55 protein-coding genes and 1 pseudogene (1 of these 56 running past the window's edge) are annotated in these 57,098 nt (G+C 70.3%); 31 read left to right on the top strand and 25 right to left on the bottom strand.

What is annotated here, in order from left to right:
* A protein-coding gene (locus tag ABD143_RS19430; protein ID WP_343980043.1) for a hypothetical protein crosses the window boundary here: on the bottom strand, nt 1–754 show its 5' portion. 59 nt of this gene lie to the left of the window's left edge; only the first 754 of its 813 coding nucleotides appear in the window; the start codon lies at nt 752–754; its stop codon lies beyond the left edge, outside the window.
* 210 nt (nt 755–964) lie between these two features.
* Between ABD143_RS19430 and ABD143_RS19425 the strand changes: the two genes are divergently transcribed.
* From ABD143_RS19425 to ABD143_RS19410, 4 genes are all read left to right on the top strand, one after another.
* Nucleotides 965–1,417, top strand: coding sequence for a DUF7144 family membrane protein (locus ABD143_RS19425; protein WP_343980039.1), 453 nt, complete (start codon nt 965–967; stop codon nt 1,415–1,417).
* Nucleotides 1,418–1,467: 50 nt separating this feature from the next.
* Nucleotides 1,468–1,776 carry a hypothetical protein gene (locus ABD143_RS19420; RefSeq protein ID WP_343980036.1) on the top strand — a complete coding sequence of 103 codons (309 nt, stop codon included), beginning with the start codon at nt 1,468–1,470 and terminating at the stop codon, nt 1,774–1,776.
* 41 nt (nt 1,777–1,817) lie between these two features.
* A complete protein-coding gene (locus tag ABD143_RS19415) occupies nt 1,818–2,750 on the top strand; it encodes an LLM class flavin-dependent oxidoreductase (RefSeq protein ID WP_343980034.1) in 933 nt (310 codons plus the stop codon).
* Between the two features lie 67 nt (nt 2,751–2,817).
* Nucleotides 2,818–3,606, top strand: a complete 789-nt coding sequence (locus tag ABD143_RS19410; protein WP_343980032.1) for an SDR family NAD(P)-dependent oxidoreductase — start codon at nt 2,818–2,820, stop codon at nt 3,604–3,606.
* Between the two features lie 222 nt (nt 3,607–3,828).
* On the opposite strand, the gene ABD143_RS19405 is transcribed toward ABD143_RS19410, so the two are convergent.
* From ABD143_RS19405 to ABD143_RS19395, 3 genes are all read right to left on the bottom strand, one after another.
* Nucleotides 3,829–4,791 carry an NAD-dependent epimerase/dehydratase family protein gene (locus ABD143_RS19405; RefSeq protein WP_343980029.1) on the bottom strand — a complete coding sequence of 321 codons (963 nt, stop codon included), beginning with the start codon at nt 4,789–4,791 and terminating at the stop codon, nt 3,829–3,831.
* Nucleotides 4,788–5,831, bottom strand: a complete 1,044-nt coding sequence (locus ABD143_RS19400; RefSeq protein ID WP_343980026.1) for an aldose epimerase family protein — start codon at nt 5,829–5,831, stop codon at nt 4,788–4,790. The genes ABD143_RS19405 and ABD143_RS19400 overlap by 4 nt, the downstream gene beginning before the upstream one ends.
* A gap of 225 nt (nt 5,832–6,056) precedes the next feature.
* Nucleotides 6,057–6,449, bottom strand: coding sequence for a PadR family transcriptional regulator (locus tag ABD143_RS19395; RefSeq protein ID WP_343980024.1), 393 nt, complete (start codon nt 6,447–6,449; stop codon nt 6,057–6,059).
* An 84-nt stretch (nt 6,450–6,533) separates the two neighbouring features.
* Between ABD143_RS19395 and ABD143_RS19390 the strand changes: the two genes are divergently transcribed.
* The 6 genes from ABD143_RS19390 (at nt 6,534) to ABD143_RS19365 (ending at nt 11,667) form a co-directional block, all read left to right on the top strand.
* On the top strand, nt 6,534–7,205 hold the full coding sequence (locus ABD143_RS19390; RefSeq protein WP_343980022.1) for a GntR family transcriptional regulator: 672 nt from the start codon (nt 6,534–6,536) through the stop codon (nt 7,203–7,205).
* A gap of 69 nt (nt 7,206–7,274) precedes the next feature.
* Complete coding sequence (locus tag ABD143_RS19385) at nt 7,275–8,108, top strand: ABC transporter ATP-binding protein (RefSeq protein ID WP_343980019.1); 834 nt, start codon at nt 7,275–7,277, stop codon at nt 8,106–8,108.
* Nucleotides 8,105–8,962, top strand: coding sequence for an ABC transporter permease (locus tag ABD143_RS19380; RefSeq protein ID WP_343980017.1), 858 nt, complete (start codon nt 8,105–8,107; stop codon nt 8,960–8,962). The genes ABD143_RS19385 and ABD143_RS19380 overlap by 4 nt, the downstream gene beginning before the upstream one ends.
* The gene (locus ABD143_RS19375) at nt 8,959–9,813 is read left to right on the top strand and encodes an ABC transporter permease (protein WP_343980014.1); all 855 of its coding nucleotides are present in this window, start codon (nt 8,959–8,961) and stop codon (nt 9,811–9,813) included. The genes ABD143_RS19380 and ABD143_RS19375 overlap by 4 nt, the downstream gene beginning before the upstream one ends.
* Before the next feature lie 31 nt (nt 9,814–9,844).
* Nucleotides 9,845–10,873 (top strand): ABC transporter substrate-binding protein, encoded by a 1,029-nt coding sequence (locus tag ABD143_RS19370; RefSeq protein ID WP_343980011.1) that lies wholly within the window; start codon nt 9,845–9,847, stop codon nt 10,871–10,873.
* Between the two features lie 20 nt (nt 10,874–10,893).
* Nucleotides 10,894–11,667, top strand: a complete 774-nt coding sequence (locus ABD143_RS19365; RefSeq protein WP_343980009.1) for a fumarylacetoacetate hydrolase family protein — start codon at nt 10,894–10,896, stop codon at nt 11,665–11,667.
* Between the two features lie 34 nt (nt 11,668–11,701).
* On the opposite strand, the gene ABD143_RS19360 is transcribed toward ABD143_RS19365, so the two are convergent.
* Complete coding sequence (locus tag ABD143_RS19360) at nt 11,702–12,067, bottom strand: DUF2784 domain-containing protein (protein ID WP_343980006.1); 366 nt, start codon at nt 12,065–12,067, stop codon at nt 11,702–11,704.
* Nucleotides 12,068–12,301: 234 nt separating this feature from the next.
* Here ABD143_RS19360 and ABD143_RS19355 point away from each other — a divergent pair, with 234 nt between their 5' ends.
* Both ABD143_RS19355 and ABD143_RS19350 read left to right on the top strand, forming a co-directional pair.
* Nucleotides 12,302–13,234 carry an NAD(P)/FAD-dependent oxidoreductase gene (locus ABD143_RS19355; RefSeq protein WP_343980003.1) on the top strand — a complete coding sequence of 311 codons (933 nt, stop codon included), beginning with the start codon at nt 12,302–12,304 and terminating at the stop codon, nt 13,232–13,234.
* Entirely contained in the window at nt 13,167–14,591 is a 1,425-nt protein-coding gene (locus tag ABD143_RS19350) for an ATP-binding protein (RefSeq protein ID WP_343980000.1), read from the top strand. The genes ABD143_RS19355 and ABD143_RS19350 overlap by 68 nt, the downstream gene beginning before the upstream one ends.
* 42 nt (nt 14,592–14,633) lie before the next feature.
* Here the strand turns inward: ABD143_RS19350 and ABD143_RS19345 are convergent, their stop codons facing one another.
* The gene (locus tag ABD143_RS19345) at nt 14,634–15,803 is read right to left on the bottom strand and encodes a lysylphosphatidylglycerol synthase transmembrane domain-containing protein (protein ID WP_343979997.1); all 1,170 of its coding nucleotides are present in this window, start codon (nt 15,801–15,803) and stop codon (nt 14,634–14,636) included.
* 84 nt (nt 15,804–15,887) lie between these two features.
* A complete protein-coding gene (locus ABD143_RS19340; protein ID WP_343979995.1) occupies nt 15,888–16,823 on the bottom strand; it encodes an MFS transporter in 936 nt (311 codons plus the stop codon).
* Between the two features lie 328 nt (nt 16,824–17,151).
* On the opposite strand from ABD143_RS19340, the gene ABD143_RS19335 reads away from it, so the two are divergent.
* Entirely contained in the window at nt 17,152–17,946 is a 795-nt protein-coding gene (locus tag ABD143_RS19335; protein ID WP_343979992.1) for an oxygenase MpaB family protein, read from the top strand.
* Between the two features lie 44 nt (nt 17,947–17,990).
* On the opposite strand, the gene ABD143_RS19330 is transcribed toward ABD143_RS19335, so the two are convergent.
* The 3 genes from ABD143_RS19330 to ABD143_RS19320 all read right to left on the bottom strand — a co-directional run bounded on the left by ABD143_RS19330 (nt 17,991) and on the right by ABD143_RS19320 (nt 21,940).
* Complete coding sequence (locus ABD143_RS19330; protein ID WP_343979989.1) at nt 17,991–19,784, bottom strand: potassium channel family protein; 1,794 nt, start codon at nt 19,782–19,784, stop codon at nt 17,991–17,993.
* Nucleotides 19,785–19,793: 9 nt separating this feature from the next.
* Nucleotides 19,794–20,180 carry a DUF6394 family protein gene (locus ABD143_RS19325; RefSeq protein WP_343979986.1) on the bottom strand — a complete coding sequence of 129 codons (387 nt, stop codon included), beginning with the start codon at nt 20,178–20,180 and terminating at the stop codon, nt 19,794–19,796.
* A gap of 449 nt (nt 20,181–20,629) precedes the next feature.
* On the bottom strand, nt 20,630–21,940 hold the full coding sequence (locus ABD143_RS19320; RefSeq protein ID WP_343979983.1) for an acyl-CoA dehydrogenase family protein: 1,311 nt from the start codon (nt 21,938–21,940) through the stop codon (nt 20,630–20,632).
* Between the two features lie 317 nt (nt 21,941–22,257).
* Between ABD143_RS19320 and ABD143_RS19315 the strand changes: the two genes are divergently transcribed.
* The 6 genes from ABD143_RS19315 (at nt 22,258) to ABD143_RS19290 (ending at nt 26,961) form a co-directional block, all read left to right on the top strand.
* Nucleotides 22,258–22,884 carry a hypothetical protein gene (locus tag ABD143_RS19315; protein WP_343979980.1) on the top strand — a complete coding sequence of 209 codons (627 nt, stop codon included), beginning with the start codon at nt 22,258–22,260 and terminating at the stop codon, nt 22,882–22,884.
* Nucleotides 22,885–23,003: 119 nt separating this feature from the next.
* The gene (locus ABD143_RS19310) at nt 23,004–23,600 is read left to right on the top strand and encodes a hypothetical protein (RefSeq protein ID WP_343979977.1); all 597 of its coding nucleotides are present in this window, start codon (nt 23,004–23,006) and stop codon (nt 23,598–23,600) included.
* Nucleotides 23,601–23,974: 374 nt separating this feature from the next.
* Nucleotides 23,975–24,988: a cytochrome P450 gene (locus tag ABD143_RS19305; protein WP_343979974.1), complete on the top strand. Its 1,014-nt coding sequence runs from the start codon at nt 23,975–23,977 to the stop codon at nt 24,986–24,988.
* Nucleotide 24,989: 1 nt separating this feature from the next.
* Entirely contained in the window at nt 24,990–25,670 is a 681-nt protein-coding gene (locus ABD143_RS19300; protein WP_343979971.1) for a DedA family protein, read from the top strand.
* Nucleotides 25,667–26,065, top strand: a complete 399-nt coding sequence (locus ABD143_RS19295) for a BlaI/MecI/CopY family transcriptional regulator (protein WP_343979968.1) — start codon at nt 25,667–25,669, stop codon at nt 26,063–26,065. The genes ABD143_RS19300 and ABD143_RS19295 overlap by 4 nt, the downstream gene beginning before the upstream one ends.
* Nucleotides 26,062–26,961, top strand: coding sequence for a M56 family metallopeptidase (locus ABD143_RS19290; protein ID WP_343979965.1), 900 nt, complete (start codon nt 26,062–26,064; stop codon nt 26,959–26,961). The genes ABD143_RS19295 and ABD143_RS19290 overlap by 4 nt, the downstream gene beginning before the upstream one ends.
* A gap of 37 nt (nt 26,962–26,998) precedes the next feature.
* On the opposite strand, the gene ABD143_RS19285 is transcribed toward ABD143_RS19290, so the two are convergent.
* On the bottom strand, nt 26,999–28,720 hold the full coding sequence (locus ABD143_RS19285; protein ID WP_343979962.1) for a sensor histidine kinase: 1,722 nt from the start codon (nt 28,718–28,720) through the stop codon (nt 26,999–27,001).
* A 163-nt stretch (nt 28,721–28,883) separates the two neighbouring features.
* Complete coding sequence (locus tag ABD143_RS19280) at nt 28,884–29,780, bottom strand: universal stress protein (protein ID WP_343979958.1); 897 nt, start codon at nt 29,778–29,780, stop codon at nt 28,884–28,886.
* Nucleotides 29,781–30,057: 277 nt separating this feature from the next.
* Here ABD143_RS19280 and ABD143_RS19275 point away from each other — a divergent pair, with 277 nt between their 5' ends.
* The 5 genes from ABD143_RS19275 to ABD143_RS19255 all read left to right on the top strand — a co-directional run bounded on the left by ABD143_RS19275 (nt 30,058) and on the right by ABD143_RS19255 (nt 34,267).
* Nucleotides 30,058–31,059, top strand: a complete 1,002-nt coding sequence (locus ABD143_RS19275) for an Acg family FMN-binding oxidoreductase (protein ID WP_343979955.1) — start codon at nt 30,058–30,060, stop codon at nt 31,057–31,059.
* Nucleotides 31,060–31,219: 160 nt separating this feature from the next.
* Nucleotides 31,220–31,705: a CBS domain-containing protein gene (locus ABD143_RS19270; RefSeq protein WP_343979953.1), complete on the top strand. Its 486-nt coding sequence runs from the start codon at nt 31,220–31,222 to the stop codon at nt 31,703–31,705.
* Entirely contained in the window at nt 31,702–32,190 is a 489-nt protein-coding gene (locus ABD143_RS19265) for an NUDIX hydrolase (protein ID WP_343979950.1), read from the top strand. The genes ABD143_RS19270 and ABD143_RS19265 overlap by 4 nt, the downstream gene beginning before the upstream one ends.
* 244 nt (nt 32,191–32,434) lie before the next feature.
* On the top strand, nt 32,435–33,088 hold the full coding sequence (locus ABD143_RS19260) for a response regulator (RefSeq protein WP_343979948.1): 654 nt from the start codon (nt 32,435–32,437) through the stop codon (nt 33,086–33,088).
* 174 nt (nt 33,089–33,262) lie between these two features.
* A complete protein-coding gene (locus tag ABD143_RS19255) occupies nt 33,263–34,267 on the top strand; it encodes an Acg family FMN-binding oxidoreductase (RefSeq protein ID WP_343979945.1) in 1,005 nt (334 codons plus the stop codon).
* 106 nt (nt 34,268–34,373) lie between these two features.
* Here ABD143_RS19255 and ABD143_RS19250 read toward each other — a convergent pair whose 3' ends face one another.
* Both ABD143_RS19250 and ABD143_RS19245 read right to left on the bottom strand, forming a co-directional pair.
* Nucleotides 34,374–35,051: a M23 family metallopeptidase gene (locus ABD143_RS19250; RefSeq protein WP_343979942.1), complete on the bottom strand. Its 678-nt coding sequence runs from the start codon at nt 35,049–35,051 to the stop codon at nt 34,374–34,376.
* Between the two features lie 265 nt (nt 35,052–35,316).
* Entirely contained in the window at nt 35,317–36,081 is a 765-nt protein-coding gene (locus ABD143_RS19245) for an SDR family NAD(P)-dependent oxidoreductase (RefSeq protein WP_343979939.1), read from the bottom strand.
* Between the two features lie 89 nt (nt 36,082–36,170).
* On the opposite strand from ABD143_RS19245, the gene ABD143_RS19240 reads away from it, so the two are divergent.
* Nucleotides 36,171–36,770: a TetR/AcrR family transcriptional regulator gene (locus ABD143_RS19240; protein ID WP_343979936.1), complete on the top strand. Its 600-nt coding sequence runs from the start codon at nt 36,171–36,173 to the stop codon at nt 36,768–36,770.
* 13 nt (nt 36,771–36,783) lie between these two features.
* Here ABD143_RS19240 and ABD143_RS19235 read toward each other — a convergent pair whose 3' ends face one another.
* A complete protein-coding gene (locus ABD143_RS19235; protein WP_343979933.1) occupies nt 36,784–37,422 on the bottom strand; it encodes a helix-turn-helix transcriptional regulator in 639 nt (212 codons plus the stop codon).
* Nucleotides 37,423–37,434: 12 nt separating this feature from the next.
* Nucleotides 37,435–39,102: a winged helix-turn-helix domain-containing protein gene (locus tag ABD143_RS19230; protein WP_465269697.1), complete on the bottom strand. Its 1,668-nt coding sequence runs from the start codon at nt 39,100–39,102 to the stop codon at nt 37,435–37,437.
* Between the two features lie 730 nt (nt 39,103–39,832).
* On the opposite strand from ABD143_RS19230, the gene ABD143_RS19225 reads away from it, so the two are divergent.
* A complete protein-coding gene (locus ABD143_RS19225; protein ID WP_343979926.1) occupies nt 39,833–40,681 on the top strand; it encodes an MBL fold metallo-hydrolase in 849 nt (282 codons plus the stop codon).
* A gap of 271 nt (nt 40,682–40,952) precedes the next feature.
* Entirely contained in the window at nt 40,953–42,110 is a 1,158-nt protein-coding gene (locus tag ABD143_RS19220) for a Cmx/CmrA family chloramphenicol efflux MFS transporter (RefSeq protein ID WP_343979924.1), read from the top strand.
* Between the two features lie 325 nt (nt 42,111–42,435).
* On the opposite strand, the gene ABD143_RS19215 is transcribed toward ABD143_RS19220, so the two are convergent.
* Complete coding sequence (locus ABD143_RS19215; protein ID WP_343979920.1) at nt 42,436–42,570, bottom strand: hypothetical protein; 135 nt, start codon at nt 42,568–42,570, stop codon at nt 42,436–42,438.
* A 262-nt stretch (nt 42,571–42,832) separates the two neighbouring features.
* Between ABD143_RS19215 and ABD143_RS19210 the strand changes: the two genes are divergently transcribed.
* Nucleotides 42,833–44,119: a CoA transferase gene (locus ABD143_RS19210; RefSeq protein ID WP_343979917.1), complete on the top strand. Its 1,287-nt coding sequence runs from the start codon at nt 42,833–42,835 to the stop codon at nt 44,117–44,119.
* A gap of 29 nt (nt 44,120–44,148) precedes the next feature.
* Nucleotides 44,149–44,337, top strand: a pseudogene (locus ABD143_RS19205) (CocE/NonD family hydrolase); the annotation flags it as partial.
* Here ABD143_RS19205 and ABD143_RS19200 read toward each other — a convergent pair.
* Nucleotides 44,310–44,711: a winged helix-turn-helix transcriptional regulator gene (locus tag ABD143_RS19200; protein WP_343979914.1), complete on the bottom strand. Its 402-nt coding sequence runs from the start codon at nt 44,709–44,711 to the stop codon at nt 44,310–44,312. The pseudogene ABD143_RS19205 and the gene ABD143_RS19200 sit on opposite strands and share 28 nt — an antisense overlap.
* Before the next feature lie 106 nt (nt 44,712–44,817).
* On the opposite strand from ABD143_RS19200, the gene ABD143_RS19195 reads away from it, so the two are divergent.
* Entirely contained in the window at nt 44,818–45,186 is a 369-nt protein-coding gene (locus ABD143_RS19195; protein WP_343979911.1) for a DoxX family protein, read from the top strand.
* A 351-nt stretch (nt 45,187–45,537) separates the two neighbouring features.
* On the opposite strand, the gene ABD143_RS19190 is transcribed toward ABD143_RS19195, so the two are convergent.
* The 7 genes from ABD143_RS19190 to ABD143_RS19160 form a co-directional block, all read right to left on the bottom strand.
* Complete coding sequence (locus ABD143_RS19190) at nt 45,538–46,605, bottom strand: TerC family protein (RefSeq protein WP_343979908.1); 1,068 nt, start codon at nt 46,603–46,605, stop codon at nt 45,538–45,540.
* A gap of 161 nt (nt 46,606–46,766) precedes the next feature.
* Entirely contained in the window at nt 46,767–48,539 is a 1,773-nt protein-coding gene (gcl, locus tag ABD143_RS19185) for a glyoxylate carboligase (protein WP_343979905.1), read from the bottom strand.
* A gap of 48 nt (nt 48,540–48,587) precedes the next feature.
* Nucleotides 48,588–49,478 (bottom strand): 2-hydroxy-3-oxopropionate reductase, encoded by an 891-nt coding sequence (locus ABD143_RS19180; RefSeq protein ID WP_343979901.1) that lies wholly within the window; start codon nt 49,476–49,478, stop codon nt 48,588–48,590.
* Between the two features lie 30 nt (nt 49,479–49,508).
* The gene (locus ABD143_RS19175; RefSeq protein WP_343979898.1) at nt 49,509–50,327 is read right to left on the bottom strand and encodes a hydroxypyruvate isomerase family protein; all 819 of its coding nucleotides are present in this window, start codon (nt 50,325–50,327) and stop codon (nt 49,509–49,511) included.
* 79 nt (nt 50,328–50,406) lie between these two features.
* Nucleotides 50,407–51,180 (bottom strand): fumarylacetoacetate hydrolase family protein, encoded by a 774-nt coding sequence (locus ABD143_RS19170; protein ID WP_343979895.1) that lies wholly within the window; start codon nt 51,178–51,180, stop codon nt 50,407–50,409.
* Between the two features lie 8 nt (nt 51,181–51,188).
* Nucleotides 51,189–54,152 (bottom strand): FAD-binding and (Fe-S)-binding domain-containing protein, encoded by a 2,964-nt coding sequence (locus ABD143_RS19165; protein ID WP_343979892.1) that lies wholly within the window; start codon nt 54,150–54,152, stop codon nt 51,189–51,191.
* A 66-nt stretch (nt 54,153–54,218) separates the two neighbouring features.
* A complete protein-coding gene (locus ABD143_RS19160; protein ID WP_343979890.1) occupies nt 54,219–55,385 on the bottom strand; it encodes a pyridoxal-phosphate-dependent aminotransferase family protein in 1,167 nt (388 codons plus the stop codon).
* Between the two features lie 290 nt (nt 55,386–55,675).
* Here ABD143_RS19160 and ABD143_RS19155 point away from each other — a divergent pair, with 290 nt between their 5' ends.
* Nucleotides 55,676–57,070 (top strand): SLC13 family permease, encoded by a 1,395-nt coding sequence (locus ABD143_RS19155; protein WP_343979887.1) that lies wholly within the window; start codon nt 55,676–55,678, stop codon nt 57,068–57,070.
* Nucleotides 57,071–57,098 lie beyond the last annotated feature (28 nt).

Raw genomic sequence — 57,098 nt, 5'->3', positions numbered from 1 at the left:
CAACGGCGTCGTCGGCGTGCATGCCCTCCGCCCTGAGGCCCCGCACGGTCTCCAACGACAACGTCCTGGTGGACTCGCGGACGATCTCGGGCAGGTCGATCTCGTCGATGACCTCGCGGGCGATCCCCGCCAGGTCGAGACGCGCGACGACGGCGTCCAGATCGACCCGCGCGACGACCGCGTCCGCGTCGAGACGGGCGGCGATCGTGTCGAGATCGATCCGGGACGCGACCGCGTCCACGTCGACCTTCGCCACGATCGCGTCGATGTCGATGCGGCCGATGATCGCCTCGACGTCGACGCGGGCCACCACGGCGTCCAGGTCGACGCGCGCCACGACGGCGTCCAGGTCCGCTCGGCCCACCACGGCGTCGATGTCGGCGCGGGCGACGACGGCGTCCACGTCGATGCCGCGGGCGAGCGCGTCGAGATCGACGTTCCGGCGGACCAGGTCTGTCAGGTCGACGACGTCGACCACCGCGAGCACCAGCCTGCGGACGTTCGCCCGCACCGCGTGCTCCAGCCCGGCCCGGACCTGTGCCCCGCGGTCGGCCAGCTCCGCCATCACCCGCTCCCCCGAAGCGCCGAGGGCCGCCCGGGCCCCGAGCGAGATGACCGCGCCTGCCGCCGTGAGGACCGGCATCGCGAGCGTGCCGACCAGGCCGGCGACCGCGGCTCCGGCGCCCAGCGCCGCGTCCCCGACGCCGCCGAGGTACTCATCGGGCATGCCGCCACGCCGTTCGTCGTCGCTCACCGTCCCACGCTGGTGCGCGCGGGGCGTCCGGGCCTCACCCGAAGCGGGCGAAATTCGCCTCGGACGGAATCCCTTGCCCTGCCCTGCGGCCGAATCCCGACCGGCAACGCACCTGCCTCCGCTCTCCCGCCCGGCTCACCCCTCACGGATGAGGGGCCGGCGGCCCCGGCGAGACACGATCGACACGACCCTTTCGGAGGAGGAAACCTGATGTCCACGCCGCACACCACCCCGGCCAGCCAGGCCGGCTATCGCGATGCCGCAGGCCGCACGGCCACCTCGCCCTGGGCCAGCGGACTCGCCCTGTTCGCCGGAACTCTCATGATCATCGGGGGTATCTTCGAGGCCCTCTCCGGGCTGGCAGGACTGTTCCGCAACGAGCTCTTCGTCGTCGGCCTCCGATACGTGTACTCGTTCGACATCACGACCTGGGCCTGGATCCACCTGATCATCGGCATCCTCGTCGCCGTCGCCGGCGCTGCGGTGCTCTCGGGCCAGCTGTGGGGACGTGTCGTCGGGATCGGGCTCGTCACGCTCAGCATGCTCGCCAACTTCCTGTTCATGCCCTACTACCCGCTCTGGTCTCTGCTGATCATCGCGCTCGACGTGTTCGTGATCTGGGCCCTCTGCTCGTACGACCGCGAGGCAGCAGCCGCGCGCTGACAGCCGATCTGCTGCTCGGACCGATCGGACGATCTGTGAGGAGTCCCGATATGCCGCCCGACGACCGCCGCCGGGCGCTCCGGCTGGCCCCTCCGCCTGAGCCCGACCCGTGCACCCTCGAAGGCGACGACGACTCCGACGGCGACGCCGGTCAAAGGCCACCGGCAGTGGGGCGCCTGAGCGCCGTCACCCTCCAGGACTGGGCCCGCGTGTGCTGGCCGATGCACCTGTACGCGGTGATCGGGAACGAGGTGGGGAAGGCCGTCGAGGCCGGCATCCTCACCCTCCCCGAAGCCGAGTTCCTCGTCGCGCGGATCACCACCGTGATCGACCAGGCCATCGGAGACGACGACCGCTGACCAGCCGTTAGTGCACGCGCGCGAGCGCGAGACTGGACACCATGACGGACTATGGACGGCCGGTCCAGTTCGGGCTCAACGTCGACCCGAATGTGGACCAGCTCTGTGAGGCGCGGCGCCTGGCGGCCGCGGCCGACACCGCGGGGCTCGACCTCCTGGGCGTGCAGGACCACCCGTACCAGCCGGGCCACCTCGACGCCTGGATGTTGCTGGGCGACCTCGCCCACCGCACGGAGCGGATCTCCCTCTTCACCGACGTCTCCGACCTGCAGCTGCGGCCGCCCACGATGCTCGCCAAGGCCGCGGCGTCGCTGAGCGTGCAGACCGGCGGCCGGATCCAGCTCGGCGTGGGCGGCGGCGCGTTCCCCGACGCCATCGCCGCCATGGGAGTCACACCTCGGCAGGGCGCGGCGATGGTCAGCTACACCGAGGAGTCGCTGCGGATCCTCCGGCAGGCGCTGACGGGCGGAGAGGTGCGGCTGCGCGGCGCCGGGCCGGGTGAGGGCGGGCAGGGTGAGGGCGGCGGCGAGCACCGCGTCGTCGGGTACCGGGCAGGCCCGGTCCCGCCGGCCCCGGTCGAGATCTGGCTGGGCAGCCGAGGCCCGCGGATGCTCGCGGTCACCGGGCGGGCCGGCGACGGCTGGGTGTGCCCGCTCAACATCTACGTCGCCCCGCAGGACGTGCCCCAGCGGCAGCAGGTCATCGACGACGCCGCCCGGGCCGCCGGGCGCGACCCCGCGCAGGTGCGTCGCCTCTACAACGTGCTCGGGACCATCGGGGCAGGCGCCGGAGGCCCGGGACTCAGCGGGACCGCCGCGCACTGGGCCGACACCATGACCGACTGGGCTCTGCAGCTCGGGTTCGACACCTTCGTCTTCTGGCCCACCGGGGACCACGAGCGGCAGTCGGCGGCGTTCGCCGCCGAGGTGGTTCCGGAGGTGCGGCGCCGAGTGAAGGGCGCGCGGGGCGAATGACCGCGCGCCCGGCGCTGTACCCACGCCGCAGGATCGGCAGTCGGCACGAGCGACCGAGGAGACCGCCATGGATCTTGATCTGGTCGGCAAGACCGCCGTCGTCACCGGCGCCAGCAAGGGGATCGGCCTGGCCGTCGTCCGGTCGCTCGCGGCCGAGGGCATGAATGTCGTCGCGGGCGCGCGGGGCGGCAGTGCCGAGCTGTCAGAGCTCGCCGGACGCGCGGCCGTGCACCCGGTCCAGGTCGACCTGACGACACCGGACGGGCCCGCCCGCATCGTGGACGAGGCGGTGCGCGAGTTCGGCGGCCTGGACGTCCTGGTCAACAACGTCGGCGCGGTACGGCCGCGAGTCGACGGGTTCCTCGCGCTGACCGACGACGACTGGGACTGGGCGCTCAGGACGAACTTCCTCACCGCGGTCCGGACCACCCGCGCCGCGCTGCCGCACCTGCTCGAGCGGACCCCGTCGACGATCGTTACCGTCAGCTCGGTGAACGCGTTCCTGCCCGACCCGCGCGTCATCGACTACAGCGCTGCCAAGGGCGCCCTGAGCAACTTCTGCAAGTCGCTGTCGAAGGAGTTCGGGCACCGCGGCGTGCGGGTCAACACGGTCAGCCCTGGCCCGGTGGAGACCGCACTCTGGCTGGGGGACGACGGGGTCGCCGCCACCGTCGCCCGCGCGGGCCACGGCGACGCGGCCGCTGTCATGAAGGAGGCTGCTTCCGCAGCTGTCACCGGCCGGTTCACGCGGCCGGAGGAGGTCGCCGACCTGGTCGCCCTGCTCGCGAGCGGCCGGGCGGGCAACGTCACGGGCGCCGATGTGGTCATCGACGGTGGAATGGTCACCACCTTGTGAGAACCGCGATGGCCAGCATCGAGACCAAGAACATGGACACCCCGACGACACACGCACCCTAGTGCCCCGCGCCGCAAGTCCACCACATATCTCGACGGCCCAGCTCCCCGCTGGGCGCACCGGCGCACGGCCCGAGTACGCCCGGTACGAGGACCGCGCCCCAGCACACCCAGCGGAAACCTGGATCCGCCGATATACGCACCGGACTTCCGGCGCGGGACACTACGAGGGCTCCAGGTCGACCTGACCGTTCGCGACGTGCCAGTCCAGTGCCTCCCGGAGCGCGTCCAACGCCGTGTACCGGGGGGCGTAACCCAGCAGCGTGCGGGCCCGCTCGATGCCGGCGCTGATCGAGCGGGAGACGTGTTCGTGGGTCGTCCGGGCGTGCTCCGCTCCGACGCGTGACGCGAACGTGGGCCAGTCGACCAGCTCCAGCACGGGCTCCCGCCCGAACCACCCGGCGACCCCGTGCGCGAGCCCACGCAACGTCATCGCCTGTTCCGCGACGACGTGGAAGCTGGAGCCGATGGCCGCGGGGCGGGTCGACGCCCGCTCGAACGCCTGCGCCACGTCGTCGGCGTGTACGTGGTGCAGCACGCCGAGGCCGAGTTCGGGCAGCGGCAGCGGCGCCCCCAGCGCGAGCGCCCGCCACACTCCCGGGTCGAGGTTTCCGGCCGGTGTGATCACCGGCCACCCGGGACCGGTGATGTGGCCGGGGTGCAGCACGACGCTCGGCACCCCGCCCCGGCGGGTCTCGCGGTGCAGCAACTCCTCGATCGCGGCCTTGCCGATGCCGTAGTCGCCCACCGGTCTCCGCGGCTCGTCCTCAGTGACCGGCACGCGGTCCGCGGGACCGTGCACCCAGATCGTGCCGCAGTGCAGGAGCAGCGGCCGGGTGGGCCGCAGCGCTTCGACGAGCTGGGCTGCCGACTCGGCGGTGAAACACACCAGGTCCACCACGACGTCGGGCGCGAAGGACGCGACGCGGGCCCCGAACGTCCCGGCGCGGTCCTCCGCCTCCCGGTCCACGGCGACGCGCTCGACCCGTGACCACTCCGGGGCCGGGTGGTAGGGCTCACGTGTGCCGCGGCTGAGCGCCACGACCTCGTGCCCGGCGCGCACCAGCCGGGGAACGAGATACGAGGCGATGTGCCCGGTCGCGCCGACCACCACGACCCGGCTCACGAAGCACGCCTCGACTGACCGCCGACCGTCCCGAACCGCACCACCGAGCGCGAGCGGTACACCTCGCCCGGCCGCAGCACGGTAGACGGGAATTCCGGGCGGTTGGGGGCGTCGGGGAAGGCCTGCGGCTCCAGGCAGAACGCGTCGCCCTGCCGGGCCGCCGAACCGTCCCTCAGCACGAGCGTGCCGTCGAGCATGTTCCCCGAGTAGAACTGCACGCCGGGCTGGTCGGTGCGCAGCACCAGCGTGCGCCCGCTGCGCGGCTCGACCACCCGGGCGGCGAAGCGCAACCCGTCGGAGTCGGGGGGCCCATCGAGCACGAAGGTGTGGTCGTAGCCGCGGGCGGCCCGGAGCTGCGGGTGGCCTTCGCGAAGGCGCGCACCGATCCGCTGGGGCGAACGCAGGTCGAACGGCGTGCCGCCGACCGGCATTGGTGGTCCGGCCGGGATGAGGTGCTCGTCGACGGCCAGGATGTGCGACCCGCCGAGCTGCACCTCGTGCTCCTCGACGCGGCCGCCGCCCGCCAGGTTCCAGTAGGCGTGGTTGGTGAGGTTGACGACCGTCGGCGCGTCGGTGGCGGCCTCGTACTCGATGCGCAGGTCGCCGCCGTCCACGGTGTAGGTGACGGCCACCTGCAGCGTGCCGGGGAAGCCGTTCTCGCCGTCGGGGCTCGTGCGTCGCAGGGTGACCGACCGCCCGTCCGACTCGCCCGGCTCCCACTCCGCCGATTCGAAGCCCCCGGGGCCGCCGTGCAGGGCCGCGCCGGGCTCGTTCGTGGGGATCCGGTGTTCGACGCCGTCGAGCGTGAAGACGCCGCGGGCGATCCGGTTCGCGTACCGGCCCACGCTGGCACCGAGGTAGGCGGGGTCGCTGCGGTAGGCGCCCCCGTCGGCGAGTCCGAGCGCGACATCACCCCAGCGGCCCTCGCGATCAGGCGTGCGGACCGCGCTGATGCGCGCGCCGTAGCCGATCACGTCCACCTCGAGCGCCTCGGTGCGCAGGCGGACGGCGTCGAGCGGGCGAGGCGCGGTCGGGTCCATGCCCGGCATGCTGCCGCACCGCGGCCAAGGCGCCCAGACGGGCAGAACCTCCGGTCAGGGCGCTGCTTCCGTGTTGCGGACAGCCCCGACGGTCGGACGATCGCCGATCAGCACTACCCGGATGCCGCGTCATGGCCACTTCACGGGCCGAGCGCGGCGTCGTTCTGGATCGCGCGAGGCACTCGAAGCGCGCCGCGTACTCCTCGATCGTCGGCCGGTCCTCGCTCATTCCTCCCCCTCACCGAGTGAGTCGAGAAGCCGACGCATCCCGTCGACCAACCCGCTCCACTCGCTCTGCAGCAACGCCAGGTACGTACGGCCCGCGGGAGTCAAGGCGTAGTACTTCCGCGGCCGGGTCCGCCCCTCCGCCTCCCAGGTCGCACTGACGTGACCGGAGTCCTCGAGGCGGTGCAGCAGCGGGTAGAGCGTCCCCTCCCGGACCTCCAGCGCTCCCTCGCCCGCCCGCTGGAGCACCTTCAACAGCTCGTAGCCGTACCGCCTGCCGCCCTTGAGAACTGACAGGACAGCCAGCTCGGCAGTGCCGCGCTTCGCGGCGACCCGCGATTCCCTGTTGCCCCGGCGTTTTATATCAGATATGTTTCGCGTGACGGCAGTCACAAAGTCGTGGCGAAGGCGCCAGCCTTCCTCGCGGCGCGCCGACCGTCCGGTCATGCACTCGCCCGAGAGCAGGGATGCACAGTCGTGTCCGACCTGAAGTCGCAGACCATCTACCGCTCACTTCGGGAGCGGATCCTGCGAAACGAGCTCGCCTCCGGCACGCGACTGGTGCTGCGCGAACTGGCCAACCGGTACGAGTCCAGCGACATCCCCGTCCGCGAGGCGCTGCGGATGCTGGAACGCGACGGGTTGGTCGAGATGGTCCCCTACCGGGGCGCGCGGGTCACCACGCTGACGCAGCGCGAGATCGAGGAGACCTACTTCATCCGCGGCCACCTGGAGAGCATCGCCACGGGACTCGCCGCCGACCGGATCAGCGACGCCGAGCTGGGCGCGCTCGACGCGCTGATGGTGCAGATGCGTGCGGCGGTCGAAGCGCAGGACGGCCCCCATTTCTCCGACCTCAACCGCGAGTTCCACCAGATCATCGTCGCCGCCTGCGGCAACGAGATGCTCCGCGAGCTCACCATGGACATCTGGCAGCGGCATTCCGGGTTCCAGCGGGTGTTCCGGATGGTCCCCGAACGGCTCGCGCGTTCCCAGGCGGAGCACGAAGGGATCATGGACGCCCTCCACGCGCGCGACGCCAAGCGGGCGGCCGCACTCGCGCTGTGGCACAAGCGGTCGGTCGGCGACACCGTCAGCACGCTCGTGGACAAGCCCTCCGAAGAGCCGGGCACCGATGTGACCGCCTGAGATCGCCCACCGGTTCGGCGACGCCCCCGACAGCGCCCGGTCCGCCGGCCGCCGCCCGACGAGGAGCCCATGATGCAACAGACCGACGAGCCGCGGACCGAGACCCGCAGCGCAGTCCGGTTCGACCACGTCTACAAGGCCTTCGTCGCCAGGAGCGGCGGGAGCGAACCGGTGCTGGCGCTGCAGGACGTCACATTCGACGCACAGCCGGGTGAGTTCATCAGCCTGGTGGGCCCGTCCGGCTGCGGGAAGTCCACCTGCCTCAACCTGATCGCGGGCCTGTCCGGTCCCTCGGACGGTGCGGTCTCGCACCACGGCTCGCCCGTGCGCGGCGTCAACACCTCGGTCGGCTACATCACCCAGGACGACAACCTGCTGCCGTGGCGCTCACTCCGGGGCAACGTCGAGCTGGGCATGGAGCTGCGGGGGGTCGAACGCCGCGAGCGCCGCGAACGCGCCCAGGAGTTCATCGAGCTCGTCGGGCTGAGCGGATTCGAGGACCACTACCCGCACGAGCTGTCCGGCGGCATGCGCAAGCGCGCCGGGATCATCCGCACGCTGGTCTACGACAGCAGCGTCGTGCTGATGGACGAACCCTTCGGCCCGCTCGACGCCCAGACCCGGGTGATCCTGCAGGCTGAGCTCCTCAAGCTGTGGGAACGCTCGCGCCCGACCGTGCTGTTCGTGACGCACGACCTCGTCGAGGCGATCGCGCTCAGCGACCGGATCCTCGTGTTCACCACCAACCCGGGAACGATCAAACGCGACTACCGGGTGGAGCTGCCCCGCCCGCGCGACCCGTTCCGGATCCACGAGACGCCGGGGTTCAGCGAGCTGCACGACGCGCTGTGGGACGACATCCGCGCGGAGATCGAGAAGAGCCGGGAACGGGGCTCCTCATGAGCCTCGACGTCGCCCCCGCGACACGCGGGACGCAACGGGCCGAGATGGTCCTCCGCGCCGTGGCCGAGGCGGAGCACCGGCGCCGGCGGCGCGAGCGCGCCGGGGTGTGGCTCGGCACGGCAGGGCTCGGCATCGCGATCCTGCTGTTCTGGCAGTACGGCCTCGGGCACCTGGTGAATCCCCGGTACGTGAGCGACCCGCTCTCGATCGGCCTGCGCATCGGTGAACTGGTGGCCGACGGGGAGATCACCCGCCACATCGCGGTCACCCTGACCGAGGCGGGGATCGGCTTCCTGATCGGCGCAGGCCTCGGCCTGCTGAGCGCGTTCGCGCTGAGCCAGACCGCACGCGGGTACGAGGTGTTCGAGCCCTTCCTCATCGGGTTCTACTCGATCCCGAAGATCGCGCTGGCCCCGCTGTTCATCCTCTGGTTCGGGCTGGGCTACACACCGAAGATCATCATGGCGGCGCTGCTCGTCTACTTCATCGTCTTCGTCAACACCGCCACCGGCATCCGTGAGGTGAGCCCCGGCCTCATCCAGGTCTGCCGCGTGTTCGGCGCGAGCCGCCGCGACCTCCTCGTGAAGGTCGTCCTGCCGTCCGCGGCACCCGCGATGATCGCCAGCATCAGGATCACCTGCACCAGAGCGATCGAGGGTGCGGTGCTCTCGGAGTTCGTGGCGTCGACCCAGGGGCTGGGCTACCTGGTCGCCCGCGCCTCCCGGGCCTTCGACATCGAGACGGTCTTCGCCGGCATCGTGGTCATCGCCGCCGCCGTGATGACGGCGAACGCGTTGCTGCGGCTGCTGGAAACCCGGGTCACACCGTGGCAGCCCGCGAGGATCCACGGGTGAGCGCCACCGTCAGCTCCGCCGGTGCCATGGTGCTCGCCTCGGCCCGCCGCGAGCACCTGGCCGCCCGCCGCGCCCGCAGGCTGTTCCTCCTGACGACCCGGCTGGGGATCGTCGTCGTGGTGCTCGTCGCGTGGGAGCTCGCCTCCGGGACGCTGCTGCGCCCCTTCTACATCAGCTCTCCATCGGCGGTGGCGCAGACGCTGGCCGAGTGGGCGGCGAACGGCGAGCTCTGGTACCACGGCCAATTCACGGTGACGGCCGCGTTCTTCGGATACCTGCTCGGGGCTGTTTCGGGGGTGCTGGTCGCCTGGCCGCTGGCGATGGTGCGGCTCGCCTACCGGGTCGTCGAACCGTACTTCCTCGTGGCCTACTCCGTACCGGCGGTGGCGATGGGCCCGGTGTTCATCCTCTGGTTCGGGATCGGCATGACCCCGAAGATCCTCATCGCCGCCTACTTCGTGTTCTTCATCGTCTTCATCAACACGGCGGCCGGGTTCCGGCAGGTCCGGCAGGAGCTGCTGGACGTCACGAAGGTGATGGGAGCCAGCGGCCGGGACCAGCTGCGGACCGTCCTGCTGCCGAGCGCCACCCCGTTCATCCTGGCGGCGCTGCGGATCACCCTGCCAGCGGCGATGATCGGCGCCGTGACCGGCGAGTTCATCTCGTCGAACCGGGGTCTCGGGTTCCTCACCAGGGACGCCGCTTCCTCCTTCTCCACCTCCGGTGTCATCGCCGGGGTGCTCTCGCTCAGCGCGATCGTGCTGCTCATGAACCTCCTGCTGCGCCCGCTGCGACGCGCGCTGCGCTGGCAGGAGGAGATCGACGTACCCCCGACGACCGGCGGCAGATGAGCCGGCGACCGACAGCCACGAGGGAGAGACGATGAGGGGACTACGGCAGTCCGCGATCATGGGCGCTCTGGCACTGGCGATACCGCTCGCAGCGTGCGGGGGTGAGTCCGGCTCCGACGAGCTCACACCGATCACGGTGACGTCGCTGCCGAGCGCTTTCCTTGCGGCGATGTACGTCGCGGACGAACAGGGCATATTCCAACGGGAGGGGCTCGACGTCGAGATCGTCGAGCTGCAGAGCGGCATCGACGGCGTCTCAGCCGTCGTCTCGGGTTCCGCCCAGTACGCCGACATGGGGTTCGACGACCTCGCCACGCTCGCGGCGGAGGGTGAGGAGAGCCTCGTCATGGTGCACAACCTGGTCGGGCGGGTCACCTTCGCCCTGGTGATGAACCCCGACGTGGCGCGCGAGCGCGGGGTGAGCCGGGAGTCCCCCATCGAGGAGCGCTATGCGGCGCTGAAGGGCCTGCGGCTCGGGGTGACGTCGCCGGGTGCCGCCACCGACAAGTACATGCGCTACTACCTGCGCCAGGCGGGACTCGATCCTGACCGGGACGCCGAGATCATCGCCATCGGCGACGGGGCCTCGTTGCTCGCCGCACTGGAGACCGGCCAGATCGACGCATACCAACTCTCCCCGCCGACGCCGTACGTCGCCGCGGCCGAGGGCTTCGGCACCCTCCTGATCGACGGCGCCGCCGGTGACGTGCCGCTGTTCGCCGACTTCGTCTACACCGGGTTCGCCGCCAACCGGCAGTGGGCCGACCAGAACCCGGAACCGGCCCGCGCCTTCAGCAGAGCGTTGAACGTGGCCATGGAGCGGGTGGCAGCGGACCCCGCCGCCGCCGCGGCGACGATCGTGGACCGGATGTCCACCAACGATGTGGAGGTCATCCGCCAGACCCTCGACGCGCTGTTGCCCGCTCTGTCCACCGACGGGTGCTTCAACGCCGCAGCGATACAGACGACGCTCACCACGATGCACGAGGTCCAGCTCACACCCACCGCGGGTGACCCGGCCGAGGGCGTTCTCTGGACCAACGCGTACAACAACTGCTGACCAGACGTGGAAGGACTCTTGTGAAGATCGTTCGCTACCAGACCACCGGGCCTGCCTCCTGGGGGATCGTCGAGGACGGCGTCGTGTTCGCCACCGAGGGGGCGCCCTTCGTGGACCTGCGCTCCACCGGAGAGCGCGTCGGAGCGCTGGACGAGGTGACGCTGCGCGCCCCCGTCACGCCCAGGACCGTGATGTGCGTCGGGCGCAACTACAGCTCGCATGCCGCGGAGTTCGGGAACGCGGTCCCCGACGAGCCGCTGCTGTTCCTCAAGCCGCCGGCGGCGGTGGTCGGCCCGGGCGAGGACGTCGTCCTTCCCCGGCTCTCCGCCCGGCTGGACCCGGAGGCCGAGCTGGTGCTGGTCATCGGGAAGCGCGCCCGGTCGGTGGCGGCGGCCGACGCGTGGGACGTCATCGGCGGCTACACCTGCGGCAACGACGTCACTGCCCGTGACATCCAGAAGTCCGACGGCCAGTGGACGCGCGGCAAGGGCTTCGACACCTTCTGCCCCGTCGGGCCGTGGGTGGAGACCGAGTTCGACCCGACCGACGTCGGGGTCTCCTGCACGGTCGACGGCGAGCGCCGCCAGGACGGGCGCACCAAGGACCTGATCTTCCCGATCCCCTTCCTCATCGAGTACATCACCCGGTTCACCACACTCGAGCCGGGCGACATCATCCTGAGCGGAACCCCGGAAGGGGTACGGCCGGTGGAGCCGGGCAACACGGTCACGGTCGAGGTCGAGGGCCTCGGGGCGCTCTCCAACAGGATCGTCGCGGAGGGCGCAGGCTCCTAGGAGGGCACCCCACCCGTGCCGGGTCCGCTCGTCGTCACCGGCGGACCCCGGCACGGCCCCGGCTCAGGGCGAATCCGGCCCAGGACACCGCGACCAGGCCGGCAACCACGAGCTGAACGGTCAGGAGGTACTCGCGCGGGTAGACGACGCCGGTCAGGTAGGCGTCGACGAAGCCGCGCGGCATGCCCTGCTCGCCGCCCAGCCGGCGGAACCGGTCCTCCCAGGCGGTGAGCGGGCAGTGCACGCCGGCGAGCACGCTCAGCAGGCCCCACCCGACGGCGGCCACGTGCAGGCCCAGCACCCAGGGGTACCGCCAGGCGACGAATCCGCCGAGCGCGAGGAACGCCAGGAACCCGAAGTGGGCCAGCATCACCCCGTCGGCGAGCAGGCGGAACACCACGCGGCCAGGATCCCGCGCACGCGGGTGCGCCGCCACTTCACCCGGTCCGTCAGGGAGTGCAGGGGCGTCGATCAGGACCGCGCCGACGTCGTCCGGGCTCGCAGCGAACTGCGGACGCGCCGGTGACGACCCGTGGTCACGTCAGGACGGTCGCGTCAACCCCACCCGGACATACCCACCCAACCACCCGGCTGACGCGGGCTCGCGCCGGTGGAGCGGCGCTACCGTGCCGTCGTGCGGGTGCAGCGCGCTGGTCCGCCGATGGACGACCAGGTCTGGGCGGCGGTCGCCGCCTCGCATCTGCGCGGCCTGCCGAGGGAGGTCATCGCCGAGCTGCTGGACGGCGCGGAGCGGGTGGGAGCGGCGGCAGGCGAGACGATGCACCGCGCCGGCGAGGACAAGCGGCACCGTGCCGGAGCGGTTGCTCGCCGAGGGCCACCCGCCGACGAACCGGTGAAACACAAGTCCCTGACCCGCGTCGGCCCCCGACGTACGGCCGCGCACATGAACGACTGCGTTGTCGTCGGCGCCGGACCGGCCGGGCTCGCGGCGAGCGCCCGCACCGTGGTCGTCGCCACGGGCGGGGAGAACGTCCCCCGCACGCCCCGCTTGGCCGGCCTGCTGCCCGCCGACGTCTTGCAGCTCCACGCCGCGGCCTACCGCAGGCCCGTGCTGCTGCCCGCCGGTCCGTTTCTCGTCGTCGGGAGCGCACAGTCCGGCTATCAGATCGCCGAGGAGCTGCTCGCCACCGGGCGCCGGGTGGTCCTCGCGACGAGCCCCGCAGGGCGCGCACCGGCCCTGCACCGGGGCCGGGAGACGGTCGAGTGGCTCGCCGAGAGCGAGTTCTTCGACCAGCGACCCCAGGACCTGCCGGATCCCTCGGTCCTCCACGCGCCGCAGCCGCTGCTCGCCCCGGGCGGACGCAGCGCCAGCCTCCAGGCGCTGGTCCGGCGCGGGGCGATTCTGACCGGCCGGCTCGTCGCAGTCGACGGGCGCCGACTCCGGTTCGACGACAGCACCGCGGCGAACATCGCCTCAGCCGACGCCTTCGCCACGCGGATCCGGGCTCTCCTCGACGAGCACATCCGCAGTAGAGGCGGTGCGAGACTTGCACCGCAGGCTCGACCGCTCGCTCGACCTGCTCGGCGCCGCCCGGCCCAGCGGTGACACCCGGCACCGGACGCTGCGCGCCACCGTCGAGTGGTCCTACCAGCTCCTCACCGAGGACGAACGGCGGCTGTTCCGGCACCTGTCGGTCTTCGTCGACGGCGTCGACCTCGATGCCGCGGAGCGGCTCGCCGCAGACCTGGCCCTGGAGCACGATCCCGGCAGCGTCCTGGCCCGCCTCGTCGACGCCTCCATGATCGATGCCGACTTCGGTGGACGCACCCGGTACCGCATTCTGGAGACGCTCCGCACGTTCGGGCTCGACCGGCTCACCGCCGCGGGCGAGGACGGCGCCGCGGCCCGGCAAATGCTCCGCTGGGCCGTCGAGCTGACCGCGTGGTTCGCCGCCACGGTGGGCACCGAGCGCGAGCCTGAGGCCGATGCCGCCTTGCGCCGCGAGCTGGCGAATCTGCGGGCGGCGTGGCGGCTGGCCCGCAGCCGCAGATCCGTCGACGACGCCGCGGCGATGGTCACCGCGCTGTTCGACGCGGTCGCCTACCGCGATCTCGTCGAGATCCGAGGCTGGGCCGAGGAGCTGGCCGACGATCCGGCGCTCGGCACCCATCCCCGCCGGGCGGCGGTGCTCGGCACGGCGGCGGAAGCCGCGTATCACCGCGGCGACTACCCGCGCGCCGAGCGGCTCGCCCGCGCCGGGCTCGAGCGCGCGACCGACCCCGCCGGGTCGTGGTTCTGCCTGATGCCCTTGTCGGTGGCCGAACTGGCCCGCGGGGCGCACGCCGAGGTCGCCGAGCACTCCCTCGCCGCCGCCGAGTTCGCGACCCGGCCCCGCGAGAGCCTCGGGATCGCGGCCCTCGCCACCGCCTACGCGGGCGATCCCGAGCAGGCGCGGACGCTGAACGACCGGGGGCTCGCGGGCGCGGTATCGCCCTCGATGCGCTCGTGGGGCGCCTACGTCGCCGGGGAGATCGAGAGTTTCGCCGGCCGCAGCGAGTCGGCCGCGCGGCATTACGTCCGCGCGATCGACCTCGCCCGCACCTCGGGGGCGACCTTTCTCGTCGGCGTCTCGACCGTCGGGTTGCTCGCGGCGCGCGCCAGGTCCGGCCACACCCAGGACGCGCTGCGCGGCTACCGGGACGTCATCGACTACTTCGCCCGCACGGGCAACTGGACTCACCTGTGGGCCACCCTGCGCAACCTTGCGGACCTGCTGCACCGGCTCGGCGACGACGAGCCCGCCGCCTTGCTCGACGCCGCGGCCGACCAGGCCCCAGACGCCCCCGCCGACCAGTCCCGCAGCGCCGAGCCACCGCTCACGCCGGACCCGACTGTCCCCCGCCGGGCGGAACTGCTCGAGGTGGCCCGCCTGGCGATCGAGCGGAACCTGAAGCCGTCCTGACCCCCGGCCTCGCGACCCCGCCACCAGCTCATGTCCGTGACCTCAGCGCCCCCCGCCGGCACCGCGCTCGTGGCGGTGCCGGAGGGTGTGGGCGAGCCTCGTCGTCCGCGCGGTCGCGAGGATCCCCCGGGCATGGCGGGCGTGCTCCCGCGGCCGGCGGCGCTCCCCCTCCCGGCGCGCGGTGCCCCCGGCCAGCACCAGGAACACGACCCACCCCACCACCGCCGGCACGATCCACGAGGCCGCCCGGTAGAGCACGACGGCGACGGCGGCGGGCGCCGACGGGACCCCGCCCGCCCCCAGCGCGGCGAGCAGCCCGGTCTCGGCCGGGCCCGCGCCGCCGGGGGTGAGGTTCGCGATGATGCTGGCCTGCACCGCGAGGTAGCCGAACGCGACGTCCGACCACGGGACCGGCTGCCCGGTCGCGGCCACGCACGCGGCGAGCGCGAGGAAGTCGAGCACCCATGTCGACAGCGCCGTCACCAGCGCCAGTGCCCACTGCCGCCGCGTGAGCGAGTGCCGGGTGATCCACTCGCTGAACCGCCACGCCGCCTGTGCCGGGCTCGTCGTCACGCGCCGCCGCACCAACGGCACGCGGCGGGCCAGCGCCACGGCCCGGCGCACGATCGCCACCCGCGCCCGCGGGCGCCGCAGCAACACCACCCCGGTCCCGAAGATGAGCGCGGCGATCAGCAGGGAGATCCCGGCGGCCACGGCCGGGCTCAGCAGCCCGACTCCGGCGAACACCAGCGGCGCGAGCACCACCAGGATCACGCCCGTGACGATCCCGGCCATCGCGAGGGCCCAACCCGCCGTGGCGAGGCCGACGCCGCGCTCGGTCAGCGCGTGCACCGTGTAGACCGTGCCGACCGCCCCGCCGGCCGCGGGCACCGTGAGCGAGATGGCGTTGCCGGCGATCGTCACGGCCTGCACTGTCGACGCGGGCACCGAGCCTTCGCCCGCGTTGAGGAACTGCCGGTTGAGCTCGGCGTAGGCCAGGAGGGACGCGGCGCTCAGTACGACCGCCAGCGCGACCCACCGCCACTCGAGCTGCCCGAACGACACGCTCAGGCGCCCAGCTTCGGCGATGCGCGGCGCGATCTGCCAGACCGCGATACCGAGGCCGACCAGGGCCAGCACCCAGTCGAGCACCACCCGCACGATGTGCCGCCGGTCGGCAGGGGCGGCTCGGGTCGCGCTCCGGTCGGCCACGGCGCCCACCCCCGTCCAGTCCGTGCTGTGCTCCGATCCGCGCCCCTGCCGACCGTAGCGCGCGAGACGGCCGCTCTCCGGGTCTCAGTCCGCCCGGAGGCCGGGATCACCTGCGGAGGCGCCGCGCCAGGTCTCCCGGGCGGCGACGCCGAACAGCACCCCGGTGAACAGCACGACGGCGGCCAGCACGATCACCGCCAGCCGGTGGTCCCCGAGATCCACGAGCCAGCCGAGCGCGATCGGTCCCACGACGGTCGCGAGGTCGCCTGCCGTGCGGTAGATCCCGACCGCCGGGCCACGCGCGCTCTCCGGCGCCACGTCCGCGACGTACGCGGCGGGAGCCGGGCCCGAGATGCCGCTGGCGAGCCCGGTGACGACGGTGACGGCGACGAACCACACGGGATCCGACGTCACCGCGTACAGCGGGAGCGCCGCACCGATCACGACCAGCCCCGGGACGATCACCCGCTTGCGGCCGAACCGATCGCTCAGGGACCCGGCGAGCGACACCGTCAGGAGGTTGCACAGGGTCACGGCTCCGAGCAGCACGCCGAACTCCGCCACGCTGAGCCCGACCACGGCGTAGGCGATGATCGGGATGAGCGACTGCATCCCCCCGAACCGGTGCAGGAACACCGAGAACGCGACGGCGCAGACTGCGAGGAAGCTGCGGTCACCGAGCAGTTCCCGCACGGGGGAGCGCCCCGGTGGCCACTCCCCCGCCGCGCGTCCCGCCCCGCGCCGACGCTCGGCACGCGGCGCCCGCAGGAGCGTGCGGGTGCCGAAGAACACGACCAGGAGGGCCATCAGTCCGCAGACCAGGAAGGGTGCCCGGTTCCCCCAGAACGTCGCCACGATGCCGCCGAGCGCGGGCCCGACCGAACCGCCGATCAGCTGGATGCCCTGCAGTTGCGACATCGCGCGCCCGCGGTTCGCGGTGGTGGTGAGCGCGGTGGTGGTGAGCTCGGAGACAAGGACCATCCCGCACGTGATCGCCACGCCGCCGGCGAGCCCGAGCACGAGCCGGCGCAGGCGAGGAGCGCGGTGAGGTTGGGTGCGAACCCCGTCGCCACCTGCAGGGCAACCACCCCGAGAACGGCCCCGACGAGCAGCTTGCGCGAATCCACGCGCTGGCTGAGCAGCCCGGCAGGCACCTCGCGGCGACGTGTGCCTTGTCCTGCTCGGTAAGGTATGGGTCCCAGATGCGGGCCATGGGTGTGCCTTCCGGTGGTGGGCAGACGGGTCGGGGTCGGGCGGGTCGGGGTCGGGCGGGTCAGGGTTGGCTGGGTCAGGGTCGGAGGGGTCAGGGTCGGCGGTCGAGGGTCTGGCTCACCGGCGGGGGCGCGCGATGGACGACGGGCTGTTCGGTCCCGATTCGGTGACCTGGCGGGTCCACCTCGAACCCGTCATGTGGGTCGGCGGGCTGCGGGCGCTGATCCTGCAGACCCTGCACCCCCGTGTGATGCGCGGGACCTACCAGAACTCGGCGCTGTTCGACCCCGACAAAGCGTGGGCCCGGTTCCAGCGCACCGCCGCCTTCGTCGGGACGCGGACGTACGGCACCCGTGCCCAGGTCGAGGCCGCGGCCGCCCGGGTGCGCGCGCTGCACGGCAAGCTGCGCGGATACGACCCGGACAGTGGCTCCACGTTCCGGATCGACGAGCCCGGCCTGCTGCTCTGGGTCCACTGCGCCGAGATCGATTCGTACGTGGACGTCGCTCGGCGGGCGGGGATCGTCGATGCGGCGGAGGCCGACGCCTATGTGGCGGAGAGTGTGCGGGCGGCGCAGATCGTCGGGCTGCCCGGCGCGCCTCGGTCGTGCGCGGAGCTACAGGTCTACTTCGCGCGGGTGCGGCCCGAGCTGTACCTGTGCGCAGAAGGCCGCGTCGCGCTGAGGAACCTGCTCGCCGCGCGGATGCCGGCCCCGCTCGCGGCGCGGCTCGCTGCGCCCCCGATCGCCGTGCTCGCCGTTGCGACGCTCCCCCGCTGGGCCCGTCGCCTGTGCTACCTGCCCGGCCTGCCGACGACCGACCTCGGAGCGACGCTCGCGCTGCGAGCCCTTCGGCAGGCCATCCGGTTACTGCCCGCAGCGCCTGCTCCGCCCGAGGTCGAGCGGGCCCGCGAGCTGGTGCGGAGCCGGTGACGTTCAAACCCGGACCCGCTCGCGATGGCGCCTGGGTTGCGGCGTCACACCTCGCCGGCGAGGCGCCGCCAGATCCAGCTCGCCGGCACGCGCCGACCGGTGACGACGTACTCACGGGCGGCATCGACGACCATCGTCGTGTCGAGGGCGCGATGGGCTTCGGGGCGGCCACAGAACAGCAGCTCGTCGTCGGGAGCCAGCACAAAGTCATCATCAGGCGTCAGCACGCACTCGCCGTCACGCATCACCATGAGTACGACGGCCGGGAGCTGAACGTCGCGGTCGTCCGGGTCGCGCAGAAGATCACCGAGCCGAGCCTCGCCACCGGCGAGCCATCCGACCAGGGCCGGAGCTTCGGCCGGGGTCAGGCGGACCTTCCACAGCGCCTCGAGTCGGGGGCCGCACCGCTGCGTGATGCAGTCGAGGAGGCGAGCGGCCCATCGGTCGCCGCGCGCGGGCACCTCCTGCAGGAACCGCCAAAGCAGCGGGGTGCTCAGCTGCGCGAACACCTCATGGGCCACCACCTCGGCCGGGACGAGCAAGGAGTCCACGTCCATCGCCGCGAAGAGCGGAGCGCTGGACGCGCGGTTCTGCCGGGCGGCGACGAACAGCCTGGGATTGAGCCGACGGGCGGCGGCGATGCATGAGAGGTTGCTGGTGTCGTTGTCCGTGCCCGCGACGAACCCCGCAGCGTCCACCACACCGGCCCGCTGCAGCACAGCCGGCTCGAACCCGTTTCCCTGGATGATCGGGCCCCCGTCCTCTGCGGGGTCGGCGACCGGGTCGACGACGGCGACGTCGAGGCCCTCGCCGCGCAGGTCGTGGATCAGCTCGCGCCCCAAACGGCCGTATCCGCACAAGACCCATCGGCCCGCCTTGGGCGGACGGCCCCTGGGCGGCAGCTCGGCTCCTGGTCCGCTCTCGAGCCAGGTCATCAGCTGGTAGGACGCCGGTGCGCGCAGCGCGATTCGCAGGTGGTCACCGAATCGGTCGAACGGGTTCACTACGGACGGTGTGCCGAAAGCACGCATGCGCTCGGCGATCGCCGGTGACGCGGTGCGCGAGATCACGGACAGGTCGGGCCGCAGCAGGGCCGCCGCCATCGTCACCGCCAGGTTCGCCTCGTCGTCGTTGGTGATCGCGAGCACCGACACACAGTTCGGGTTGCCGATGCCCGCCACCCCGAGGTGGCCGGGATCGCGCGCGTCGGCGACCAGGCCCGGCACGTCCGCGTGGTAAGCGGCGAGGTCGAGGGCCGCGATACGGTCCTCGTCGGCGTCGAGCACCACGAACCGCTTCCCGAGCGCGTCGAACGCTTCACCCAGCAGCTCGCCGGTTCGTCCGTATCCCGCGACGAGCAGGAACGGCTCCCGCAACCGGGACACCTTGCGCGTGAAGTGGTGCAGCGCGAGCGCCTGCCGGAACGCTCGGTCCTGCACGAGCGCGAGGAGCGACCCGATGGCGTACGCCCACCCGATCACCGTCAGGTAGATCGAGACCGTGACCCACAGCCGCTGCGCGGCGGTGAACGCCTGGGGCAGCTCGCCGAAACCGATCGTCGAGGCCGTGTAGCTCATGAAGTAGAAGGCGTCGAAGATCGACATGCGCCACGGCTGCCCACTCGGGGTCTCGCCCGGGACGAGCGTCAGGCCGAGAACGCTGATCGCGAAGATCGTGATCAGGACGATCAACGGGGCGCGCATCCGGCGCAGGATCAGGAAGATGGTCGCCGTCGCCTGCACAGCGGATGCGCGGGGGATGCGCCTGCGCAAGCGGCGGGAGGGCACTTCGTCCCCGCCGAACATTCGCGACCAGAACACGAGCAGCGGATTGCCCACCCTCGCCTCCTAACGGCGGTGGAACGAGACGGTCTCGACGACGAGCAGCACCACCGACACGACATTGGCGAACAGTGCTCCGCCGGAGAGAGACACCACGCTCGCCATTGCGGCAGGGGTGAGGCCATCGGCAGAGATGTGCGCCGCGTACGTCCAGACAATCGTTGCGGCGATCAGCTGGAGGTCCGCCACCAAGCTCGTCGCCAGGTGCACGGCGCCGATCTGGGTGCGGTCGCCGAACTTGAGCACCGTCGCGATCAGACTCACGACGACGGCCGCGAACAGCTCGTAGACGTTGTGCAACGCCGGGTTGGCGATGTCGCCGATGAAGAAACCGAAGTTGAGCGTGGCCGCGAGCAGCACGAAGAAGCCGAACACGACCTTCTCGAGGTTCACGAGACGCCCCTCGTCGTGGTCCAGAAAGGTCCGGTCACGCTAGCGCCGCCGCCCGCATCTCGCCGTGCGGAGGCGCCTCGTCGATTCCACCGCCCGATACACGCCGCTCCCCCGCCGGCGGCCCCGATCCAGGGCCCCAGCGAGCAGACGCGCTGGTCGGCGCTGTCACAGCCCGCCTCGGCCCGGGCTGCGGACCGAGCAGGATGCCGAACCACCTGCCGAGGTCGGCGCGGTCGCGCTCCGGAATCCCCAGCAGCTCGCTGATCACGGTGCGTGCGCGAGTTGGCCGGCCTGACGCTCGTCCCGGGCGAGGTCCGTCTGGTGGGCGGCGCCGAGGCGTGGTGGGTGTCCGGGCATGAGGAAGCCGTGCCATCCTCGCCGACCGCTGCTTCTCCTCCGATCGGCGCAAGGACGGCTTCCCGCTGAGGGTCGCTGAATAGGAGCCGGGGTCAGGGGACGACCGTGTCGATGGCCTCGTGGTGCTTCTCGAGCGGTATGTACTCATCCTCCATGATCGCCCGTGGGTTGAACTGCGGGTCGGCGAGGAAACCGTGCACCCGCCTGCGCTGCATGCCCATGTTGCCGCCGTCGTAGATCGGGAACACGGACGCCTCGCGCAAGAGCTTCCCGAACCCGTGAAGGGCGTCCAGGCTGTTCACCCCGACGATCTGCATGCACTTGTAGACGCAGTCGAACATCATCTCGGTGACCTGGATCTTGTTCATGGCTCCGACGAGCTCGGCGTGCTGGTCGTGCTTGTCGAGGTAGTCCGCGGCACGCCACGAGAAGTAGCGGCCCATCTCGATCTGCGCGGCCACGTCGCCCAGGACGTAGCCGACGTTCTGGAAGTTGATGATGGGCTTGAGCGCGCCTGCCGTGTTGCCCTTGGCGAAGGCCAGGGCCTTCTCGAACGCCGCACGGGCGACCCCGACCGCGGCGATCGCGGCCACCGGGCCCGACCAGGCGAAGTTGCGGTTGATCACGAAATCGCCGTTGCCCTGGGCGCCGGGCAGCAGGTTCTCCGCTGGGACCCGCGCGTCGTCGAAGACGACCTCGGCGTTGGACGTGAGCCGGTGCCCCTCCTTGTCGATGTACTTGTAGGTGATCCCCGGGGTGCCCCGCTCGATGACGATCGCGGAGAGCCCCTCCGTGCCGCCCTTCTCCGGATCCGTGCGAACAATGGCTGTCTGCAGGTTCACGCCCTGCTCGTCCCAGCCCGCCGCCGACGGCCAGTACTTGCGTCCGTTGAGCACGTACTGATCGCCGTCCCGTCTCGCAATCAGGCCGACGCCCGCGGGCCGCGGCAGCGGGATGTCGAAGTTGGCGGTGCCCGACGGGCTGCCTGCCGGCTCGCTGGCGGTCCAGCCACCGAGGAACTCGCCGGACGGGTCCGACGTGGCGGGGCGGAGGAAACGCTCTTTCTGCTCCTCAGAGCCGTACCAGGACACGGGCATGAGCCCGAGGCCGTTGCAGAGGACGGTGCAGGCGAACCCGGGATCGACGACGCATATCTCCTCGGCCGCGATCACCAGATCCACGCACGACACGCCCCCACCGCCGTACTGCCGCGGCAGCATGCACATCGCGATGCCGGCCTTGTACGCCTCGACGTAGGCGGGCTTGGTCCGTTGGACGGCCCGCACCGGGTCGGGCTCCCGGTCGGCGTCCGGGACGATCGGGGCCAGCACGTTCTCGGCGAAGGCGCGGACCTCGTGCTGCAGCTTCCGCTGCTCGTCGGAGAGGGTGAAGTTGATGCTCATCCTTCCCGTGCTCCCTTCCGTCGCCGGCCGGGCCCGTTCCGGGTGATCGAGCTACGCGCCCGTCCTCGGCGCCTGAGCCGTGGAGGCTTCTCCGGGCAGCGACGGACGGGAAGGGGTGCCGTCCCAGTTCCCACGAATCGAGCAACTCGGGGTCCGAGCTCGACCCCGATCGGACGCCGCGGAGCGATGGACGGAGTAGCCCAAACGCTCGACCGAGCGGGAGGCGATCCGGCTCGAGATCGCCCGCATCTCATCCGATACCGTGCCCGGCGCACCATGCATCGCCATCGCCCCACCGCGTCGAGGAGTGCTGAGCTGTGAGACGCCGGAAGGGCAGCGGGGCGGCGAGGTGGACGCTCCTCCTCATTGGTGGCGCCCTGCTGGGGGTGTACCTCTTCCTGCCGGTGTGGCTGACCCACGGCGATCTCACCCGGGTGCCGGCCGCGGCCTCGGTGCGTGACGCCCCGGAGGTGGCCGCGCTGGAGCGGGCCGGCTTCACGCTGGAAGAGGAGAACGGCCACGACCCCGACGGTGCCCAGTTCACCGAGTACGCCTACGCCAGTTGGGAGCTGCCGGATCAGGTGGCCTCTGTCGCGGTCATCTACCGCCTGGACACCGGGCCGACGCCGCGTGGGCGCGAAGCGTTCCGGAGCGGCTCCGGCAACATGGAGCAGTACCTCGCGGACGTCCGGAGTCAGGGCGAGGGGTCGGGCTACGAGACGGCCGTGACCTCCGGGCTCGGCGACGAGAGCTTCGAGCAGGTCTCGGTGGCCGCCAACCCCCACGACCCGAGCCGGTACGTCAGGCAGGTCGTGAGGGTGCACAACGTGGCGATCATGGTCACCTACCTCGACCAGGACGGTGCCGACGTCGAGGAGATGCGCCGGACGGTCCGCGGCGTTGCCGCCGCCGCGGTGGAGCGCCTGCAGGCCGTGAACGCGTAAACGCACAGGGATCCCGCCGAGCGGGAGTCCTCAACCCGAACGGCTCAGGGCCGGCCCGGAGATAACCATCGGGTTCTTCCCGGATACATGAGTAGCGGACCTACACATACGGTCCTCCTATGACCACTCACATTCGCGTAGCGTCGCTCGCCCTCGGCCCGGCGCTGCTGGCAGCGTCGACGTTCTTCTGGCAGGACGGTCGATACGGCGTCACCGGCGGCGTCTTGGTGGCACTGTCGTCGGCCGCCTGGATATACGGGCTCCTCGGCGTCTGGGAACACCTGCACGCCTGGCTGCCAAAACTGGCGGCCGTGGGCTTATTGATGACTCTGCTGGGCACGTTCGGCGGGATCGCCTTCGGCTTGCAGGGCTTCTTCGAGGGCATCTTCGGCGTGTCGGGGCCCGAATCACTGGCGGCCGCCGACGAGTACCCGACGGCTTCGTTGCTCGTTCTCTGGGGACCCGGTTCGATGTTCCCGCTGTCGCTGGTCCTGCTGGGGGCAGTGCTGTTCCGGACAGCCATCGTGCCGAGACTGCTAGCGGTGGCGTTCATGCTCGGTGGCGCAGCATTCCCGGCCACCCGTATCGGACGCATCGATCTGATAGCGCATACGGCGGACGCGCTGCTCCTCGGCGCTTCGATCTGGCTGTCGGTGCTGATCGCGAAGGGCCTGCTCGATTCGGTGGCGAACCCCGAGCCAGTGCTCCACCGCTGAAATGAACGATTCTCAATAGCCGGGTGACATCCAGTGTTGATCACTGTTCGGGTCGGCGGAGCGCAGCGCGTTGACCAGGAGTGCCGGCCGGCCCATGCAGGGCCCGAGGCGCAGCGGTGCGCGATCTTCTACGTCGTGTAGTGCTACGGTGTGTCGCACATGACCTTGAGGAGGTTGTCGTGCTCGACGCACCGGCCCCGTGTGGCCCTCCGCGATGGACGACCCTGCCCGGAGGTTCCGCCGGGTGGTTCGTGACCCGATACGCCGACGTTCGAACCGTGTTGTCCGATCCGCGCTTCGTGCGGGACGTGGCGCGAGTGGCCCGGCTACGGGCCGAGGCTGGTCATCACCCCGTGCACGGGAGCGGAGTGTGGGTGGGGCGGGGCACGACTCTGCTGCACCTCGATCCCCCGGACCACACCCGGATCCGGCGGGCCGTGAACCCCTTGTTCGCCGCGCGCCGCGCCGACGCACACCGTTCGATGATCGACGAGCTGGCGACCACGCTGGTCAGCAGGTGCGCGAGCTCCGGACGCGCGGACCTGGTGTGCGACCTCGCGGTCCCGCTCGCCGTTGCGGTGCTGTGCGAGGTCGCGGGGCTGCCGTCCGACGACCATCACCGTTTCGGGCACTGGGTCCGGCAGGTCCATCGGATCGACGGTGGCGCAGAAGCGGGCCGCCGGACCGTCGAGGCCATCGACGCTCTGGACCGGTACCTGGAGGACCGGATCGCCGATGGCCCGCTGCCTGGCGTGCTCGCGGAGCTCGTCAGACAGGCCCGGTCGTCGGCCGGGCCTGACGACGGCCTGCCCGGGGACGACGGCCTGTCCGAGGACGAGGTGATCGCACTCGGGCGCGATCTGCTGGTGGGCGGGTACGAGAGCACGGCGAACCTGATCTCGGGCGGTCTCGCCCTGCTCCTCGCGGAGCCGTCGCGCTACGCGCGGGTGCACGGTGACCCGTCGACGATCGACGCCGCCGTCGAGGAGAGCCTCCGGCACGTGGCGCCGTTCCCGCTGCTGGAGGCGCGTCATGCCGCGGAAGCCGTGGACCTCGGTGGTGTGCTGGTCGCGCCGGGCGACGCCGTCGTCGTCGACATCGCCGCGGCGAACCGCGACCCGGATCGGTTCGCGGCGCCCGACGGGTGGCACCTCGAGACGCCGCCCGGCCACCTGTCGTTCGGCCACGGCGCACACCACTGCCTCGGCGCGGTCCTGGCCCGGCGCGAGGCGCATGCGGCGTTCCGTGCGGTGATCACCGGCCTCGACGACCTCCGCCTCGCCTGTTCTCCTGAAGATCTGGTGTGGGAGCCCGGCCTGACACCGACGTTGCGGTCGCTCCCGGTGAAGTTCACGCCGCGGCTGGTCCCCAGCGGCAAAGCGAGCTGAGGTGACGATCCCGGATCTCCTCGCGTACTCCGGACCCGCCCTCTGCCTCCTCCTGCTCGGGATGCTGTTCGTCGAGTCCGCGCTGTTCGTCGGCGTGTTCCTGCCCGGAGACTCACTGCTGTTCGGCGCGGGCCTGCTCGTAGGCAGCGGCCGCGTCGACGTACCGGTGGCCGTGCTCGCCGCGTCGGCCTGGACCGGCGCCGTCCTTGGCGACACCCTCGGCTACTGCCTCGGCCGCTGGCTCGGCCCTGCCTGGCTGAATCGCGGTCGCAACGCGAGGAGCCGCAGGTTCCTGGCCGTCGCGGAGCGGATGTACGAACGGCACGGATCGTTCGCGATCGTGATCTGCCGCTGGTTTCCCGGCGTTCGGGCAATCGTGCCGACCTTGGCCGGGGTGGGCCGGATGCACCCGGTCCGATTCACCGTCGCGAACGGGGTCGGGGCTCTGCTCTGGGCCCTCGGGATGGTCCTCATCGGCTACGCCGCAGCCTCGACTCCCTGGGTGGAGGACGTGGCGCTCTGGGCGATGGCGGTGAGCATCGCAGTGACCGTCGGGTACGGCCTCGTCCATGCGCTGCGACGCTGGAGGGACGGCCGCCTGCGGGTCGACGAGCCCGCTACCGGGACACTGCTTCCGACAGGAACGTACAAGTCGACGGCCGAAGGGAGGGGCGCCGGATGAACCGATTCGGTCCGCTCGAACAAGCCGTGATGGAGGTCTTGTGGGCCGCGTCCGAGGCGCGGACGGCTCGGGAGGTCCTCGACGCCCTCCCGGAGCGAGGCCTGGCCTACTCCACCGTGCGGACGGTGCTCGACCGGCTTGTCGCGAAGCAGTTCGTCCGGCGCACGAGTCGTGGCCGCGCAGGCCTCTACGCTGCCGCCGCGGGAAGGGACGACTACGTCGCCGACCTCATGCGCCAGGTCCTCGACCTGAGCGGAGACCGCAGCTCGGCCCTCGTCCATTTCGCGCGCAGCATCGACGAACCGGACGCAGCCGCGCTGCGCGAGGGGTTGCAGCGGACCTCCGGGCCGGAGCGCGGCGAAGACCGGAGGCATCGAGAGGACGGAACTCCGTGACCTACGTGCTCCATCACGTCGTGGTGCTGATGCTCGCGGTCGGCACGGGCGCCTGGTTACTGCGAACCAGCTGGACGCACCGCGCCCCGCACACGGGGGTCGTGCTGTGGCAAGCCACGATCGCCGGCGGGATCAGCGCCGTGATCGGCACCGCGTTCGCGATCGGCTTGAGCCCATACCAGCGGGGCGTCGCCTCCGGGCTGGTGCTCGTGGTGGGCGACGTCGCCTCCGGCCGGCCCACGGGGCTGAATCTCGCTCACCTCGTCGCGCTCGTCGTCGGAGTTCTGATCACCGGCTTCGTCATCGCACGGCTGGCGTGGCACGCCTTTCGAGCGACGCGTGCCCGCCGCCGCCACCGCGACCTGCTCCGGCTCGTCGCCCACCCGTCCGCAACTGCGCCCGGACACGATCACGTCGTCCTCGATCACTCAGCTGCAGCCGCGTACTGCGTGCCGGGTGTCCGGCCGATCGTCGTCGTCACCCGAGGCGTGTACGACCTCCTCACAACCGACGAGCTCGACGCGGTGCTCGCGCACGAGGCCGCCCATGCCTCGCAGCGGCACGACCTCGCCCTCGCCCCGTTCCACGCCCTTCCCAACAGAGGCGTACTCGGCCGCGCGCGCTCCGACGTGGCGGCGCTCGTCGAGATGTGCGCCGACGACATCGCCCTGCGCCGGCATCACGTAGCCGTTCTGCGATCCGCGCTGCATCGCATGGCCTGCTCCGGTCACGCGTCTCCGGCATCGACGCTCGGCGCCACCACGGGAATCGAACGCCGCCTCGCCCGGCTCACCGAGCCGAACCGCCGGACGTCACCGCTCGCGAAATGCCTGGCCCTCGCGCTCGCCCTCACCGGGGCGACGACACCGCTCAGCCTGTTCCTGTTCCCCCTGTGACCAGGCCCGGGTCGCGGGCGATGATGACGATCTGTCCTCAAGCCAGCGGAACCCGCCACGTCAGCCTCGTTCCGCCCGAGTCATCGCGTCCCACGAGGAGCTCGCCGCTGCATTCGCGGGCCCGATCTTCGAGGTTGCGCAGTCCGCTGCGGGCCGCGCCCGGAGGGATCCCGATTCCGTTGTCAGCGACGTCGATCAGTAGCTCGTCACCCGCCTCGACGGTGACAGTCACCGATGTCGGGCGGCCGTGCCGAATGGCGTTGCTGACGGCCTCCCGCACGACGGCCTGGGCGTGCGCCCCGATATGCGGGGGTACCAGGGTGTCGACGGCGCCGGCAATCCGCACCGACGGTGTCACGCCGCCACCCTCTGCCGCGTCGGCAGCGGTGTCCAGAAGCTTGCGACGCAGTCCACCCTCGGCTCGCACACCGGCGGTGTGCAGATCGAAGATCGAGGTGCGGATCTCCCGCACGGTCTCGTCGAGCTCGTCGACCGCCTCGATGATGCGACGCTGCACGACCGGGTCGTCGGTGCGGCGCAGGGTGCTCTGCAGCTGTAGCCCGGTGGCGAACAGCCGTTGGATGACGTGGTCGTGCAGGTCCCGGGCGATGCGGTCGCGGTCGCTGAAGACGTCGAGCTGGCGCTGCGCCCGGTTCTTCTCGCCCAACTCCAGTGCGAGCGTGGCCTGTTCGGCGAACGAGGTCAGCAGCGGAACCTCGGCGGGCTGGAACGGCTGCCCGGCCCGGTGGCGCAACGCGACGAGCGCCCCGATCACCCGCTCCTGCGACTGAAGCGGCACCGCGACCGTGGGGCCGTATCCGCGCAAGTTCCGGTCGATGGCGTCCAGAAGCGCGCCCGCGGACGAGGTGAGCACCGCCGTGCGGCCGTCGACCACCTCATGCAGCAGCGGGTCCCGCCCGTCGAGGCTGTGGCCCACCATGTTCGGTTCTTCCGGTCCGCGTTGGGCGCGGATGGTGAAGTGGTCGTCGGCTGGGTCCGGGCCGAGAACGATGAATGTGGCGTCGGAGTCGGTCAGCTCCAGGGTGCGCAGCGCGATCAGGCCGAGCGCGTCCTCCTCGGTGGCCCCTGACAGCAGCTCGGCCCGGATCTCACCGGACGCCTCCAGTGCGAGCTGGCGTAGCCGGCTCTGCTCGAACAGGTCGGCGTTCTGCACCGCGATGCCGGCCGCGGCAGCAAGTGCCTCCAGCACCATTTCGTCGTCAGGGGTGAACTCACCACCCCCCTTCTTCTCGGTCATGTACAGGTTGCCGAACACCGAGTCCCGCACCCGCACGGGTACGCCGAGGAAGCTGTGCATCGGCGGGTGGTGGGCAGGAAACCCGACCGATGCTTCGTGCGTGCTCAGGTCCTCGAGCCGCAGCGGACGCGGATCGACGATCAGCTGACCGAGGAGGCCCTTGCCCTCGGGGAGGCGGCCCATCCTCGCCCGCGTCTCCTCGTCCAGGCCGACGTGGACGAACCGCGAGATCCCGCCGTTCGGGGCGAGCACGCCGAGCGCCCCGTAGCGTGCGTCGACAAGGTCCACCGCGGCCTGGACGATGCGCCGCAGCGTCGCGTCGAGCTCCAGCCCCGACGCCACCGCCAGCACAGCATCGAGCAACCCTTGCATGTGATCGCGGAGCGCGACGATCTCGGTGAGCCGCTCCTGGACCCCGCGCAGCAGTTCATCGAGCCGGAGCCCTGCCAGAGTTTTCGGCCGGAGCCGGTCGCCGACGGCGTCGGTCTCGTCGTTCGGCATGACGGCGCTTCTCTGACTCGGGGCTGGGTGGAGCGCACGCCAATCTGGCACGCGGGGCGCGGCGCGGCAACAGTTGCGACGCCACTCCCGCGCCGCTGATCGCGATGTGCGGCGGGAGATGGGGGCGCGACCCTATCGCTCGATCGTCGCCGCGATCAGTCCCTCAGCCCACGCGTGCGGCCTCGGGGCGGACGACCGCGACGGGGCATTGGGCCCAGTGCAGCACGGCATGGCTGACCGATCCGAGCAGCATTCCGGTGAGACCGCCACGTCCTCTCGAACCGACGACGACGAGCTGGGCGCGGCGCGACTGCGCAACGAGGGCGTGCTCCGGGCGATCCCGCCGGATGATTCGCTCCACCTGCACGTCGGGGTACTTCTCGCTCCACCCGGCCAGCCGCTCGGCCAGTAGCCGACGCTCGTCGGACTCGATGGCGTCCCAGTCCAGCACGGGCACCAACACTTGGTCGACGTACGCGTCCCACCAGGTGTGCACGGCCACGAGGGACACCCGACGCGCGGAGGCGGTCTCGTAGGCGAAACCGAGCGCGGCCTCGCTGACGGGTGAGCCGTCCACACCGACGACGATCGGCCCTGACGGGTGGGGGTCCTCGTCGCCCCGGACGACGACCACGGGCGAGTCCGCGCGCGCGGCCAGCGCGGTGGCAACCGAACCGAGCAGCAGCCCGGTCACGCCCCCGAGCCCGCGGTCACCGATCACGACGAGCCGCGCCCGCTCAGACTCGGCGGTGAGCACCGGGATCGGGAATCCGACGATGAGCTGCTGCTCGACGTCGAGCCCTTCCACCGCACCCTGGGCAACTGCGACCGCCGCGGCGAGGTACTGCCGCGCCTGGTCCAGCATGATGTCCCGGTAGTTCCGACCGAGCGCGATATGCCCCACCGGGTGGTCATGGGTCCACTCGAACGCCGTCACCACCCGCAGGGGAACGCGGTGACGCGAGGCCTCCGCCGCGGCCCAGCGCACCGCGCGCAGCGCGCTCTCCGATCCGTCGATCCCGACGACCACCGTCCGGCCGCGGTGCTGCACATCTGTCACGTTTCCTCCTCGGAGTGCTCGTCGCCAGGTTCGTCCCATGACCCGGCCTCCGGGAGGGCGCTTCCGGCCCTGGATCGCGGGCCCTTCGGCCCCCACGCCCGGGACCCATCGCCGCCAGCTCCTCGTCCTGTGCGGGCGACGGCGACCAGACCCGGGGCGCATGGCGGGGAAAGGGGGTCGTTCGACCCGTACCGACGGACCGCGAACGGCGGGCAGCCTCGTCCTGCCCGAGTCGGCGCCCCGCCGACCGGCTCTTCACTTCGATGGACGTGGACGGATGAGTGTGAACCCAGGCGCGCTCGGCCTGACCGGTGAGCAGGTCGACGGCCTGCTCACAGCTGCGGGACGGGCGCCTTCGCTCCACAACAGCCAGCCGTGGCGATTCCGGCTGACGCCGCACGCGATCGAGCTGCACGCCGATCCGGAACGCAGGCTGCCGGCAGCGGACCCTGACGACCGAGAGCTGCGAATCGCCTGCGGCGCTGCGCTGTTCGACCTGCGCCTCGCCCTGCACGGCCTGGGTGTCCGGCCGATCGTGACTACCCTGCCGGACCGCCGGCGGCCGACTCTGCTCGCCCTCGTCCGGGCGGGTGGGCCCAAGCCGGCGACGCCCGATCAACTGCGACTGCTTCACGCCATCCCGCGACGCCGCACCAACCGGCACCCGTACAGCGACAAGCCGGTCACGACGCAGGAGCGGTACGCGCTGCGCCGGGCGGCGCAGGACGAGGGCGGCTGGCTGCACCTGGTGGTCGACCGTCAGCAACGAGCGGCGCTCCGGCAGATCGCGGAGAGGGCGCACGACATACAGATGTCGAATCCGCTGTTCCGCGCGGAGTTCGAGCACTGGCTGACGAACTCGCACCCGCGGTCGAGCGGTGTACCGGCGACTGCAGGCGGCCCGCTGCCCGAGCCGCAGGACCGCTGGGTGCTGCGCGACTACACCCACGGCACGGGCCGTCCGCGGGTTCCCGGCAAGGACTTCGAAGCCGAGCCGCTCATCGCGGTCCTGTCCGCGCACCTGACCGGGCCGGAAGCCGAGATCCAGATCGGCCAGGCGATGCAGCGGGTACTGCTCACCGCCACGGCCGAAGGGCTCGCCGCGTCGTTCCTGTCGCACGTCGTCGAGGTGCCGCGCGCCAGGGATGAGCTGCGGCGCCTCATCGGCGCCACCCGGCCTCCGCAGGTCGTGCTGCGGATCGGGCACGGATGGCCGGTCCCGTCGACCCCGCGGCGGGGCTTGGCCGACATCGTCGAGCCCGCGGCGAGTCGAGCGTGAGCGGACAAGTGCCGCTGGAGTTTCGAAGACGCCGGTTACCTCTGTCAGCCGATACCACCGGACGGCGGCTGATCACGCGGTCGCAGCCCCGCTCCCGGTGAACCTCCGACCGCTTCCTGCGGGACCTCCGGCCCCTGCCGACTGCAACGAGGAGCTTCTGATGAGGAACAGACCACGATCCCTGGCAGCGCCGCCCGAGAGCCGGGACGACGACCCCGTCATCAGCACACTGATGACGACTCGCATCGTGGGGATCACGCCGGACGCGCCGGTGTCGACCGCGCTGAACCTGATGGCTGCTACGGGCGTCCGCCACCTTCCCGTTCTGTCCGGCAACCGCTGCCTCGGAGTGCTCCGGGAAGCCGACGTGATCCAGCACCTCGCGGCCATCTCCACGTCCGCGGTCGATCAGGCGGCGACGCCCGTCGCCCGGCTGACCCGGCGGGCAGCGTCGGTGTCCGTGTCCGCACACCGCTCGGACGCAGCGCGCTGCATGGACGTCGACAGCGTCGACGCCGTGCTTGTCACCGACCGGCACGGCCTGGTCGGAATCGTCACGGCGACCGACCTGATCCGATCCCTCGCCAGTGACGCACCCGCCGTCCCACAGCAGAACCAAGCCCAGCCGTCGGGAGACCCGCCATGACGCCATCCGCCACCCGGGTCGAGTACTACCGCGACCCCGGCGCCCCCATGCCGACGATCATCGTCCCGCTCGTGTACGCGGTCGTCCGCGACGACGCCGGCCAGGTGCTGCTCGTGCGCCGGCTCGACACCGGCGACTGGGAGCTACCCGGGGGCCGGGTCGACCTCGGGGAGTCTGCGGTCGACGCCCTGAAGCGCGAGGTCGCCGAGGAGGCCGGTCTGGAAGTCGAGGTGCAGCGCATCGCGGGGCTCTACACCGACCCGGCGCACGTGGTGTGCATCGGGCCGGACGGCGAGGTCCGCCAGCCCTTCGCCGTGTGCTTCCACGCCACGGCCCGCCCCGGCGCGCCCCGGCCCGATCGCCGGGAGACCGGCGAGGCGCGCTGGTGGCCGGTTCACGACCTGGGCGGACTACCGGTGCAGCCCGCAGTCCGGCGCCGGCTGCGTGACGCGCTACTCGCGCCGGAACGCGTGCACGTCGGCTGAGTCCCCGGGACTCTCGGCCCGCCATCAGGGGCCCAGCGGTCCTGCCGCAGGCGACCCCGCCACGGTCAGGCTGGTCGCGAGCGGCTACTGGAGGACTGTCAGATGGACATGCCGCGCGACCACGACGCGGGACCGATGGATCGCGCACGGGCCGAAGGTCCTGACGGATCGGGGCCTCTGCCTGATGCGGCAGCCCGACAGCACCCGTACCGTCGGGCTGTCACTGCCCCTCCGAGGAGGCACCGTGCCCATCGCCGTGTTCCTGCTCGACGACCACGAGATCGTCCGCCGCGGAATCGCCCAGCTCCTCGAATCCGAGGACGACATCACGGTTGTCGGTGAGGCCGCCACCGCGTCGCAAGCCGTCGCCCGCATTCCGGCGCTGCGGCCCGACGTTGCGATCCTCGACGTCCGGCTGCCAGACGGCGACGGCGTCACCGTCTGCCGGGACATCCGCTCCGCGGTCTCCCCACCCCCGACCTGTCTCATGCTCACCTCGTACTCCGACGACGAGGCACTGTTCGGCGCGATCATGGCCGGCGCCTCCGGTTACCTGCTCAAGCAGGTCGCCGGGATCGACCTCGTCGGAGCCGTGCGTACCGTCGCCGGCGGCGGCTCCCTCCTCGACCCGCAGGCCACCTCGGTCGTGCTGGAACGCCTCCGCAAGGGCGACGAACCGACCGACCCCCGCTACGCCTCCCTCAGCCCGCAGGAGAGGCGCATCCTCGGTCTCATCGCCGGCGGCCTCACCAACCGCCAGATCGGCGCCGAGCTCTACCTCGCCGAGAAGACCGTCAAGAACTACGTCTCCTCCCTGCTGCACAAGCTCGGCTTCACCCGCCGCACCGAGGCCGCCGTCTACGCGGCCGGGCTGCGTAAGGACAACACCACCCGCTGACGCTCGCACGGGCCTCTCTACCTGCGCGCCGCACCCGTAGGTCCCGCCGGTTCAGGAGGAGTGGCCCTGTTCGTGGTCCGGTCTCCGGACGAGGCTCGAGCGTGCCCGGGTGTGGGGCGCGGCGCCTGTCGCACAGCCCGCCGGGCGGCAGTCAATGCAGTGGAGGTGATCCCCGTGGCCGACACCCGGCTCGCCGAAGCGGTCGAGGACGCTTTACGCGCGCCCTCGGTCCACAACACGCAACCATGGAAGTGGCGGGTCGGCGCGGATGCGATCGAGCTTCACGCGGACTGGGACCGCCACCTGACCGTGACCGACCCCGATCGCCGGGACCTCGTCATCAGCTGCGGTGCGGCGCTGCACCATTTGCAGGTCGTCCTCGCCGCCCGCGGCATCGCCGCCGACGTCCGGCGGCTGCCCGACCCGGAGGACCGCGGCCATCTCGCCACAGTCGTCGTCCGGGACCAGGACGTGCCGGCCGACGAGGCGCTCGAGAATACGACCGGCGCTGCGCTGTTCCCCGCGATCGCCCAGCGGCGTACCGACCGGCGGAGGATGAGTCACCGCCCCGTCCCCCTCGATTGCGTGCGAGTGCTTGCCGAGCATGCCGCCCGATCCGGCGCGCTGCTGGTCCCCGTCACCAACCCCGCGGAACGCGGCCGGCTTCTCGCGCTGCTGGTCGACGCAGCCCACGAGCAGTTCTCCGAGCCTGGCTACGCCGCCGAGCTGCGGATGTGGACCACCCGGCTCCCAGGAAGCCACGACGGCGTGCCCGCCGCCAGCGTGGCGGCGCCCCCGATCGGCGCCCTCGGACCATCGCCACTGCGCCGGTACACCCGCACCGGCCTGAGCCAGCCGCCGCAGGAGCCGGGCCACGGCCCCGGCGACGACGCCGCCGAGCTGCTCGTCGTCGCCACTCCCGGCGACGACGACCTGGACCGGCTGCGCGCCGGCGAAGCGACCAGCGCCGTACTGCTGGCCGCCACGCGGCTCGGGCTGGCCACCACCCCGCTCAGCCAAGCCCTCGAGGTCCCCGCGAGCCGGGAGCACTTGCAGCAGCGGGTGCTACGCGTACCGGAGCATCCGCAGCTGGTGATCCGGGTGGGCTGGCCCGCTTCCGGTGGCACTGAACTGCCCGCGACGCCCCGCCGTAGCCTCGCCCACGTGCTCCTGCCCTGACCCCGCCACCTGTGCCACGATCAGCCTCCGGCAAACGCCGGCGTCTCCAGGGATCGCTTGGCGGCCGCGGCGTTCCCGACCCGCGGGGCAGGCGTGACCAGAGGCATCAGAGCGGTTCGACGACCTCCGACTCGTTGGGGATGCCGTGCTCGACCACGACCGGCGCCCCACGGGGCCGACGCCACGCCCGATAGTTCCGGAAGGACATGGGCAGGCCACGCGCTGCGAACGCATCCGCCGAATCCATGATCTGGATGTGCAGGTGCGGCTGCGTGGAGTTGCCCGAGTTGCCGCAGGCGCCCAACTCCTGCCCGGACTCGACCGACTCGCCGACACCCACCCGGATCGAACCGGCGCGCAGATGGGCGAGCACGACATACCCGCCACGACTCTCCAGCTCGAGAATCACATGGTTGCCTGCGATGGCGCCCGCGCCACCGCGAACCCTGGCCGCCTGGGTCAGGGCGTAGGGCACCAGCGCGAGCTGCGACCGCCGTGCGACGTGGTCCGCCTCGCCGTCGTGGACCGACACCACCGTGCCGGCGGCCGGCGCGAGGATGGGCTGACCGAACGCGAAGAACCGGTCCACCGGCTCCGTGGACAACAGCGCACGCCAGTCCCGGGTGGTCGCCGTGCGCCGTCCGTTGACGGCGATGAAGTCGATGCCGTACGTCGTCGCGAACAGGTGGGTACCGTGGCTCGGCACGTGCCGGGCCGGGCTGTTGCGCGCGAGCCACGTGCCGCGAAACGGCAGCGCAAGTGCGACGTGGTCGAGAGTGGACATCCCGAGACCTCCTGTGTCACCGCTGATGGCCTGTCACGACCTTCCGAACAATTACGGACAGAACGGTACGGAGCGGTCAAGGACTTGCAGGTCGTCGGCGCTGAGTAACCAACACGGCAGATCGAACGCGGATCGCAGATCCTTCGCCGAACGACTCGGGCTACCCCCGCGCTGATCTCAGGCGATCCAGTGCTGCGCGTTCGCGTAGGAGCGGCTCCCGTTCGGCTGGCACCATGCTGTCCGGCTCGTACCGCTTGTCCGGTCGTCAGATCGCGGCCCGGCCGCCATCGACGGACAGCGTGGCGCCGTGGATGTTCGAGGCGTCGTCGGAGGCGAGAAACACGACCGCGTGCGCAACCTCTTCGGGAGTGCTGGGCCGCCGTGACGGGATACGGGCGAGAATCGGCGCCAGCCGCTCCTGCATCGCCGCCGACGCCGTGACCTTCTCGGTGACGGTTGGGCCGGGTGCAACGGTGTTGACCCGTACGCCCGAAGGTCCGTACTCGTCGGCCCAGGACTTGGTCAGCGAGTGGATCGTCGCCTTGGTGGCGCTGTAGAGCGCCGACTCGGCCGCGCCGAAGAGCCCGTTGATCGAGCCCACGTTGATCACCGCCCCGCTCCCGCGCGCGGCCATCGCTGGGGCGACGAGCCCGGTGAGCAGGAACGCGGCCTTGACGTTGGTGGCCAGCGCGCGGTCGATGAGCTCCTCGCCGACCTCGGCTGTCGGGGCGGGTGTGATGAGCATCGCCGCGTTGTTGACCAGGATGTCGAGCGGGCCGCCCGCCACGGCGTGCGCCGCGTCGGCGAGGTCGCGGACAGCGGACGCGCCGTCGGCGAGGTCGGCGCGGACGAACGTGGCGCGGCCACCCGCCTCGGCGATGGCGGCCAGGACCTTTTCGCCGCGGGCGGTGTTGCGGCCGCTGACGACGACGTAGGCGCCCTCCGCAGCCAGCGCGCGGGCGATGGCGACGCCGATGCCGTCGGTCGACCCGGTGACGAGGGCGGTGCGGTCCTGCAGGCGAGAGTTCACGGTGGTTCTCCCCGATCGAAATGGACTGTGCGGTTCAACAGTTCCCGCAGTAAAATGGACCCGCAAGTCCAAAAAGGGAGGTGATCGGAATGACGCGAACTCTGACCCGGAAGGGCACCGCGACGCGGCAGCGGATCGTCGAGGGCGCGGCGGCGGAGATCCGCGAGCGCGGTGTCATCGCCACCACCCTGGACGACGTGCGGGCCAGGACCGGCACGAGCAAGAGCCAGCTGTTCCACTACTTCCCCGGCGGCAAGGAGGAGCTGCTGCTGGCGGTGGCCCGCCACGAAGCCGACCGCGTGCTGAGCGACCAGCAGCCGTACCTCGGCGAGCTCACCTCGTGGCCGGCATGGCTGGCCTGGCGCGACAGCGTCGTGGCCCGCTATCTCGGCCAGGGCAGGCGATGCCCGCTCAACGTGCTCGTGTCGCAGTTGGGCCGCAATACGCCTGGGGCGCAGGCCGTGGTGAGCGAGCTGATGAACCAATGGCAGGCGGAGATCACCGCGGGCGTCCGGCACATGCAGCACGCCGGAGCGATCGACCCGCAGCTCGACGCCGACCGTGCAGCAGCCGCGCTGCTCGCCGGGATCCAGGGTGGCGTCCTGTTGATGCTGTCCACCGGGAGCGTCAGCCACCTCGAAGCGGCGCTCGACGTCGGCATCGACAACCTACGAGCACGGTTTCCTTGAAGGCGGCGTGTGGTTAGCGGGACGTCCGCCCCAGCAAGCCGAGATCGCGAGAGATGTTGACCGCTTGGGAGCGATTGCGCGCCCCAAGCTTGCCGTAGATGTGGCGCACGTGGGTTTTGACGGTGTGGACCGACAGAATCAGCTCACCCGCAATCTCGGGCGCGGAGAGGTTGCACGGCAAATAGCCGAGTACACGCAATTCGCTCGGGCTCAGCGGCGCCGCCAGCTCCGTCTCACCGCTGAGCGTGCTCGCGGATCCTCCCCGGAGGATGTCCACTATGGTGGTCAGTAGCGCGGCATGGGACGTGGCGTGACGGGGATGGCGCTCCAGCAGCTCATGTCCGGGCGCCATGACAAACGGGAACACCAGCCGGTCGGGCTCGGCCAACGCCAGCGCTTGCTCGACCGACGCCTCGGAGGCCCGGCGGTCGCCCAGCTCCGCCCATGCACAGGAGGCGACCATCTGCGCTTGCACCGTGGTGAACGCGTGGAGGACCGGCGCGGATCCGTCCAGCACCGGTGCGATCGCATCGATCGCGTCCCGCGGGCGGCCCTGGGCGTGGCGCACCAGCGCCAGTGCCGTCAACAGCTCTCCCCATGGCTCGGGCTCTGCCTCGATCGCGGCCGCCGATTTGCTGGCCTCGTCGACCATGCCGAGCCGAACCTACGTCGCCATCACAAAACTGCGGACCTGAACCGCGAGCGCGTGCACGCTCACCAGCAGAGTCTGCATCGCCTCAGCGCTGCGGAACCGCTCCAGGGCCCGATCCCACTCTCCCTGGGCCGCGTGCAGCATGCCGCGAGCAAGATGCCACAGCAGGGAGGTCGCCGGCTCGACGTCCGAACGGTGGGCCTTCTCTCCCCGCTCCAGCAATTGCAGGGCCTCGTCGTACTCGCCGGACCAGACCAGGTTTCCCCCCAGGGTCGCCAGCGCAGGCGCGATGACGTGGTTCTCGTCCCAGCCGTGTCTCTCGGCGAGGATGATCGCCTCCCGGCACCGCTGGCGGGCCTTGCCGATGGAGTGCGCGTTCGCGGCGAAGCCCAGGTGGGCCAGGCATCCGACCTCGAGGTACGGCCGGCCAATACGGTGCGCTATCCGTGCGGCCTCCTCCAGGTGCTTTTCGGCCTCGGCCAGGCCGGGTGACCACATCTCAACGATGCCCAGGTTCATCAGCGCCATCGCCCGGAGCTCCCCGCTCAGCGCAACCGCGGCGTGCGAGCGCACCGCACAGGGCCGCGCCAGGAACTCCACCTGTTCCAGGACGTCGCTGAAGTCCCCACGGCGGCGGGCCAGCAACAGTTTGATCACTGCGCGTGAAACGTCGAGCTGAGGACGTCGCTCGGGGGGTGCTATATCGAGATGATCCTCGGCGAGCGCGAGATAGGCCGCCGCCTCGTCCAACGACCCTTGCTCGACCTGGTCCGCCGCCCAGACCACCGTCAGCTCCGGATCAGCCTGCAACGCGGCCGTCGGGAAACCTCCGAGAAGGTCATGGACGACGGCCACCTGCCCGTCCAGGGTGAGGTTCAGCGCGTTGTCTACGAGCAACTGGCCTGCATAGGCCCACGACCCGGCGGCCAGGGCGTGCCGGATGGCCTCGACCACGTGACCGTGGGTGGCGAACCATTCCGCGGCGCGCCGGTGAAGCTCGGGCACCTCGTCAGGGGCTGTACGGCGCAGTTCGAGCCGCAGCAGATCCCCGAACAGGTGGTGGTAGCGAAACCAGCTGCGCTCGGGATCGAGCGACACCACAAAGGAATTGGCGTCCTCCAGCGCGTGCAACATCCGCTCAGAGCCGCCGATCCCCGTCAGTACGTCCCCCAGGGAACCGTTGACGCGGTCGACGATCGACGTGCGCAGGAGCAAGTGTCTGACATCCGCCGGTTGGCGCTCGAGCATCTCGGCCAGCATGTACTCGGCTACGGTCCGCTCGCTGCCCGAGAATTCGGCGACCAAGCGCTCCGGCTCGGCGTGGCCGATCAGGGAGATTACCGCCAGACGAAGCCCGGCGGCCCAGCCCTCGGTCCGCTCCTGCAGCAGCTCGACATCTGATTCCCGCAGATCGACGCCTGCACACTTGAGCAACTCCGCGGTTTCGGCAGTGCTGAACGCCAGATCGGCGGCGCGGATCTCGGCGAGCTCTCCCTCAAGACGCAGATGGTGGAGCCGCAGTGGGGGATCGTGGCGGCCGGCCAGCACGACCCGCAGTTGTGGTGGCAGGCGCACAAGCAACTGCTCGAGTTGCTCCAGCGCCTCGCGGGTTTCTAGCTCGTTCAGGTCGTCGATCACCAGAACAATCGGTTGATCATCGGGCGTCAGCTCCTGGAGCATCTTTTCCACGACCCGACTGCCGTCGAACTCCGGTGACGGCGTGAGGCTCTCCAGGGGCCGCTCCGGTTCCTGATGGCCCGCTCGGCCTCCAGGACCGAGAGCCAGAAGTGCTGCGGGTCCCGCTCCCCTCTGCGCACCGACACGGCCGCGACCCGCCCCCGGGTTGTCGGTCGGTCCCCCCACATGCGCAGGAGCGTGGTCTTCCCGCTCCCGGGCGGGGCGGAGATGATAGTGACATTCTTGGCGGTCGCGCGATCCAGGAGGTCCATGAGTTCTCGGCGCGGGACGGTCATTGGCCTCATCGTCGATCTGAGCTTTTCCTATGGCTGCCAGCGATCCGACCGCCGCGTTGCGCCGACCGATAGGCCCAAACTGGCCAACTCGAGCCTGCAGGCTTGCGCCGAGCGGCGACAAAAGCGCCATCTTTCTCCGGTAAGACTCACGCTTCGGCACCCCGCAGCACATCACGGCCAGCCCTATCTGGGTCTGGGTGCTGACCCGAGTCCCTGGGTTCCTGCTACCCGGGTAGCGCGGTCACCTTTCGCCAAGGCAAAGTCAGGGCGACCGGAACGGCCGGCACCACGACGAGCGGTCGACCCCAGCGCCTCATCGCGCGTTCCCCTCGTCCCCCGACGTCGTCGGGCACCAGCCGTCCGGGTGGCGGGAGCCGTGCGGCAGCGCTTCGTCAGCGGAACCACTGCCTATGGCCACCGCGGGTACGCTCGGGCGCGTGTCGTGGAATGTCGACGGCGTGCGTATCACGCGAGTGGTCGAGCACGTCATGCCATTCACGATCGACTTCTTCGCCGAGGCAGCACCGGCGGACGTCGCTGCGGAGCCGTGGCTGGTGCCCGACTTCGTCGATTCTCACGGCCGGTATCTGATGAGCTTCCATACCTTTGTCATCGAGGCCGGAGATCGTCGCATCGTCGTCGACACATGCACCGGCAACTCCAAGGACCGCCCGCTGATCCCGGAGTTCGACCACCAACATCGACCGTTTCTCGAGGACCTTGCTGCGGCCGGCTTCGCCCCGGACACCGTCGACACGGTCGTCTGCACCCACCTGCACGTCGATCACGTCGGCTGGAACACGCACCTCGTGCACGGCAAGTGGGTACCCACGTTCCCCCGCGCGAGTTACCTGTTCGGAGCTGCTGATATCGACTACTGGGCTCGCTCGGAAGATCCGCTGCACGCGATCGCGTTCGCAGACTCCGTGCAGCCGGTGATCGATGCCGGGCTCGTCGAGCCGGTGGCATCGGACACGAGGCTCACCGCTGAGGTCCACCTCCGGACCACGCCGGGTCACACGCCGGGGCACCTGAGCGTGTGGATCGGCGACCACTGCGTGATCACGGGTGACGCTTTGCACCACCCGATCCAGTGTCGTCATCCGGATTGGACGGCGCGCGGCGACGTCGACCCGGACGCTGCCCGGGCGACGCGGAAGGACCTGCTGTCCGCGGCGGCGGCCGCGAATGCGCTGGTACTCGGCACACATTTCGCCGGCACCAGCGCCGGGCGGGTGCTCCGAACCGGGGACGGCTACCGCTTCGCGCCCGAGACCCCGTACTGATAGCGTCGCGGTCGTGAACAGCCCCGAGGCGGACAGACCGTAGCCACCGGCCTCCCGGTGGCTACGCCGCGCTAGGGCTCTCCTAGTACTGCTCGCGATCCGAATCTGGTCGTGAGCGCTTCCTCTGCCTGGACTTGTCGTGCAGGGGGCGGGCGATGCCGGAGGCCGTGTTGTCGCACGGTTCCTGACCGTCTTCCAGGGCCCAGTCGTCGCAACTCGACAAGGGCTCTGGTTCAGCGGCGGTCTCGTCTTCTGCCCGCGGAGTTCACATATGCCCATCGCGTTGTACATGCTCGCTGTAGCGGTATTCGCTCAAGCGACATCGGAGTTCATGCTCGCCGGCCTCCTACCCGAGATCGCCACCGAGCTAGCGATCTCGACAGCGGCGGCCGGATCCCTGACCTCGGCATTCGCCGTTGGAATGATCGTCGGCGCCCCGCTGATGGCGGTGCTGTCTCGCCGGTTCCCGCCACGGGCGGCGCTGCTGCTCTTTCTCACGGCTTTTGCCGCCGCCCATGTCGCGGCCGCGCTCACCCCGTCTTTCGTCGTGCTCATCGCGACGCGAGTCCTCTCGGCACTCGCCAACGCCGGCTTCTTGGCCGTAGCTCTCGCCGTGGCGGTTCGCATGGTGCCCGCTGATCGGACCGGGCGCGCGGCGGCGATCCTCCTGGGCGGCACGACATTGGCGTGCGTCGTCGGCGTTCCGGCCGGCGCCTTCCTCGGACAGTCGTGGGGCTGGCGTTCGACGTTCTGGGCCATAGCCCTGATCTCGCTGCCCGCGATCGTCGGTGTTCTGCGCGGCGTTCCCGCAACCGCTGGTCGGCGGCAGGTCGGTCGTGTGGCCGGAGAGTTCGCCGCCCTGCGTAGCCCGCGTCTTTGCTTGACGCTCCTGGTCGGGGCGCTGGTCAACGCGGCCACGTTCTGCACGTTCACCTATCTGGCTCCCGTGCTGACCGACCTCTCCCGCCTGGACCCGAGCTGGGTACCGATCGGGTTGGCGTTGTTCGGCGTCGGATCATTCGCCGGCGTCACGGCGGGGGGGCGCCTCGCCGACCGCCATCCCGGTTATGTCGTTGCGACCGGCGGAACCATGCTGACCCTGGGCTGGGTCGTTCTCGCCCTCACCGCGAGGCACCCCTATACGGCACTGGTCGTCGTCCTGGTGCAGGGCGCGCTGTCCTTCGGCGTCGGTTCAACCGTGATCGCCCGGGCGCTCGCGTTGGCCACCGACGCACCGACCCTCGGCGGGAGCTACGCCACGGCGTCGTTCAACGTGGGTGCTGCGGTCGGACCCGCGCTCGGCGGACTTGCGTTGGGCGCAGCTCAGTCAGCGCAAGCACCGATCTGGGTCAGCGCCGCTCTGGCGGCAGCCGGACTGCTGATCGCCGTCCTCGCCGGCTCTTTCGAGCCGAGCCGACGGCGTCGGTAAGCGATTTTCGCTGGACGCGCGCCTTAGGTTCGCTGGTGAACACCACAGGGCAGAAGCCCGACGAGACGTCCGCTGCGCTGCTCGACGCGCTGCGTCCCGTGCTGGGACACGTTGCCACCAGACCATGATCCACAACGCATTCTGCGACCGAACGGCAGAACTGCCGTGGTGAGTCAGCTGGGGCCTCCTGCTCCGTGGGGGCGCCGAGCCCGCCAGCGGAGTGGTGTCGAGGTATCTGACCTCGTAGGCCCGCTCTGCGAACTTCCAGCCGTCCGGGGTGCGCCGGTAGCGGTCGTGGTACAGCGCGGGGGGCCGGTCAAGGCTTTCACTTCGCCTCCGCCCTCAGAGGGCGCTCGGGCCGGCCCAGCCCGGCCCGAAGCTCCACCCTGAGCTCGGCCTCCACCTCGGCGATCTCAGCAGCCATCTTGAGGCCGGCCTTCGTGGCCGAGAGCAACCACACCCGCCGATCCGAGGCGTCCGGAAGCCGGACCAGCAGTCCACGCTTGCTGAGATTGTCAACGATCGTTCCGGCAGGACGCCACCGCCTGCTCGACGATGGAGCTCACGCGCAACCACTACGCACGAACCGCGATCCCGAGGCATGATCGTGAGCAGCACGACCCTCGGCAACACCGTAGGGGCCGCGGCCGGGGTAGCCAGTTGCCGAGGCCTCCGCACAGCAGAGTGGGGCGACCCGGTCCACTACGTGGAAGAGGCAGGGAATGTCTGAGCCCGATCAGCCGGGCGATGCCCAGCAGCATCGCGAGGCACGTCTACCCCTGGCCGGCATGCGCATCGTCGAGATCTCCTCGTTCGTCGCGGCCCCGCTGGGCGGTATGACACTGGCCCAGCTCGGCGCCGAGGTCATCCGGGTCGATCCGCTCGGCGGCGCACCCGATCACCACCGGTGGCCGCTGGCGCCATCGGGCACCTCGCTGTACTGGGCCGGGCTCAACAAAGGCAAGAAGTCCGTGACCGTCAACCTCCGGTCCGAGGAGGGCCAGGCATTGGTGACTCGGCTGATCACCGAGTCCGGCCCGGACGGCGGCATCGTGCTGACCAACGCTGTAGGCCGAGACTGGCTGAGCTACGACCACATCGCCGCGCGGCGTCCCGACGTGATCCATGTGCAGATCGAAGGCCACCACGACGGCACGCCGGCCGTCGACTACACGGTAAATGCCGCAGTGGGCTTCCCGATGGTCACCGGCCCTGAAGGGCATGCCGATCCGGTGAACCATGTCCTGCCAGCTTGGGACATCGCCTGTGGGCTCTATTCCGCGGTCGGTATCCTGGCCGCGGACCGCCACCGAAGGCTCACCGGTCGGGGGCAACGCCTGAGCGTCGCACTCTATGACGTCGCATTGGCGGCGGCGGGCAATCTCGGGTTCCTCGCCGAGGCCCAAGTCAGCCGCGTCGTCCGCAAGCGTTACGGCAACTACCTCTACGGCGGTTTCGCTCGCGACTTCGTCACCCGTGATGAGCGGCGGGTCATGGTCGTCGCACTCACCAAGCGGCACTGGACGGACCTGTTGGCCGCTACTGATCTCACGGATGTCGTCGAGACTCTCGAGAAAAGCCTGGGCGTCGACTTCTCGACCGAGGACGACAGATTCGAGTACCGCGAAGTTCTCGCAGGTCTGCTGTCCCGGTGGTTCTCCCGAACCGATTTGGCCTCCGTCACCACCGTACTGTCGAAGACATCTCTGCTCTGGTCCACTTACAACACCTTCTCGGACCTCGTCGAGGATCGCTCTGACGGCTCTGACAGCGCAACAGTGCCCGGCGGGCCGATGATTGCCGAGAACCCGATGATCCATCTCATCGACCAGCCCGGAGTCGGCCCGCACCTTGCCCCCGGCATCCCCATCGCACTTGACGGAGAGAACCGCCGACCCGAGCGCGCGCCGGTATTGGGCGAACACACCGACGCGGTCCTGCGCGGCATCGGATTGTCCGACCGTGACCTCGACGATCTGCTCGACCGCGGCATCGTCTCCTACCCGTAGGCCCTCGGGCCACACGCAGAGAGCGGAACGGACGGCTGGCGACAATCGGAATGTCGTACCTAGCCTTCACTCAATGGGCTCTACTGCCGGATCCACCACCGGACTCGAGTTACGTCGCCGCGATCCGGTCCTACCTGGCAACCGCCGCCAAACATGGCATCGGGTTTCTTCATGCATTGACCGAGCTCATTCAGGGCCGTCCCTGGCTGCCCGCATAACCTGATCGGTCACGGGATCGGTTGGCGTTGATCTGCTCGTGGTTGGCCATCGCCCACTCGGCGAGCGCCATCACCAGCGGCACCAGCGTCCGGCCCAGCTCGGTCACCTCGTACTCGACCCGCGGCGGCACCTCGGCATAGGCGGTGCGCGCGACCAGACCGTCCTCGACCAGATGCTTGAGCGTCAGCGTGAGCATCCGCTGCGAGATGCCGGCGACGGCCTCCTCCAACTCGCCGAACCGCAGCGGCCCAGCGCGCAGGGTGCCGATCACCAGCAGGCTCCACTTGTCGCCGATCCGGTCCAGCACCTCGCGAACCGCGCCGCCGTCGCGGATCCGCGGCGGGTAGTCCGTCTTCTGCGTGACCTTCGCCATACTCGAGGCCCCTTTCCTGGACACATACATCGATGTGCCTTTTGCAGCCGCCCCCATGCGCACAGACCATCAGGCTACGCACAAGCGGTAAGGATTGGGGAATACGGTGAACATCGCACTGTGGATAGTCCAAGGCCTGCTCGCACTGGTCTACCTCGCCGCGGGCGGGCTCAAGGTCGCGCGGCCGCGCGAACAGCTGGTCGCATCGGGCAACTTCGACTGGATGAAGGACTCGTCGGACGCCGGGGTGAAGGCGGTCGGCCTGGTGGAAATCCTCGGCGCGCTCGGCGTGATCCTGCCCTGGCTGACCGGGATCGCGTCGATCCTCACCCCCATCGCCGCGATCGGCCTGGTCGTCGTGCAGATCGGCGCGCTCCGGGTGCACCTGGTCCGCAACGAACGCCAACCGTTGCCAGCCAACATGCTCCTGCTGCTACTCGCCGCCTTCGTCGCTGTCGGACGCTTCCTCGGCTGACCCACTTCGTCTGTACCTGAACAGTTACCGGAACTCCAGGTCGCAGGAAGACGGCGGACCGACAAAAGGCTGCCTCTGCAGGATTGCCCATGGCAGACGCGGCGGATCTCGTCCTTGATGGGCGCGCATCATGGTACCGGGAATGGCGGGTCGAGCCGGGACCGGAATGAAGGCGTCGGTCCACACCGTGCACCATGACGGCACCCGGCTGACACTTCCAATCACCTCCACCGCGGCCCGCTGACCGATTCGACGATTGCCCTGTCGAGCGACGTTTCCAGTCCGGCCGGGCGGGTGAAGGTGCCGACGTGCAGGTGGTAGGCATCGTCGATGGGAATGGGCACCTGGCGGTTAGCGCCGGTCGGGTGTTGGGGTGGCATTGTCCCGTTCCGGGACCGGGTTCTCCGACGCCGTGTGCGGAGAGTCGTCTGCGGTCCCCCCGGCCAGACTCGGGTTCCGCCGGACGGCTACCAGGCTGGCGACCGCGGTGATCGCCAGGACTCCGACGATGACCAGCAACGACACCGCGATGCTGACCTCGGGGACCTGGATCGGCTGCCCGTCGTTGAGGAAGGGCAGCTGATTCTCGTGTAGCGCGTGCAGCACCAGCTTCACGCCGATGAACCCGAGGATGACGGCGAGGCCGTACGACAGGTAGATCAGCTTCTTGAGCAGCCCGCCGAGCAGGAAGTACAGCTGGCGCAGCCCCATCAGCGCGAACGCGTTGGCTGTGAAGACCAGGAAGGGCTCCTGGGTCAGGCCGAAGATCGCGGGGATCGAGTCGAGGGCGAACAGCAGGTCGGTGACCCCGATCGCGATCATCACGATGAGCATCGGGGTCACCCAGCGCTTGCCGTCGAGCTTCACCGTGGTCTTCGAGCCGTGGAATTCCCCGGTCACCGGCAGCACGCGGCGCACCAGCGAGACGATCTTCGGTTCCTTCCACTCCTCGTCGTCGCCGCCCACGCCCTGCCGGACCATGTTGGCCGCGGTGTAGATCAGGAACGCGGCGAAGATGTAGAAGATCCAGCTCAGGGCGTTGATCAGCGCCGCGCCGGCGCCGATGAACGCGCCACGCATGATCAGCGCGATCGCGATGCCGAGCAGCAACACCTGGTGCTGGTGGATCGCCGGCACCGCGAACGACGACATGATGATCACGAAGACGAACAGGTTGTCGACCGATAGTGAGTACTCGGTGATGTACCCGGCGAAGAACTGGCCGGCGTACTGCCCACCGGCGAAGGCCCAGATCCCCAGGCCGAAGACCACGGCGAGCGCTACGTAGAAGAGCACCCAGCGGGTGGCTTCGGAGATCGTCACCGCGTGCGGTCTCCGCGAGACGATCACGAGGTCGATCAGAATGATGGCGATGAGGCCGCCGATGGTGGCGAACCACAACCACGGGGGAACGTTCACAGGACTCCAGACGAGACATCGAGGGTCAACCGAGGTCTCCCGACCGGGCGCGATGACCGGCCGATGGGACCGCGCCGGAGCACTCCCCTGCGGTGCGATGCCCTGCGGACCTGGACGGCGTGCGCACCAGGATGCGAACTTGCTACGAGAGACTCTTCAGCTCAATCCAGGTCGATGGGCTGGTGGGCGCCGACCTCCGCGTCGGAAAGATCCTCGAACTCGACGATCCCGTCGATCTCGAGGCCCATCGCGATGTTGGTGATCCTCTCGAGGATGATCTCCACGACGACCGGCACCCGGTGTTCGGCCATCAGTTTGGCCGCCTCCTCGAAGGCGTCGCCGATCGCGCCAGGCTCGCGAACGCGGATGGCCTTGCAGCCCAGACCTTCAGCCACCTTGACGTGGTCGACGCCGTACTCGCCGACCTCCGGCGAGTTGATGTTCGCGAACGCCAGCTCGACCTGGTAGTCCATGTCGAAGGCGCGCTGCGCCTGCCGGATCAGGCCCAGGTAGGAGTTGTTCACCAGGACGTGGATGTAGGGCAGGTTGAACTGTGCCCCGACCGCCAGCTCCTCGATCATGAACTGGAAGTCGTAGTCACCGGAGAGCGCTACCACCGTCGCATCCGGCTCGGCGACGCAGACTCCGAGGGTGGCGGGGACCGTCCAGCCCAGCGGGCCGGCCTGGCCGCAGTTGATCCAGTGGCGGGGATTGTAGACGCGCAGGAACTGGCCCCCGGCGATCTGCGACAGGCCGATCGTGGAGACGTAGCGGACGTCGCGCCCGAAGGCGGCGTTCATCTCCTGGTAGACCCGCTGGGGCTTGACCGGGACATTGTCGAAGTCGGTGCGGCGGTGCATGGTGCGCTTGCGGTCGCCGCAGGCACCCACCCAGTCCTCCCATGACGGGAGAGTTCCCGCGGCCCGGCGATCCCGCGCGGCCTCCAGGAGCTGCTCCAGAGCGGCCTTGGCGTCGGAGACGACCCCGTAGTCGGGTGGGAAGACCCGGCCGATCTGGGTCGGCTCGATGTCGACGTGCACGAACGTACGACCGCGGGTGTAGGTCTCGATGCCGCCGGTGTGCCGGTTGGCCCAACGGTTGCCGATCCCGAGCACGAAGTCGGAGGCCAGCATCGTCGCGTTGCCGTAGCGATGTGCGGTCTGCAGACCGGCCATGCCCGCCATCAGCCGGTGGTCGTCGGGGATGGTTCCCCATCCCATCAAGGTCGGGATGACCGGCACGCCGAGCAGCTCGGCCAGCTCGACCAGCTCGGCGGAGGCGTCGGCGTTGATGATGCCGCCACCTGCCACGATGACCGGACGCTCGGCGGCGGTGAGCATGTCGAGGACCTTCTCGGCCTGCGCTCTGGTCGCCTTCGGCTTGTAGACGGGCAGCGGTTCGTAGGTGTCGATGTCGAACTCGATCTCGGCAAGCTGGACGTCGAGCGGAAGATCGATCAGGACCGGGCCCGGCCTTCCGGACCGCATCAAGTGGAAAGCCTGTTGGAAGGTGCCGGGCACCTGTGCCGCCTCGAGCACGGTCGTTGCCGCCTTGGTGACCGTTTTCGCGATGGACGCGATGTCGACGGCCTGGAAGTCCTCCTTGTGCAGCTTGGCCACCGGCGCCTGCCCCGTGATGCAGAGGATCGGGATGGAGTCGGCCCACGCCGAGTACAAGCCGGTGATCATGTCAGTGCCGGCCGGACCCGACGTGCCGATGCAGACCCCGATGTTGCCGGCGCGGGCCCGGGTGTACCCCTCGGCCATGTGCGAGGCCCCCTCGACATGGCGGGCCAGCACGTGCCGGATGCCGCCGTGGTCGCGCATCGCGGAGTAGAAGGGGTTGATGGCGGCACCGGGAAGTCCGAACGTCTGGGTGGCGCCCTCGCGCTCCAGGATCAGGACGGCGGCGTCGACTGCGCGCATTCGTGCCATGACGACTCTCCTCGTGGATGGTGCAGTGGGTGCGGGCGTGCCAGGGCCCTAGTTCCGGCCGGACAGCTCGTCGACGAGCAGGCGCAGCGCCGAGTGGTCGAGCGACCCGTGACCGCGGGCCCGCAGAGCGCCCATGAGCTGTGCGACGACGGCGCCGAGCGGGATGGCCACGCCTGCCTCGCGGGCCGCCGAGGTCACGATGCCGAGGTCCTTGTGGTGCAGGTCCACCCGGAAGCCGGGCGCGAACTCGCGCGCGATCATGCCCGCCGCCTTGCGGTCGAGGATCCGATTGCCGGCCAGGCCGCCTGCCAGGACCTTCACCGCCGCCTCGGCGTCGACGCCGTGTGCGTCGAGGAACACCAACGCCTCGGCGACGAGCTCGATGGTCCCGGCGACGATGAGCTGGTTGGCCGCCTTGACCGTCTGGCCGGCCCCGGCTGGTCCGACATGGACGACCGTCGACCCCACGGCATCGAGCACCGGGCGGGCGGCCTCGACGTCGTCGGCCGAACCACCGACCATGATCGACAGACTCGCCTCGATCGCGCCCGCCTCGCCCCCGGAGACCGGCGCGTCGACCGCACGGATCGCACGCCGGCCGGCGAGCTCGGCGAGCCGGACGGACACATCGGGTCGGATCGTGCTGGCGTCGATCCACAGGCTGCGCGGGCGTGCGTTGGCGACGATGCCCTCCTCACCCAGGACGACGGCCTCCACGTCCGGCGAGTCGGGGAGCATCGTGACCACGACGTCGGCGGCGGACACCGCGTCTGCCACGCTCTCGGCGGCGCGGCCGCCCTGAGCGACGAGCGCCTCGGTCTTGGCCTTGCTCCGGTTGTAGCCGACGACGTCGTATCCGGCCTTGACCAGGTTGACGGCCATCGGGCTGCCCATGATGCCCAGGCCGATGACGGCCACCGTCGTCTTGTCGCTGCTCATCTCGGCTCCTTCTCGGTTCTGTTCCTCGGATCAGCGACCGGCCGCGCGGCGGTCACGGGGCAGCCAGGCGAACGGGTCGTCGCCCGTCGCCTTGTACTCGAGGCCGACCGGTCCCGAGTAGCCGGCGGCCTCCAGCGCGGCCAGCCAGGTGTCCAGCGGAAGATCACCCGTCCCGGGCTCCCCCCGGCCCGGCGCGTCGGCGATCTGCACGTGACCGGTGCGGCCGGCGTACGCGGAGATCGCGGCGGGAACGTCGTCCCCGTTGACCGCGAGGTGGTAGAGGTCCGCGAGCAGCAGCACGTTGTGTACCCCACTCGTGCGCCCGAGCCTCTCGATCACGGCGATCGCGTCAGCGGCGGTCGTGAGCGGGTAGGCGGCCACGCCACTGACCGGCTCGATGACGATCCGGCCACCGATCGCACCGAGTACGGACGCGGCCCGGGTCAGGTTCGCGAGCGCGGTCTCGTCCTGCTGCTCGGGCGAGACGCCATCGAGCCGGTTGCCGTACAGCGCGTTGAACGTGTTGCAGCCGAGCCGCTTGGCGATATCGGCCACGACGTCGACGTTGTCCTGGAGCTCCTTCTCCCGGCCGGTCCAGGAGACGAGGCCCCGATCACCCGCCGGCATGTCGCCTGCCGCCAGGTTGAGCCCCGTAAGCCGGACGCCCGCGTCGTCGATCGCCCGGACGAACGAGTCGACCTCGGTGTCCGCCGGCACCGACTCGGCGAACGGCCACCAGAACTCGACGGCATCGAACCCCGCGGCCCTGGCCGCCGCCGGACGTTCCAGGACTGGCAGGTCGGTGAGAAGGATCGAGCAGTTCACGGCGTAGGTGAGACCGTGAGTCATCGCGCTTCCTTTCGTATCACGGAATAACTTTTCCGTCGCAGAGAGCCCACGGGGGCTCCGGGTCGCGAGCGTGACGGGGTCAGCGACGCAGAGCGACCGGATTCGACAGTGCGCCGAGTCCGTCGATCTCGACGGTCACCCGGTCCCCGGGGACCATCGGGCCGACACCGGCAGGACTGCCGGTCAGCACGACGTCACCGGGTCGAAGCGTGAACCACCGCGTCACGTAGGCGATGATCTCCGGCACTCCGAAGATCATCTGGTCGGCGCACGACTGCTGCACCACCCGGTCACCCAGCCGCGTCGTGATGGTGAGGGAGCCCGGTTCGGGGGGCTCGGTCTCGATCCAGGGGCCGAGCGGGCAGAACGTGTCCGCGCTCTTGGCCCGTGCCCACTGGCCGTCGGCCCGCCAGTCGTGGGCGGTGACGTCGTTCGCGCAGGTGAAGCCGAGAACGTGGTCCATCGCGTCCTCCGGCCGGACCTCTCGGGCGAGCGTTCCGATCACGACGGCCAACTCCGCCTCGTACTCCAGTCGCTCGACCTCGGGTGGCGCCTGGATGGCGGCCCCGGGACCGATGACGGAGTTGGGCGCCTTCAGGAACAGCGCCGGGCGTTCCGGCCAGGGGCGCCCCTTCTCCTCGAGCTGGCAGGCGTAGTTGCTGCCCACGCAGACGACGGTCCGCGGGTCGCAGGGAGCCAACAGCGTCACCTCGTCGAGCCGGGCGACAACATCCCCGGCGGCGTTGTCGCCTTCCCCCTCGGGGCCGAACGCGTGGACGAGGTCGCCCGTGGGCGAAGGCTCGAGAACCCCCCGGCCCTCCCGGCCATCGAGTTCGTAGCGGATGATGCGCATGAGGCCTCTCAGCTGCGTGGAGCCGCACCCGCGAGTGCCTCGCGGACCAGCTCGAGCGGATGCCACGCGGTCCGGCCGACCCCGTGGAAGATCTGCTGGCGGCACGAGACGCCCGTTGCCGCGACGATCGTGTCCTCGGGTTCCGACTCGATGGCCGGAAACAAGCGGTCACGTCCGACTGTCATCGAGGTCTCGTAGTGCTCGGCCTCGAACCCGAACGATCCGGCCATGCCGCAGCAGCCCGAGTCGATCTCGACGACCTCCAGCCCCGGGATGCGCCGCAGCAACGCCATCGTGGCCGCGGTGCCCACCTCGGCCTTCTGGTGGCAGTGGCCGTGGAACACGACTCTCCGCCCACTGAGCCAGGATCTCTCGTCGAGCCGGAGTCGCCCCTCGTCGATGGCTTCGGTGAGCAGCTCCTCGACCTGCCGCACCCGCTGCTTGACCTGTTCCACCTCCGGCATGTCCGACAGCAGCGCGGCCGTCTCGTCGCGCAGAGTGAACACACACGAGGGCTCGCACCCGACGATCGGTGATCCGGGCTCGGTGTCCCGGGCGAGCGAGGTGACCAGGCCTGCGGCCTTCTTCCGTGCGTCGTCGAGCAGTCCCTTCGACAGGCTCGACCGGCCGCAGCAGCCGCCACTGGCCATCTCGACGTTCCACCCGGAGGCCTCGAGCAGCTCGATGGCGGCCTTGCCGACATGCGGTTCGGTGAACGTCGTAAAGGAGTCGGCCAGCCAGTTCACCGTCCCGACCGTGCCCGGCGCCGGCCGGCTCCGGTCACGACCGCGGCGCTTGTTCCAGCGGACGAGGTTGTCGCGGGCGAACTCCGGCAGCGGCCGCACGGCGGCGATCCCGACGGTGCGCTCCATGATCGCGCGCATGAAGCCCAGCCGTCCCGGCAGGTTGGATATCGGCGCGGTAGCCGAGCCGAGCCGGTTGAGCAGCCGGATGGCACCGAAGATGCGCGACCGCATCGGCGTGCCGTGCACCTGGTGGTGGTGATGCAGCGTCTCGGCCTTGAGCGCCGCCATGTCGACACTCATCGGGCATTCGCTCTTGCACGCCTTGCACATCAGGCAGAGATCGAGGATCTCGTGCAGCCGGTCGTCGGCGAGCGCGGTATGGGGGTCGGGCTCGGACAGCGCCTTGACCAGCGCGTTGGCCCGCCCTCGAGTGGAGTGCTCCTCCTGCAGGGTCACCTGGTAGGAGGGACACATGACCCCGGCCGTGGTCTTGCGGCACAGGCCGATGTTCATGCAGCGGTCGGCCGCGTCGCGCATCCCGCCACCGACGACCTCGAACTGCAGCATCGTCTTCAGCGGCGCCGCCGGCGTGAGCGCGTCGCGGTCCCGCAGGTTCTCGGTCATGGGTGGGGCGTCGACGATCTTGCCGGGATTCATCAACCCGGCCGGGTCGAACAGCTGCTTGACCGTGCGCATGGCCTCGTAGAGCTCGTCGCCGAAGATCTCCCGGTTGAACTCACTCCGGGCGAGGCCGTCTCCGTGCTCGCTCGAGTTGACCCCGCCGTACTCGGTGACGAGGTCCTTGATCTTCCCCGCGACGACTCGCATGGTCTCGACCTGCGCCGGGTCGGTGAGGTCGACGAACGGCCGGATGTGCAGGCAGCCCACCGAGCAGTGCCCGTAGAAGCCGGCCTCGAGCCGGTGCTCGTCGAGGATGTCCTTGAAACGCTTCGTGTACTCGGCCAGGTGCACCGGGGCCACCGCGGTGTCCTCGATGAACGCCAAGGGCCGTCGTGTCCCCTCGCCTGCAGACATCAGCAGCCCGAGACTGGACTTCCGGACCTTCAGCAACGCGCTCTGCTCGGCTGCCGTGACGGCCTTGAGCGTGTGATAGCCGTGCCCGTTGCGTTCCCACAGGGCTGCCACGTTGTCGAGCTTCTCGACGAGCTCGGCCTCGTCGTCGCCGGTGAACGACACGAACAGCAGCGCCGCCGGGTCGCCGACGAGGTGGTGGCCCAGGTCCGCGTACTCGATCTTCTGCCGGGACAGGTCGAGGATCGTCTTGTCCATGAGCTCGACCTGGTGGGGGTGGCAGCGGAGCGCGTCCTCGGTCGCGGATATCGCGGCGTGGGTGGTCGCGAAGTGGCCTACCGCGTAGACGGTCTTCCTTGGCTTGGGCACCAGGTCGACCACCGCGCGGGTGGCGACGACCAGGGTCCCCTCCGCTCCGACGACGAACTTGGCCAGGTCGAACGGGTTCGCCTCGCCGTAGCCTGCCAGCCGATCCAGTCGATACCCGCAGGCTCTCCGCCAGAACATCGGCATGCCCGCCGCGATGGCCTTCTCGTTGGCTGTCACCAGCGCAGGCAGGTCCCGGTAGATGCGGCCCTCGAGGGTGTCCGCCTCGGCCCGGCGCCTGCGCTCGTCCTCGTCCACCGGTTCGAAACGGGTGCACGATCCGTCGGAGAGGACGACGTCGAGGGCCCGGACGTGATCGATCGTCATGCCGAAGGTCAGCGAGCCGCTGCCCGCCGAGTTGTTCCCCAGCATGCCGCCGATGGTCGCGCGATTGCTCGTGGATGTATCGGGCCCGAACATCAGCCCGTGCTCTGCGGCAGCCTGATTGAGCTGGTCCTGAACGACCCCGACCTCGACCACGGCCGTCCGGGCGTCCGGGTCGATCTCGAGGATCCGATTCATGTGGCGCGAGAAGTCGAGCACCAGGCCGGGCCCGACCGTCTGGCCGGCGAGGCTGGTACCGGCACCCCGGGGAACGACCGGGACACCGAAGTCGGCGGCCGTCCGCACTACCGCCACCACGTCGTCCTGGTCACGCGGAAACACGATCCCGGCGGGCATGATCGAGTACATGCTCGCGTCCCGCGAGAAGAGATGCCGGGTGTAGTCGTCGAAGGCGACCTCGCCCGACACGCGCGACCGAAGGACGCCCTCCAGATCGGTCTCGCGCTCTGCCCGACGGTCACTGTCGGTCAGCTCGGCGGCCATGATGGTCAACCTCTCGCGTCGATACGGGCGGACGGGGGGTGCGAGCGCGACGGACGCAAGCCAGGGTCAGGCGGCCTGCAGGCGCTCAAGTGCAGCGGCGAGGCCGCGCCCATCGGCGGGGACCCCCGCCAGGTTGAGCCCCATCTGCACACCGGCGAGGGTCCCGGCGAGCGTGAGGTCGTTGAAGGCGCCGAGGTGACCGATCCGGAAGATTTTTCCGGCGAGCTTGCCCAGGCCCGCTCCCAGCGACATGTCGAACCTGTCGAGAATGACCGCACGGATCTTGTCCGCGTCGACTCCCTCCGGCACGAGCACCGCCGTCAGCGAGCCGGAGTGCTCACGCTCGTCGAGGCAGAGGACCTCCAGGCCCCATCCACGCACAGCCGCGCGAGTCGCTTCCGCGTGGCGGGTGTGGCGGGCGAAGACGTTCGGGAGTCCCTCCTCGTCGAGCAGCCGCAGAGCCTCCTTGAGGCCGTACAAGAGGTTCGTGTTCGGCGTGTACGGAAAGAACCCCCGCTGGTTGGCCGCTAGCATCGGCTCCCAGTCCCAGAACGTCTTGGGCAGGGTCGCCGACTTCGACGCCTCGAGAGCCTTGTCGCTCACGGCGTTGAAGCTCAGGCCCGGCGGGAGCATCAGCCCCTTCTGGGATCCGGCGACCGTGACGTCGACGCCCCACTCGTCGTGCCGGTAGTCGATCGAACCCAGCGACGAGATGGTGTCGACGAGCAGCAGGGCCGGGTGCCCGGCCGCGTCGATCGCCGCACGGACGTCGGCGACCCGGCTCGTGACGCCCGTGGACGTCTCGTTGTGCACGACGCACACGGCCTTGATCGTGTGCGCAGTGTCCGCCGTGAGCTTCTCGGCCACCACCTCGGGGCTGGCCCCGTGCCGCCAGTCTCCGGGCACGAAGTCCACCTCGAGCCCGAAGCCACGTGCCATCGCCTGCCACAGAGTGGAGAAGTGACCGGTCTCGAAGCAGAGGACCTTGTCTCCCGGACTCAGCGTGTTGACCAGCGCCGCTTCCCATGCTCCGGTGCCGGTGGCCGGGTACATGATCACCGGGTTCGTGGTGCCGAAGACCGGCTTGACGTCGCGGAGCAACTCAAGGCCGAGGGCTGCGAACTCGGGCCCCCGATGGTCGATCGTCGGCGCCGACATCGCCCTCAGCACCGAGTCCGGCACGTTTGTCGGCCCCGGGATCTGCAGGAAGTGGCGACCTGTCGCATTGGTCATGTCTGTCCTCCGAACTGTGGACGTCAACTCGGCCTGAATCCGCAGAGCGGAAAAGTTATACCGTCTGGCGAACTGTAGCTGGCGCACCGCCCGGCGTCGAGGGCCCCCCTGCCGCCCTGCCGCTCGGACGGGCAGCGATGAGCCGACCACGTCTTGACGAGCCGACGTGACGTAGAAGATACTCGCTCGCGGAATTCCTTTTCCGCATCGCGGTTCGATGAGCGTCTCTCGCCCACTCCCCGGACGCCCACTCCCCGACATCGCGTCACCGCCGACCCTAGGGGGATCACATGTCGATACAACTCGTCACGATTGTGGCGTTGGCTCTGGTGTTCTTGATAGCCACGCTGCTGCCCGTCCACATGGGCGTGCTGGCGTTCGTCGCGGCGTTCATCGTAGGGACCGCCTTCGCCGGTCAGAGCACCGACGACGTTCTGGCGGGCTTCCCCGGCGATCTGTTCATCATCCTCGTCGGTGTGACGTTGCTCTTCGCCATCGCGAAGGGCAACGGAACCGTCGACTGGCTGGTCCGGGCCGCTGTCCGCGGGGTCCGGGGCCGGATCGCCCTCATACCGTGGGTCATGTTCCTGGTCACGGCCACCCTGACGGCCGTGGGTGCGGTCGTGCCCGCCGCCGTCGCGATCATCGCCCCGATCGGCATGGGCTTCGCGACGCGGTACCGGATCAACCCCATGCTGATGGGGCTGCTGATCATCAACGGAGCCAGCGCCGGCGGATTCTCGCCCATGAGCATCTTCGGCAGCATCGTCAACGGGGTCGTCGGGCGGAACGCCCTGCCGAGCAACCCAGGCCTGTTGTTCCTGTCCTCCTTCCTGTTCAACCTTGCGCTCAGCGTGGTCGTGTTCTTCCTCTTCGGCGGTCGCGAACTGCTGAAGCGCCAAGCCTCCGCCATCAGCCTCGCCCCCGCGCGCGACCAGGCGGACACCGTGCGTGTCGGCGCCGGGGTACCGGGAAGCGGGGGTGTCGGTGCAGCGCCGGACGAGCCCGGACCGGCTTCCCCCACGAGCGACGCCCCCTCCGGCACGGGACCCGGGACCCGGGACGAGACCGATGAGAAGCCTGCCCCGCTGACCCGCGACCATGTCCTGACCCTCCTGGGTCTGGCCGCCCTGGCAGTCGGAGCCCTGGCGTTCGGACTCGACGTGGGTGTCACCGCCCTCACCGTGGCCGCGCTGCTCTCGCTCGCCTCGCCGGCGTCGGCGAAGGCCGCGGTCGCTCAGGTGGCCTGGCCGACGGTGCTGCTGATCTGCGGCATCGTCACGTTCGTCTCGCTGATGGAGAAAGTCGGGACGATCGACTGGCTCGGCCATATGGTCACGACGATCGGCTCGCCCCTACTGGCTGCGATCATCATCTGCCTCATCGGTGCTGTCGTCTCCGCGTTCGCCTCGACCACGGGCATCCTCGGGGCTCTCATCCCGCTCGCCGTACCGTTCCTGCTGGCCGGCCAGATCGGCGCGGTCGGCCTGATCATCGCGCTGTCGATCTCGGCGTCGGTGGTGGACTCGTCTCCCTTCTCGACCAGCGGCGCGCTCGTCGTCGCCAACGCGCCGGACGCCGGGCGCGAGCGGGTCTTCCGAGGACTGATGGCGTGGGGCTTCAGCATGTGCGCCGTCGCTCCGATCGCGACGTGGCTGATCTTCGTCGTCCCGGGATGGTTATAGCGGCGCGACCCGGCGGGGGGGGGGGGGG

The sequence above is a fragment of the Pseudonocardia aurantiaca genome (assembly GCF_039526725.1).
GTDB classification, from domain to species: Bacteria; Actinomycetota; Actinomycetes; order Mycobacteriales; family Pseudonocardiaceae; genus Pseudonocardia; species Pseudonocardia aurantiaca.
Note: the sequence above shows the minus strand (reverse complement) of the source record. Positions and strands in the feature narration are given on the sequence as shown.

Coding starts and splice junctions, on each gene's coding strand:
- ABD143_RS19425 (WP_343980039.1), top strand. CDS start 965: ATGTCCACGCCGCACACCACCCCGGCCAGCCAGGCCGGCTATCGCGAT.
- ABD143_RS19420 (WP_343980036.1), top strand. CDS start 1,468: ATGCCGCCCGACGACCGCCGCCGGGCGCTCCGGCTGGCCCCTCCGCCT.
- ABD143_RS19415 (WP_343980034.1), top strand. CDS start 1,818: ATGACGGACTATGGACGGCCGGTCCAGTTCGGGCTCAACGTCGACCCG.
- ABD143_RS19410 (WP_343980032.1), top strand. CDS start 2,818: ATGGATCTTGATCTGGTCGGCAAGACCGCCGTCGTCACCGGCGCCAGC.
- ABD143_RS19400 (WP_343980026.1), bottom strand. CDS start 5,831: ATGGACCCGACCGCGCCTCGCCCGCTCGACGCCGTCCGCCTGCGCACC.
- ABD143_RS19385 (WP_343980019.1), top strand. CDS start 7,275: ATGATGCAACAGACCGACGAGCCGCGGACCGAGACCCGCAGCGCAGTC.
- ABD143_RS19380 (WP_343980017.1), top strand. CDS start 8,105: ATGAGCCTCGACGTCGCCCCCGCGACACGCGGGACGCAACGGGCCGAG.
- ABD143_RS19370 (WP_343980011.1), top strand. CDS start 9,845: ATGAGGGGACTACGGCAGTCCGCGATCATGGGCGCTCTGGCACTGGCG.
- ABD143_RS19335 (WP_343979992.1), top strand. CDS start 17,152: ATGGACGACGGGCTGTTCGGTCCCGATTCGGTGACCTGGCGGGTCCAC.
- ABD143_RS19320 (WP_343979983.1), bottom strand. CDS start 21,940: ATGAGCATCAACTTCACCCTCTCCGACGAGCAGCGGAAGCTGCAGCAC.
- ABD143_RS19310 (WP_343979977.1), top strand. CDS start 23,004: ATGACCACTCACATTCGCGTAGCGTCGCTCGCCCTCGGCCCGGCGCTG.
- ABD143_RS19295 (WP_343979968.1), top strand. CDS start 25,667: ATGAACCGATTCGGTCCGCTCGAACAAGCCGTGATGGAGGTCTTGTGG.
- ABD143_RS19285 (WP_343979962.1), bottom strand. CDS start 28,720: ATGCCGAACGACGAGACCGACGCCGTCGGCGACCGGCTCCGGCCGAAA.
- ABD143_RS19275 (WP_343979955.1), top strand. CDS start 30,058: ATGAGTGTGAACCCAGGCGCGCTCGGCCTGACCGGTGAGCAGGTCGAC.
- ABD143_RS19270 (WP_343979953.1), top strand. CDS start 31,220: ATGAGGAACAGACCACGATCCCTGGCAGCGCCGCCCGAGAGCCGGGAC.
- ABD143_RS19265 (WP_343979950.1), top strand. CDS start 31,702: ATGACGCCATCCGCCACCCGGGTCGAGTACTACCGCGACCCCGGCGCC.
- ABD143_RS19250 (WP_343979942.1), bottom strand. CDS start 35,051: ATGTCCACTCTCGACCACGTCGCACTTGCGCTGCCGTTTCGCGGCACG.
- ABD143_RS19240 (WP_343979936.1), top strand. CDS start 36,171: ATGACGCGAACTCTGACCCGGAAGGGCACCGCGACGCGGCAGCGGATC.
- ABD143_RS19235 (WP_343979933.1), bottom strand. CDS start 37,422: ATGGTCGACGAGGCCAGCAAATCGGCGGCCGCGATCGAGGCAGAGCCC.
- ABD143_RS19230 (WP_465269697.1), bottom strand. CDS start 39,102: ATGCTCCAGGAGCTGACGCCCGATGATCAACCGATTGTTCTGGTGATC.
- ABD143_RS19220 (WP_343979924.1), top strand. CDS start 40,953: ATGCCCATCGCGTTGTACATGCTCGCTGTAGCGGTATTCGCTCAAGCG.
- ABD143_RS19210 (WP_343979917.1), top strand. CDS start 42,833: ATGTCTGAGCCCGATCAGCCGGGCGATGCCCAGCAGCATCGCGAGGCA.
- ABD143_RS19200 (WP_343979914.1), bottom strand. CDS start 44,711: ATGGCGAAGGTCACGCAGAAGACGGACTACCCGCCGCGGATCCGCGAC.
- gcl (WP_343979905.1), bottom strand. CDS start 48,539: ATGGCACGAATGCGCGCAGTCGACGCCGCCGTCCTGATCCTGGAGCGC.
- ABD143_RS19180 (WP_343979901.1), bottom strand. CDS start 49,478: ATGAGCAGCGACAAGACGACGGTGGCCGTCATCGGCCTGGGCATCATG.
- ABD143_RS19175 (WP_343979898.1), bottom strand. CDS start 50,327: ATGACTCACGGTCTCACCTACGCCGTGAACTGCTCGATCCTTCTCACC.
- ABD143_RS19170 (WP_343979895.1), bottom strand. CDS start 51,180: ATGCGCATCATCCGCTACGAACTCGATGGCCGGGAGGGCCGGGGGGTT.
- ABD143_RS19165 (WP_343979892.1), bottom strand. CDS start 54,152: ATGGCCGCCGAGCTGACCGACAGTGACCGTCGGGCAGAGCGCGAGACC.
- ABD143_RS19160 (WP_343979890.1), bottom strand. CDS start 55,385: ATGACCAATGCGACAGGTCGCCACTTCCTGCAGATCCCGGGGCCGACA.
- ABD143_RS19155 (WP_343979887.1), top strand. CDS start 55,676: ATGTCGATACAACTCGTCACGATTGTGGCGTTGGCTCTGGTGTTCTTG.